The organism is Paenibacillus sp. FSL R7-0345 (genome assembly GCF_038595055.1).
Classification (GTDB): domain Bacteria; phylum Bacillota; class Bacilli; order Paenibacillales; family Paenibacillaceae; genus Paenibacillus_AQ.
Window position 1 is genome coordinate 4,717,470 of sequence record NZ_CP152002.1, and the last position, 57,671, is coordinate 4,775,140.

At 50.6% G+C, this 57,671-nt stretch carries 48 protein-coding genes (2 of these 48 cut by a window edge); 6 read left to right on the forward strand and 42 right to left on the reverse strand.

Annotated elements, in window-relative coordinates; genetic code table 11:
- Positions 1-221 carry the beginning of a YqhR family membrane protein gene (locus tag NST84_RS20475; RefSeq protein WP_342561998.1) on the reverse strand. The gene continues 271 nt to the left of window position 1, outside the view, so only the first 221 of its 492 coding nucleotides appear in the window; the start codon lies at positions 219-221; its stop codon lies off the left edge, out of view.
- A 155-nt stretch (positions 222-376) separates the two neighbouring features.
- On the opposite strand from NST84_RS20475, the gene NST84_RS20480 reads away from it, so the two are divergent.
- Together NST84_RS20480 and NST84_RS20485 are read left to right on the forward strand one after the other, a co-directional pair.
- A complete protein-coding gene (locus tag NST84_RS20480) occupies positions 377-1,381 on the forward strand; it encodes a DUF1385 domain-containing protein (protein ID WP_342561999.1) in 1,005 nt (334 codons plus the stop codon).
- Between the two features lie 7 nt (positions 1,382-1,388).
- Complete coding sequence (locus tag NST84_RS20485; RefSeq protein WP_342562000.1) at positions 1,389-1,730, forward strand: hypothetical protein; 342 nt, start codon at positions 1,389-1,391, stop codon at positions 1,728-1,730.
- An 87-nt stretch (positions 1,731-1,817) separates the two neighbouring features.
- Here NST84_RS20485 and NST84_RS20490 read toward each other — a convergent pair whose 3' ends face one another.
- The 3 genes from NST84_RS20490 to mntR all read right to left on the reverse strand — a co-directional run bounded on the left by NST84_RS20490 (position 1,818) and on the right by mntR (position 5,096).
- Positions 1,818-2,759: a patatin-like phospholipase family protein gene (locus NST84_RS20490; protein ID WP_342562001.1), complete on the reverse strand. Its 942-nt coding sequence runs from the start codon at positions 2,757-2,759 to the stop codon at positions 1,818-1,820.
- A gap of 66 nt (positions 2,760-2,825) precedes the next feature.
- Positions 2,826-4,469: a family 10 glycosylhydrolase gene (locus tag NST84_RS20495; RefSeq protein ID WP_342562002.1), complete on the reverse strand. Its 1,644-nt coding sequence runs from the start codon at positions 4,467-4,469 to the stop codon at positions 2,826-2,828.
- A gap of 201 nt (positions 4,470-4,670) precedes the next feature.
- Positions 4,671-5,096, reverse strand: coding sequence for a transcriptional regulator MntR (gene mntR / locus NST84_RS20500; RefSeq protein WP_042178642.1), 426 nt, complete (start codon positions 5,094-5,096; stop codon positions 4,671-4,673).
- A 191-nt stretch (positions 5,097-5,287) separates the two neighbouring features.
- Between mntR and splB the strand changes: the two genes are divergently transcribed.
- A complete protein-coding gene (gene splB, locus NST84_RS20505) occupies positions 5,288-6,364 on the forward strand; it encodes a spore photoproduct lyase (RefSeq protein ID WP_342562003.1) in 1,077 nt (358 codons plus the stop codon).
- An 18-nt stretch (positions 6,365-6,382) separates the two neighbouring features.
- Here splB and NST84_RS20510 read toward each other — a convergent pair whose 3' ends face one another.
- The 27 genes from NST84_RS20510 to NST84_RS20640 all read right to left on the reverse strand — a co-directional run bounded on the left by NST84_RS20510 (position 6,383) and on the right by NST84_RS20640 (position 45,320).
- The gene (locus NST84_RS20510) at positions 6,383-7,096 is read right to left on the reverse strand and encodes a cytochrome c biogenesis CcdA family protein (protein WP_342562004.1); all 714 of its coding nucleotides are present in this window, start codon (positions 7,094-7,096) and stop codon (positions 6,383-6,385) included.
- Between the two features lie 64 nt (positions 7,097-7,160).
- Entirely contained in the window at positions 7,161-7,964 is an 804-nt protein-coding gene (locus tag NST84_RS20515) for a metal ABC transporter permease (protein WP_342562005.1), read from the reverse strand.
- Positions 7,965-8,754: 790 nt separating this feature from the next.
- Positions 8,755-9,504 carry a metal ABC transporter ATP-binding protein gene (locus NST84_RS20520; protein WP_342562006.1) on the reverse strand — a complete coding sequence of 250 codons (750 nt, stop codon included), beginning with the start codon at positions 9,502-9,504 and terminating at the stop codon, positions 8,755-8,757.
- A gap of 33 nt (positions 9,505-9,537) precedes the next feature.
- Positions 9,538-10,566 carry a zinc ABC transporter substrate-binding protein gene (locus tag NST84_RS20525; RefSeq protein ID WP_342562007.1) on the reverse strand — a complete coding sequence of 343 codons (1,029 nt, stop codon included), beginning with the start codon at positions 10,564-10,566 and terminating at the stop codon, positions 9,538-9,540.
- A gap of 650 nt (positions 10,567-11,216) precedes the next feature.
- The gene (gene metG / locus NST84_RS20530) at positions 11,217-13,244 is read right to left on the reverse strand and encodes a methionine--tRNA ligase (protein ID WP_342562008.1); all 2,028 of its coding nucleotides are present in this window, start codon (positions 13,242-13,244) and stop codon (positions 11,217-11,219) included.
- A gap of 378 nt (positions 13,245-13,622) precedes the next feature.
- Entirely contained in the window at positions 13,623-13,886 is a 264-nt protein-coding gene (yidD, locus tag NST84_RS20535; protein WP_277468581.1) for a membrane protein insertion efficiency factor YidD, read from the reverse strand.
- Position 13,887: 1 nt separating this feature from the next.
- Positions 13,888-14,349, reverse strand: coding sequence for a Fur family transcriptional regulator (locus NST84_RS20540; RefSeq protein ID WP_342562009.1), 462 nt, complete (start codon positions 14,347-14,349; stop codon positions 13,888-13,890).
- A gap of 205 nt (positions 14,350-14,554) precedes the next feature.
- The gene (locus NST84_RS20545; RefSeq protein WP_342562010.1) at positions 14,555-16,834 is read right to left on the reverse strand and encodes a stalk domain-containing protein; all 2,280 of its coding nucleotides are present in this window, start codon (positions 16,832-16,834) and stop codon (positions 14,555-14,557) included.
- 300 nt (positions 16,835-17,134) lie between these two features.
- Positions 17,135-17,926, reverse strand: a complete 792-nt coding sequence (locus tag NST84_RS20550) for a response regulator (RefSeq protein ID WP_342562011.1) — start codon at positions 17,924-17,926, stop codon at positions 17,135-17,137.
- On the reverse strand, positions 17,904-19,760 hold the full coding sequence (locus tag NST84_RS20555) for a sensor histidine kinase (protein WP_342562012.1): 1,857 nt from the start codon (positions 19,758-19,760) through the stop codon (positions 17,904-17,906). Before NST84_RS20555 ends, NST84_RS20550 begins: the two co-directional genes overlap by 23 nt.
- 26 nt (positions 19,761-19,786) lie before the next feature.
- Positions 19,787-20,617: a carbohydrate ABC transporter permease gene (locus NST84_RS20560; protein WP_342562013.1), complete on the reverse strand. Its 831-nt coding sequence runs from the start codon at positions 20,615-20,617 to the stop codon at positions 19,787-19,789.
- Positions 20,617-21,501: a sugar ABC transporter permease gene (locus NST84_RS20565; RefSeq protein WP_342562014.1), complete on the reverse strand. Its 885-nt coding sequence runs from the start codon at positions 21,499-21,501 to the stop codon at positions 20,617-20,619. Before NST84_RS20565 ends, NST84_RS20560 begins: the two co-directional genes overlap by 1 nt.
- Positions 21,502-21,587: 86 nt before the next feature.
- Positions 21,588-22,997: an extracellular solute-binding protein gene (locus NST84_RS20570; RefSeq protein ID WP_342562015.1), complete on the reverse strand. Its 1,410-nt coding sequence runs from the start codon at positions 22,995-22,997 to the stop codon at positions 21,588-21,590.
- 209 nt (positions 22,998-23,206) lie between these two features.
- Entirely contained in the window at positions 23,207-23,692 is a 486-nt protein-coding gene (locus NST84_RS20575) for an HIT family protein (protein ID WP_342562016.1), read from the reverse strand.
- 179 nt (positions 23,693-23,871) lie between these two features.
- Positions 23,872-24,612: a pyruvate formate-lyase-activating protein gene (gene pflA / locus NST84_RS20580; protein ID WP_342562017.1), complete on the reverse strand. Its 741-nt coding sequence runs from the start codon at positions 24,610-24,612 to the stop codon at positions 23,872-23,874.
- Between the two features lie 123 nt (positions 24,613-24,735).
- A complete protein-coding gene (gene pflB / locus NST84_RS20585) occupies positions 24,736-26,997 on the reverse strand; it encodes a formate C-acetyltransferase (RefSeq protein ID WP_342562018.1) in 2,262 nt (753 codons plus the stop codon).
- Between the two features lie 263 nt (positions 26,998-27,260).
- Complete coding sequence (adhE, locus tag NST84_RS20590) at positions 27,261-29,882, reverse strand: bifunctional acetaldehyde-CoA/alcohol dehydrogenase (protein WP_039875281.1); 2,622 nt, start codon at positions 29,880-29,882, stop codon at positions 27,261-27,263.
- Positions 29,883-30,237: 355 nt separating this feature from the next.
- A complete protein-coding gene (locus NST84_RS20595; protein ID WP_342562019.1) occupies positions 30,238-31,710 on the reverse strand; it encodes an extracellular solute-binding protein in 1,473 nt (490 codons plus the stop codon).
- Positions 31,711-31,853: 143 nt separating this feature from the next.
- Positions 31,854-32,726, reverse strand: coding sequence for a carbohydrate ABC transporter permease (locus tag NST84_RS20600; RefSeq protein WP_342562020.1), 873 nt, complete (start codon positions 32,724-32,726; stop codon positions 31,854-31,856).
- Position 32,727: 1 nt separating this feature from the next.
- The gene (locus NST84_RS20605; protein ID WP_342562021.1) at positions 32,728-33,651 is read right to left on the reverse strand and encodes a sugar ABC transporter permease; all 924 of its coding nucleotides are present in this window, start codon (positions 33,649-33,651) and stop codon (positions 32,728-32,730) included.
- 116 nt (positions 33,652-33,767) lie between these two features.
- Positions 33,768-35,102, reverse strand: a complete 1,335-nt coding sequence (locus tag NST84_RS20610) for a response regulator (RefSeq protein WP_342562022.1) — start codon at positions 35,100-35,102, stop codon at positions 33,768-33,770.
- A 16-nt stretch (positions 35,103-35,118) separates the two neighbouring features.
- On the reverse strand, positions 35,119-36,840 hold the full coding sequence (locus NST84_RS20615) for a histidine kinase (protein ID WP_342566481.1): 1,722 nt from the start codon (positions 36,838-36,840) through the stop codon (positions 35,119-35,121).
- A gap of 540 nt (positions 36,841-37,380) precedes the next feature.
- Positions 37,381-38,982: a peptide ABC transporter substrate-binding protein gene (locus tag NST84_RS20620; protein ID WP_342562023.1), complete on the reverse strand. Its 1,602-nt coding sequence runs from the start codon at positions 38,980-38,982 to the stop codon at positions 37,381-37,383.
- A gap of 148 nt (positions 38,983-39,130) precedes the next feature.
- A complete protein-coding gene (locus NST84_RS20625; protein ID WP_342562024.1) occupies positions 39,131-39,928 on the reverse strand; it encodes an alpha/beta hydrolase in 798 nt (265 codons plus the stop codon).
- Positions 39,929-40,068: 140 nt separating this feature from the next.
- Complete coding sequence (gene pgmB / locus NST84_RS20630) at positions 40,069-40,713, reverse strand: beta-phosphoglucomutase (protein ID WP_342562025.1); 645 nt, start codon at positions 40,711-40,713, stop codon at positions 40,069-40,071.
- A gap of 21 nt (positions 40,714-40,734) precedes the next feature.
- On the reverse strand, positions 40,735-43,017 hold the full coding sequence (locus NST84_RS20635) for a glycosyl hydrolase family 65 protein (protein ID WP_342562026.1): 2,283 nt from the start codon (positions 43,015-43,017) through the stop codon (positions 40,735-40,737).
- Positions 43,014-45,320 (reverse strand): glycosyl hydrolase family 65 protein, encoded by a 2,307-nt coding sequence (locus NST84_RS20640; RefSeq protein WP_342562027.1) that lies wholly within the window; start codon positions 45,318-45,320, stop codon positions 43,014-43,016. The genes NST84_RS20635 and NST84_RS20640 overlap by 4 nt, the downstream gene beginning before the upstream one ends.
- A 414-nt stretch (positions 45,321-45,734) precedes the next feature.
- Here NST84_RS20640 and NST84_RS20645 point away from each other — a divergent pair, with 414 nt between their 5' ends.
- Positions 45,735-46,451: a Crp/Fnr family transcriptional regulator gene (locus NST84_RS20645; protein ID WP_039879110.1), complete on the forward strand. Its 717-nt coding sequence runs from the start codon at positions 45,735-45,737 to the stop codon at positions 46,449-46,451.
- A 133-nt stretch (positions 46,452-46,584) separates the two neighbouring features.
- On the opposite strand, the gene NST84_RS20650 is transcribed toward NST84_RS20645, so the two are convergent.
- The 10 genes from NST84_RS20650 to NST84_RS20695 form a co-directional block, all read right to left on the reverse strand.
- Positions 46,585-47,076, reverse strand: a complete 492-nt coding sequence (locus NST84_RS20650; protein WP_342562028.1) for an NUDIX hydrolase — start codon at positions 47,074-47,076, stop codon at positions 46,585-46,587.
- A gap of 89 nt (positions 47,077-47,165) precedes the next feature.
- Positions 47,166-47,957: a formate/nitrite transporter family protein gene (locus tag NST84_RS20655; protein WP_342562029.1), complete on the reverse strand. Its 792-nt coding sequence runs from the start codon at positions 47,955-47,957 to the stop codon at positions 47,166-47,168.
- 30 nt (positions 47,958-47,987) lie between these two features.
- The gene (gene nirD / locus NST84_RS20660) at positions 47,988-48,329 is read right to left on the reverse strand and encodes a nitrite reductase small subunit NirD (protein WP_342562030.1); all 342 of its coding nucleotides are present in this window, start codon (positions 48,327-48,329) and stop codon (positions 47,988-47,990) included.
- Positions 48,330-48,356: 27 nt separating this feature from the next.
- A complete protein-coding gene (nirB, locus tag NST84_RS20665; protein ID WP_342562031.1) occupies positions 48,357-50,786 on the reverse strand; it encodes a nitrite reductase large subunit NirB in 2,430 nt (809 codons plus the stop codon).
- A gap of 262 nt (positions 50,787-51,048) precedes the next feature.
- Positions 51,049-51,744, reverse strand: a complete 696-nt coding sequence (locus NST84_RS20670; RefSeq protein WP_342562032.1) for a hypothetical protein — start codon at positions 51,742-51,744, stop codon at positions 51,049-51,051.
- A gap of 155 nt (positions 51,745-51,899) precedes the next feature.
- Positions 51,900-52,631 (reverse strand): iron-sulfur cluster repair di-iron protein, encoded by a 732-nt coding sequence (ric, locus tag NST84_RS20675; protein ID WP_342562033.1) that lies wholly within the window; start codon positions 52,629-52,631, stop codon positions 51,900-51,902.
- Positions 52,632-52,831: 200 nt separating this feature from the next.
- Positions 52,832-53,554 (reverse strand): hypothetical protein, encoded by a 723-nt coding sequence (locus NST84_RS20680; protein ID WP_342562034.1) that lies wholly within the window; start codon positions 53,552-53,554, stop codon positions 52,832-52,834.
- A gap of 252 nt (positions 53,555-53,806) precedes the next feature.
- The gene (locus tag NST84_RS20685; RefSeq protein ID WP_249899790.1) at positions 53,807-54,124 is read right to left on the reverse strand and encodes a helix-turn-helix domain-containing protein; all 318 of its coding nucleotides are present in this window, start codon (positions 54,122-54,124) and stop codon (positions 53,807-53,809) included.
- Between the two features lie 126 nt (positions 54,125-54,250).
- Positions 54,251-54,574 carry a hypothetical protein gene (locus tag NST84_RS20690; protein ID WP_342562035.1) on the reverse strand — a complete coding sequence of 108 codons (324 nt, stop codon included), beginning with the start codon at positions 54,572-54,574 and terminating at the stop codon, positions 54,251-54,253.
- Between the two features lie 18 nt (positions 54,575-54,592).
- On the reverse strand, positions 54,593-55,534 hold the full coding sequence (locus tag NST84_RS20695) for a Gfo/Idh/MocA family oxidoreductase (RefSeq protein ID WP_342562036.1): 942 nt from the start codon (positions 55,532-55,534) through the stop codon (positions 54,593-54,595).
- A 132-nt stretch (positions 55,535-55,666) separates the two neighbouring features.
- Between NST84_RS20695 and NST84_RS20700 the strand changes: the two genes are divergently transcribed.
- Positions 55,667-56,287, forward strand: a complete 621-nt coding sequence (locus NST84_RS20700; RefSeq protein ID WP_342562037.1) for a VTT domain-containing protein — start codon at positions 55,667-55,669, stop codon at positions 56,285-56,287.
- 104 nt (positions 56,288-56,391) lie between these two features.
- Positions 56,392-57,369, forward strand: coding sequence for a peptide-methionine (R)-S-oxide reductase MsrB (gene msrB / locus NST84_RS20705; protein ID WP_342562038.1), 978 nt, complete (start codon positions 56,392-56,394; stop codon positions 57,367-57,369).
- A 113-nt stretch (positions 57,370-57,482) separates the two neighbouring features.
- Here msrB and NST84_RS20710 read toward each other — a convergent pair whose 3' ends face one another.
- Positions 57,483-57,671, reverse strand: partial view of a GNAT family N-acetyltransferase gene (locus NST84_RS20710; RefSeq protein WP_342562039.1) — the 3' portion only. It continues 222 nt past the right edge of the window; only the last 189 of its 411 coding nucleotides appear in the window; the start codon falls outside the window, past its right edge; its stop codon occupies positions 57,483-57,485.

Genomic DNA, 57,671 nt, shown 5'->3' on the forward strand with positions numbered 1-57,671 from the left:
AGGATAAAAAACAGATATCCGGTCAGCTGTCCGGCAGGCTTCATTAGAAAGGCATGCTGAAAAAACGGCTCGGCCAAAAAACCCGGAATCACTTTTGTAAAATGAAAAACATAGATCAGCCAGCGGATTCCTCCCCAGATGACCCCGGCAAATATGCCCAGCTCGATTGCAAAAAAGAAAGGGTTGGTATGCCCTGAGGACTGCTTGCCCGCCTTACTCATTATATTGCCCCGCTTTCACATGTGAATTGGTGGTGCTGCTTCTCCTGCCCTTTATCCTAGTATGCTCAGGAAAAGCCAATCCAACTAGCAATGTAAGCATAAATTAGTTACAATGGTTTATATCAATCATATTATTATCAGGGAAGGTGAATTGGTTGTCCCAGGAAACTCCCAGTTACGGCGGCCAAGCCGTTATCGAAGGCGTCATGTTCGGCGGCAAGCACATTAACGTAACAGCCGTACGGCGGAAGAATCAGGAAATTACTTTTTTGGAGGTGCCGAAGAGCGATAAGAGCTGGGTCATCAAGCTGCGCAAGATTCCGCTGCTTCGCGGCATTGTCAGTATTATAGATTCCAGCGCCAAAGGCTCGAAGCATTTGAATTATTCAGCAGAATCGTTTGCTGAAGATGAGACAGAGCCGGAGGAAGCGGCCAAGCAGAAGGAAAAAGCCAAGGACAAGAAAAAGGAGGAAGGCTGGAGCCTCGGCATGATTTTTGGTGTTGCGGTTATGGGTATCCTGTCATTCCTGTTCGGCAAGCTGATCTTCACCCTGGTTCCGGTCTTTGTAGAGACTTATCTGTTCGGGGATGCATTTGACAACTACATTCTGCACAACCTGGTGGAAGGTGTCATCAAGCTGATTCTGCTGCTTGTCTACCTGACTGCTATTTCACAGACTCCTGTAATCAAACGGCTCTTCCAGTATCACGGGGCCGAGCACAAGGTTATCAGTGCTTTTGAAGCCGGTGAGGAATTAACCGTCGAGAACGTTCAGAAATACAGCCGCCTGCATTACCGCTGCGGCAGCAGCTTTATGATGCTGACCATCATTCTCGGCGTTGTGATCTACTCTGTTGTTCCCTGGAGCAGCCTTACTGAACGTGTTCTTCAGCGTATTGTTCTGCTGCCGGTTGTCATCGGTGTATCGTTTGAAGTTCTGAAGGGAACCAACGCGGTACGTGACGTTCCATGGCTGAAGTATTTAGGTTATCCCGGTCTGTGGCTCCAATTGCTTACAACCAAGGAACCTAAAGATGATATGGTTGAGGTATCCATCGCCTCCTTTAACCGGATGCGCGAGCTGGACGCAATGATCGAAGCGAAAGGCTATATTGATGAGAGTGTGTCAGGCGGCGTATTGGATCCTGCGAAAGGATGATTGCCCTATGATCAGGCATGCTTTAATTTTTTGGATCAGTATTATACTTGGCGTATACGGACTGGTTCACGGGGTTACGAATTTCGGATTCTGGTGGCTGTTCATGCAGCTGCTTCCGACCTTCATCCTGGTAGGACTGCTGGTGTTCGCTTACAGGCTGGCTATGAAAGGCCCGTCCTACGGCTCCGGCGGTTCAAGACCGAAGGTTAAGCCGTCCCAGAAGACGATGGCTAAGGTCGCGGGAGTCCGCAAAGCCCAGGCCGCCCCCGGCAAACGCAAAAGTTATCCGTTTCAGGTGATCGAAGGCAGCAAAGGCAAAAATGACGACCAAATGCCTAAATATCATTAAATAACACCAAAAAGCATCTCCGTGCTGCTCAGGCAGCCATGCGGGATGCTTTTTTCGTATAGCTATTCAGACTCATTAACTCCTGCTCTAAACCCTGTGCTTATGCGGCCTCCATTCACGGAAAAACGCCTCGCCTGCCTTCATTCCCGCCGCATACAGCTCATCGCTCTCCTCTGCCGTAAGGTGAAACTGGGTCGTCGAGATGCCGAGGGTCGGGATTTTGACCGTGCGCACAAACTTTTCCGTCTCAATGTAACGCTCATCATGCGCCGACAGCATCGTACCTACCATCGCCTGCAGCATCGTGAACGGTCCGGTAATCCGGTGCGGCTGCGGCTCCGTTTTTCCGATCAGCTGGTAGCCGACCGTCGGGGTCCGCCGTTCCGGACTTATAAAGCCATCCTTCTTTTCATCAAACAGCCACAGCGGAAAATTACTGAGCACTCCCCCGTCTACAACATAAACGAACTGTTCTATAAAGGTCTTCCCCTGCGCCGCCCGTCCATTAAGCCGAAGCATGACCGGATCGAAGAAATACGGAATGCTGCAGCTCATCCTCACGGCCTTAGCGACTTCAAAACTGTCCGGGTTAATCCCGTAATCAGGCAGATCGTCAGGCAGAACAATAATCCGGCCGTTGGTGATATCCGAGGCTATTATCGACAGCTTCCCGCGGGGGAGATCACTGAAAGTGACGATGCCTTTATCTAGCAGGATACCGCGCACCCAGTTTTCCAGCGCTTCCCCGGAATACAGCCCCTTCTTGATCATAACCCGCAGGGCCGGGCCGATCAGCGCTGTATTATACAGCATTCCCCGCTTGAGAAAGGAGGTGAACGGGGTCTGCTTGATGATCCGGCTCATATCTTCTCCATCGTAGCCGGCCGCCAGAAAAGAAGCGATGATTGCCCCGGAGGAGGTTCCGGCCACTCTTTTAAATACACCGCCCGCCCGCTCTGTCGCTTCGACCGCTCCGGCCAGTGCTACTCCCTTTACCCCTCCGCCCTCAAAAACTGCATTGATCTCCATACACAGCAAACCCCCGTTCCATAGATCTATTGCTTATCTATGAGCACGGGGGAGGATTCATGACTTCTATGATTTAAAATAAAAGGCCAGTAGGCTTGCGAGCCCGTAGGGGTTACGTACGGCAATATCGTTAGCGCGGAACATAATGCTTCCGGCCACTTCATCGTATTTATCATTGTATTTCAGCTGGTTAATAATCTGCTCACCGCTCTGCCATTCTGCAGTCTGCTTGGTGTCACCTACCTTGTAAGCGGCCTGGCCGATGTACAGCTTGACGCCGGTGCCTTTCACTTCATTTACCCACCAGTCCACAAGCTTGTCGTAGCGGGCCGCCGAGAAGGATAGGCTCCAGTAAATCTGCGGGGCAATATAGTCAATCCAGCCGTTCTTGATCCAGGTAAGGGTATCCGCATACATATCATCATAAGCTGTTACACCAGCGGTAGTGTCCGAGCCGGTACTATCGGTCTTTTTGTTGCGCCAGACCCCGAACGGGCTGACACCATAGGATAGAGCCGGCTTGGCGGTATGAATCTCCTGGCCCAGCTGGCGGATGAATTCATTGATATTGTTCCGCCGCCAGTCCGCCTTGCTGGCAATACCTGCACTGTTATATGCCTTAAAAGCCGCATCATCGGCAAAGGTTACATTCGAGGGATAGAAGTAATCATCCAGGTGTATACCATCGATGTCATAGCCTTTGACCACCTCCATGACCGTGTCGATGATATGCTGGCGCGCCTCCGGAATGCCTGGATTAATATACAGCTTGCTGTCCGCTTTGACGATCCAGTCCGGATGAACCTTGGACACATGATTACCAGCCAGGCCGGCAAGCGTAGCCGCTGCTGTGTCTGTTGTTGCCCGGAACGGGTTGAACCAGGCATGGATCTGCATTCCGCGCTGGTGGGCAGAGCTTACAATGTACTCCAGCGGATCATAGCCGGGAATCTTCCCCTGTGTGCCGGTTAGCACCTTGGACCAGGGGACGATCTGGGAAGAGTACAGGCTGTCTCCTGAGGGACGCACCTGCACAAATACAGCGTTGAAGCCGGTCGCCTGCAGCTTGTCCAGCAGCGTATCAAACTCCTGCTTCTGTTTGGCCGCGTTATTCGAAGATGACGTTGACGGCCAGTCCAGGTTGAACACAGTGGAGATCCAAGCCCCCTTCATCGCCTTCCCTGTATTACCGGGCAATGTCGGTGCAGGGACAGAAGGCACAGAAGGTGTTGGCACCGCCGGAACCGTAGGCGTTGACGGACCCGTAATCTCTGCATTTGAATAAAGGGCGATATGCTTCGCTGCCTGATTCCACACCACCTGGAGGCCGAGCTGCTCACTAACAAAACGGAGCGGTACCATTACCCGGCCTTGTGTAATCTGCACTGAGGTATCCAGACGCACAGACGCTGCATTCACCATTGCCGTCTGTTTGCCGCTGGTCAGCTTCAGCACGGTATCCCCTTTGCTGATCGTCGCTGTCTTGCTGCTCTGGCTCCATTCAACCGCTGCACCAAGCCCCTGGCTGATTACGCCGGCCGGAACCATCGTTACGCCTGAGGCCGTAATATACGGCGGTACATCCGGATTCAGCGTCTCCCCGTCCAGTTCAATCGTGATCTGGACCGCAGCCGCACGGGCACCCGCGGGCCATACCGGCAGAAGCAGCATAAGTACCATTACTCCCAAAAACCATTTTCGGTAATTCATAGTTCCTCCCTGTTGTGAAAATAATAAAAAAACGGCCCTCTCGTCCTTATTTAAGGGAGATGGCCGTTTCTTGCAAAACGGAGAAATACAAGTAAAAGTATAACAGGCTGCTATACTTTCTCATACTTCGTTAAAGGACGTTATCCGTTTTGACGTAAAAAAACTGGAAAGGTTGCGGTATACCATACAGAAACAGACTTTTTATGAATCGCTGACCAGCTCATTGTGAATATCATATAAGGTCTTCACGCGTTCCTCATCACGGCGGAAATACTCCACCAGCGTCTCAATCCGCGTAATCGAATCCCAGCTTAGATGATGCTCGATGCCTTCGACATCCTTATAAATATGCTCCTGCTGCACTCCGATCAGGCCGAGGAACTCCTCCAGCAGCTCATGGCGGTCAACCAGCCGTTTTCCTACTTTTTTACCTTTGCTCGTCAGGACAAGCCCACGATATTTCTCATAGATGAGATATTCGTCCTTATCCAGTTTTTGGATCATCTTGGTTACAGAGGAGGGGTGTACTTCCAAGCCCTCGGCAATATCCGAAACCCGCGCATAACCCTTCTCGTCGATGAGCTTGTAAATGCGCTCCAAATAATCCTCCATGCTGGGTGTTGGCATTCAAGTTTACCTCTTTTCTATAATGAGCGTGGCACGGGGCCAACCTTGCTCTAACAATGATACATGTTTCTGCCGCCCCTTGGCAAGTCCTGCGGAAAAAGCACCTGCTGCCTTTAACGATGTTTACCATGATTTCAGGACCGCGGAAAAAGGCACAATAGGTGAAGCCTTTACGGGAGGAGTGTGAGTTCATGACAATCGCAATACCTGAACGTCCAGCTGTCAAAAGAAAGCCGAGGCCTACCGGGTTATTCATTCCTGAGCTTGTTTTTTTTGAGCCGGATGCCCTGAACTACCCTAAAGGGGAAAAGATCATGGAATGGGTCAAAGCCCAAAACATCCCCTACCGGATGACCACCTCACATAACCGGATTACAAATCTACCCGGAGAAGGTGAGCTGGAGCAGTACAAAATCGCTAAGCGTACCCTTGTGGTAGGTCTGCGCAAAACGCTTACTTTTGACCAGTCCAAGCCTTCTGCCGATTATGCCATTCCCATTGCCACAGGCTGCATGGGCCACTGCCATTATTGTTATCTTCAGACCACGCTGGGCGCGAAGCCCTATATTCGGGTGTATGTAAATACAGGAGATATCCTGGATGCCGCCAAAAAATATATCGATGAGCGCACGCCGGAAATCACCACGTTTGAAGCTGCCTGTACCTCCGACCCGCTAGGGCTGGAGCATATCACCGGCTCGCTGGCCGAGCTGATTACATTTATGGCCAAGGAGCCGCTGGGCCGGCTGCGCTTTGTTACGAAGTATCAGCATGTCGATCCGCTGCTCGGTCTGGAGCACAACGGGCATACCCGGATCCGCTTTAGCATCAATGCCGATTATGTCATCAAAAACTTCGAGCCGGCCACTGCCCGCTTCGAGGAACGGATTGAAGCCGCCGGGAAGGTTGCCAGGGCCGGGTATCCGCTTGGTTTTATTATCGCGCCGATCATCTGGCATGACGGCTGGGAAGAGGGCTATGCGGAGCTGCTGGCCAAGCTGGAAAAAGCGATGCCTCCAGGCTCAGGCAAAGGCCTGACCTTCGAAATGATCCAGCACCGGTTCACCAAGACAGCCAAGACGGTGATTGAGAAGCGATACCCCAAATCCAAGCTGGAAATGGATATTGAGAAGCGCAAGAAAAAGTGGGGCCGCTGGGGACAGAACAAATATGTCTATCCCGATGAACAGCAAACCGCCCTGCGCGAATTCATCACAGAGCGGATTTTTGAGCATTTTCCCGAGGCGGGTATTGATTACTTCACATAAACCGTTCATTTTAAACTGCTAAAAAATCAGCCAGTCCGGCGTGACCCCCTGCAGCCAAATTGTAATCCGGAACATCTGATCCGTGAACAGCAGGAAGCCCATCAGGATCATCAGCGCTCCTCCGGCCTTCATCAGTATATTGGAATACTTCAGAATACGCCTTGCTCCGCCCAGGAAAAAGGCCAGTGCAAAGAACGGGAGCGCGAATCCAAGGCTGTACGCGGTGATCATCGTAAACCAGGTGCCCGGGTCACTGGCTGAGAGCGCGATGATCGCCGTCAGGATCGGCCCGATGCACGGGGACCAGCCTGCCGAAAAGCCGATGCCGAAGATAAAAGATCCGGCATACCCGGCCGGCTTCCACTTCAGATCCAGCTTGCGTTCACGCAGCAGGAACTGCGGCTGAAAGACGCCAAGCAGAAACAGTCCCATCACGATGATCAGAATGGCCGACAGCTGGCGGATCAGATCACGCTGGCCGTTAAAAAATTGCCCGAACAGCCCGGCACCAAAGCCGAGCGTATAGAAAACTGCCGAAAAACCCAAAATAAAAGCCAGCGTATGCGAGAGGGTCCGGAAACGGACCTCTTTGCTGTTGCTGCCGCTTTTTAGCTGCTGCACCGACAGGCCTGTAATATACGACAGGTACGAGGGATAGAGCGGCAGACAGCAAGGCGATATAAACGACGCAATTCCGGCGGCAAAAGCGATTCCTGCATTCAGATTGGACAAGCAGCAGCTCTCCTTCCGGCTTCAAGCTGAATAGGCATCAGCAGTTCTGATGCTGGAGCAGATTCTAGGCAGGCAGTCCTTTTTTACCAATTAGGGTCAGGGCAAGCAGCGCGATAAGCAAGAGTACAATTGTTGCCCCTGGAGCAAGGTTCCATACACCGGCTACCACCAGCCCGCCGACCACGGCAATCTCCGCGATAACGACCGACAGGACCACAGAGGACTTGAAGCTGCGTGACAGCAGCAGACTGATCGCTACAGGGATCGTGAGCAGCGCAGATACGAGCAATGAACCGACAATTTTAATCGCTGTGCTGATTACAAGCGCCGTAAGTACTGTGATAAGCATATTGAGCAGCTTGACCGGCAGACCGCTGACGCTCGCCGCATCCTCCTCAAAGCTGAGCAGGAAAAACTCCTTGAAGAACAGCGCTACCACCACAACCACCGCAATCGTTACAATTCCAACAACGATCAAATCTGTATTATCTAGCGTGTATATACTTCCGAACAGATAGCTCATTACATCTGCATTATAGCCTTTACCTAAAGTAAAGAACAGTGATGCCAGCGCCACCCCGCCTGACATAATGATCGCGATGGAGAGCTCAGCATAGCTTTTGTAGGCTTTACGCAGCTTTTCGATGGCAAACGAGGCAACCACGGCAAAGATCAGGCCTGCCCCCAATGGGTAAAAGCCGGTCAAAAAGCCCAGCGCCACCCCGGCAATCGTCACATGCGCCAGCGTATCGCCGATCATGGACAAGCGTCGTAACACAAGAAAAACGCCGATCAGCGGCGCCGTAATTCCAATCATCAGCCCGCCCGCAAGCGCCCGCTGAAAAAAGTCACTGAATAAAATTTCCAAGATGATATCTCCTCATAAATAATTAGAAACAAACCAAACCTTTTGAAAAAGAGTTTTAGATCCCTCCCAAACCCTCCCTTCCAAGGGAGGGCCCCAAGGGCTCTGCCCTCTGGACACCCGTTTAAGTGCAACTGGCGTAGGCGAGCCGGCTTCTGGTGTCTAGAAACGTTTTGGTGATAATCGCTTTCGTCCCTTTCAGGGACACGCTTTACGTTAACAGTACTTTGGGACGATAAAAGTTAGGGACAAGGTAAAGCATATGGTTACTTTGAGGAACGTTAAGGGACGTTTGTTATGTAGCTACAGTTATCTATACCCGCCTGCCTCACACCGAGCACGTATCAAACTTAAGTGTAGTTTGTACAACTAAATCCGGCAAAATTGCGGATTATGAAAGAATAAGTGTACTTGGTGCAGCTATTTCGATGAATTAAGGCGGTTTTGAACGTTTTCGGCAAAAATAAGTGTACAGAGTGCAGTTAAAACCTGCAACGGAGCAAATTAGCAGGTTTTAGTTGCACAAACTGCAGTTATTTCGGCTGCAGCCTCTTTAACAAGTATTAATATTCCCATACAACGGGTACAGCATATTCAATTTATCCGTCCGTCTTACTTGTAGCACATGTAACATGGTTACTTTCAAGGCTTCAGCACCATACAGCGCGCATAGTTCTCTTACATACACCGAGTATAACACCTTTGTTTTACTAGTTTAGCCTACTTATAGCGTATTTAACACTATTACTTTACTAGCATTGGCTTATCAGGATCTGCATGGCAACGTCCTCTTTTAGGCTAATGTATGCTGGAGATCCTCGGCGGCGCAGTTCTGCACGTCGTGGGAGTGGCGGCAGTAGAAGTTGATTTTACCGTTACTTTGTACCGGCTCATTGCCCAGGTAGCTCTTGATCATATCGATGTCATGCGACACCATCAAGAAGGTCATGTGGTGATGGGCATGCATGTGGAAAATGAGTTCAAAAAATCCCGCCTGCGTCTCCGCATCAATCCCCACTGTAGGTTCGTCCAGAATCAGCAGATCCGGATGGTTGATCAGCGCACGCGCCAGGAAGACGCGCTGCTGCTGGCCGCCGGAGAGCTGGCCGACTCTTTTGTCCGCGATATCCTGAATCCGCATTACTTCCAGCGCGTCCTCACACTGGCGGTGCTGGGCTTTGGATACGCGGCGGATCAGGTTCTTGTTGTTGTACAGTCCGGACAGAACGACTTCGCGCACTGTGGCCGGGAACAACGGGTTAAAAGCATTTTTTTGCGGGACATAACCGATCCGTTCCCAGTCCTTAAATTTGCGCACAGACTGGCCGAACAGCTTGATATCGCCGCTGGATGGCGGGAGCAGGCCCACGATCATTTTCATTAAAGTGGTTTTGCCCGCGCCGTTGGAACCGATAATGCCAAGGAAATCCCGCTCCTTCACGGTGTAACTCAGACCCGAAATGACCTTCTGCTCTCCGTAGGAGAAGGACAAATCCTCTATTTCGATCATATGCTGATGGCAGTCCAGGGATACCGGTTGCATGATGTGTACCGCCTTTCAATTAATGCTTTCTTTTTATTGTAAAGCCAGAATCAGATTTTGCAAATTTTTCTCCATCAAAGTGAAGTAATTATCGCCGTTTTTCTCCTGAGCTTCAGTCAGGCCTTCCACCGGATTAAGGACCATTGTCTCTACGCCTGCTTCAGCGGCCAGCGTTTTAGCCAGCTTATCGGAGACCAGCTCCTCGAAGAAAATATATTTAATTCCCTCATCCTTAACCAGTGCAGCCAGGTTCACCAGATCCTGTCCGCGCGGCTCGGCATCAGGCGACAAGCCCATAATTGCATGCTGGCTCAGACCGTAATCACGGGCCAGATAAGCAAATGCCTGATGGGACACGACAATTTCTTTATTGGGAAGCTTGGCAAGCTCCGTTTCAAATTTGCTGTCAAGAGCCTGTAAACGCTCAGCCAGCTGGCTGTAACGCTCTTCATAGCCTGCCTGGTGTTCAGGATCTGCCTCGATCAGGCTATTCTTGATATTTTCAGCCATAACCAGCGCCGATTTCGGACTTACCCATGTGTGCGGGTCAGTGTGCAGGCTGTCGCCAGCCGCTTCCTCAGCGTGATTATCCTCATGTTCTTCAGCATCAGTGTGCTCGTCAGCGTGCTCATCTTCAGCATGGGTTTCTCCGCCGTGGTTATGACCATCATCTTCGTCAGTCATAATATAATCCACGCCTTCGCTGACTGCAACAGCCTTCACTTCACTGCCACTATCCAGACTTTTCAGGAAATTCGGCACCCAGCCTTCAAGACCTGCACCATTGTACAGGAACAGCTGTGACTTGGAGGTGTTAATGATATCCTGGCTGCGCGGAGTCCAGTCATGCGGCTCTACTCCAACCGGCAGCAGGTTAATCACATTGATATCATCCCCGCCGATTTCACTCGTAAATTCATATATAGGATAGAAAGTTGTAATAACATTCACTTTTCCTTCAACAATACTTCCACTGCTCTTAGCTCCGCATGCTGTAAGCACCAGCAGGGCAAGCAAAGCAGGCATGAGCAGCAATTTCCGGTTCAACACGTTAAAAGACATATTCTCTATCGACCCCTTAAATCGTAAATTTTACTATGAGAATTATAATAGTAATCGTTACGATAAGTCAACACCGAACTCTTCCCTTCACATGTGAATCTGTTCAAACTCGCTTGACCCTTTTAGATAATAATGCGCGTAATCCCTAAAAGTCGCTGTTCATCCATCCCTCTCATCGATCCCTCCATCTCACTCATTCCACTCTAACGGACTCCAGCGCCCTTAAATAAACGATTTGTCCAAAAAAACAGCGATTTAAGGTGCAATAAGGGCACTACGGTCCGTTAGCCAGGGGAAATCTGTATTACAGCAGAATTAACGCCTCCTCAGTCCGTAAGCCGTACCAGCGAGCTATTCTCCACAGATAGAGGAAAAGTTCCACAGTCCATCCGCCAATCACATTACCGGGTTTGTCAGCCCCCCAGGCTCCTTCACGCATCGCACTAGCCCAATAAGCAGCCTACTCCCCACTCATACACATCAACTATTTGCATAAAAAAAGAACACCTGCAGCCGGCGGGATTGCCCTTGTCATATCACAGGGACTTTCCCGTTTCCGGCATGCGGTGTTCTTTGTCAATGCTGCGCACTGTCAAAGGCTTACGCCTGCTCAACAGCTACGCTGTGCAAATGTCTGTAACTGAAATTGCTTACTTCACAATTGCTCCGTTCGGCATGCTGTCCGGCACGGTAGCGATGCTCAGCTGGTCGCCTTTGGAGGCTGCCAGAATCATGCCCTGAGACAGCTCGCCGCGCAGCTTCACCGGCTTCAGGTTGACAATGCAGATGACCTTGCGGCCAACCAGCTCTTCCGGTGTGTAGAACTTTGCGATGCCGGAAACCACCTGGCGCTGCTCATAGCCAAGATCCAGCTGCAGCTTCAGCAGCTTATCGGCCTTCTTTACCGGCTCGGCCGCGATAACCTGGGCTACGCGCAGCTCGGCTTTGGCGAAATCGTCAATGCCGATTTCTTCCTTATGCTCTTCCTCCGGCTCTACAGCCGCCGGAGCATCTCCCGCAGCCGATGCTGGTGCCGCCTCAGGCTCGGCTGCCGCCGGCTTGCCGGCGCCCATCGCTTCGGCGATGTAGGCCACTTCCACCGCTACGTCAAGGCGCGGGAAGATCGGATCGCCCTTGGCGAGCTTCGTGCCGGCCGGAATCAGGCCGAAGGTGCGGCCGCTGTCCCAGGTGGTCAGCTCGCCTGCCTGAATACCCAGCTGCTCCCAAATTTTGGCCGGAGCGCCGGTCAGGAACGGCTGCAGCAGAATCGAAGCGGTGCGCAGTCCTTCCACCAAATGTCTCATAACGGAAGCAAGCTCGCCGTTTCTGCTCTCATCTTTAGCCAGCACCCATGGCTGGGTTTCGTCGATGTACTTGTTCGTCCGGCTGATCAGCGCGCCAATGGCGGTCAGTGCAACGGAGAACTCCATCTTTTCCATGGCCTCTTCTACCTTGGCATAGGTACTCTCCACAGCAGCTTCCAGCTCGCCGTCGAATGCAGTCACTTTACCGGCATAAGCAGGCAGCTCGCCGCCGAAGTACTTTTCAACCATTGCTCCAGTACGGTTCAGCAGGTTGCCGAGGTCATTAGCCAGATCATAGTTGACCCGGTCCACGAAGCTTTCAGGAGTGAAGGTGCCGTCGGAGCCAAATGGCACTTCACGCAGCAGGTAGTAACGCAGAGCATCGAGGCCGTAACGGTCGATCAGAGTCACCGGATCTACTACGTTGCCTTTGGATTTGGACATTTTGCCGTCCTTCATCAAAAGCCAGCCGTGCGCAAACACCTTCTTCGGCAGCGGTTCGCCCAGCGCCATCAGAATGATCGGCCAGTAGATCGTATGGAAACGCACGATTTCTTTTCCGACAATGTGCACATCCGCCGGCCAGAACTTGTCATACAGACTGCGGTCGGCAGAACCGTAACCGAGAGCCGTAATGTAGTTGGTCAGCGCATCGATCCATACATAGACCACGTGCTTGGCATCGCCTTTTACCTTAACGCCCCAGTCAAAAGTTGTACGGGAAACAGCGAGGTCCTCCAGACCCGGCTTGATGAAGTTATTGATCATTTCGTTTTTACGGGATTCCGGCAGAATGAACTCCGGATTCTCTTCGTAGAACTTCAGCAGGCGGTCAGCATATTTGCTCATCCGGAAGAAGTAGCTTTCTTCTTTTACCAGCTCAACCGGGTGTCCGCTGTCCGGGCTTTTGCCGCCGGTAATGTTACCGTCCGCATCGCGTTCGATATCAACCAGCTGCGTTTCCGTATAAAAGGTTTCGTCAGAAATACAGTACCAGCCCTCATATTCCCCTTTGTAGATGTCGCCCTGCTGCAGCAGCCGGTCAAAAATATCGGCAACCACTGTCTTATGGCGCTCCTCAGTTGTGCGGATAAAATCATCATTGGATATGTCCAGCTTGCGCCACAGCTCCTTGATTCCTACAACGATTCCGTCAACGAACTCCTGAGGCGTTTTGCCGGCCTTGGCAGCCTTTTCTTCAATCTTCTGGCCATGCTCATCCGTACCGGTCAGATAACGCACCTCGTAGCCGCGCAGCCGCTTGTAGCGGGCCATTGCATCACCGGCGACTGTAGAATAAGCATGCCCGATATGCAGCTTGTCGCTCGGATAGTAAATTGGGGTTGTCAGATAAAATGTTTTGTTGTCACTCATTGATCCTGTTCATCCTTTCGTATTGGCGCATCTCATAATCATACAGCTTAAGTTAACACAAAAAACTCCCGCCCCCTATATGGGGCGAGAGTATACTCACGCGATACCACCCAAAGTTCCCCGGCTCCTCACAGAGCACAGGCTTCGCCAGTCCTTAATCAAGAACTGTCCATTAACGCTGGATCACGCTGTGTTCTTACAGCAGCTGCTCTTTCAGCAGTCCCTGCTCGGGCACAGTTCCTCCCGGACCATCTTCAACCTGCGTACCATACCGGTTCCCAGCGCTCCCGGCTCTCTGTAATGGTCAACCCGATTTACTCATCCGTTCCTCGGAATGCATATGATTCTCCAAAATATACCCAAAAATCAGCCATCCTGTCAAGTCGGCCGGACAGCCCCTTCATCAGGCGGCTGGTTCTCCCGCGGCGGGACAGGATCAAGACCTCCCGGATGGAAGGGATGGCATCTGGCAATCCGCTTTGCGGCCAGCCAGGAGCCCTTCACCGGGCCGTGTACTTCTATCGCCTCCAGCGCGTACGCCGAGCAGGTCGGATAGAACCGGCAGGTCGCAGGCTTCAGCGGTGAAATGAACTTGCGGTACACCCTGATCGGCGCCTGTACCGTTCTGCGCAGGTCCGGCATATCAGCGGCCTTCTTTGCTGTGGGCTGCAAGCGCAGATTCTGCTTCCTTGCCGCTCTCACAGTCTTTGCAGTAACCGAACACCTCAAATTTATGCTTGACTACCCGGAATTGGTCCGGAGTATCCGTTAAATTCATCGGGCAGAAATGAATCGGGTAAGTCTTCATGCATTGAAGGCAGATCATATGATGGTGGTGGTGGTCCTGATTGCAGCTGGCTTTGAATTTGACTCCGTCTTCAAATACCACCTGTTCAAGCACACCCAGCTCTTCCATAACCCGCAGGTTACGGTAGACTGTATCAAAGCTGAGCCCGCTGTACTTACGGCCCATATGATCATAGACATCCTTCGCCGACAAATATCCCGTATTCTCGCCGAATAATTTGGCAAGCGTCTTGCGCTGATCGGTGATTCGCAGTCCCTGCCCCGACATGGCTTCCAGTATTTGTTCTGTCGACAGCATTCGCTCATCTCCCAATAATTCATTTGCTGTTACACTCTCCTTATAATGCCCCAAAACCATTGCCCCGTCAATCAAGCAACACCCTACCGTTCCCCATAGCTGCCGGAGTTTTGCCGGAATCACGAACATTCAAGGCTATAGCATAGCAAAAACCGGCTAAAGCACCTGTTAACAGGACTTTAGCCGGTTTGTCATAACCAATATGTTATTGCTTCAGAGCTGGCAGTGGTGTAAATACAAAGTTTACCGGCAGATTGCTTCCGGAAGCTACCGAGAATACAATTTCTACCGAGCTGTCATAGCTGCCGGAACGATAGACTACAGCGTTCATATCGGAGCTTGACAGGCTGCCTTTATTCGGCAGGTTGACGATTGTATTATTCACCATCAGAGAGCCAAGATAGTTACCTCCGCGCGGATTAAACGTAATCAGCGTGTTGGCAGCAACATGCTCAAATCTTATTTTGTACAACACACCGAAGTTCCCGGCATTAGAAGCTTCCGTTCCGGTCATCGGATCGATGCCGACCAGATTCAGGTCGTTTTTGTTATCGCCCAGAATCAGCTTAGCCTGTGTGGTTCCGACCACATCATTCACGGTGATAATCCGGGTCGAGTCCGGATACGTTCCTCGGTTATGCACACCGTCACGGTCCAGTACCGGCAGTGTAGGCAACAGCGCAATCGGATCCTTGCTCTCTTCGACCATCACCACATTGTAATCAACCGTAAGATCACTAAACAGATCGGCGCTAAGCGACAGTACCTCACCCGGCTTCATCGCTATTTTGTTAATATCCGTCAGAATAGCTCTGCTCTCACCCGGCTGCAGGGTTATCGTGCTGTATTTTTCATTGGTAAGCATGGAATTATAATACTTCTGGATTGAAATTTTACCTGTATATTCCGGAGAAGTTACCGGACCGGCAATCCCTGAATATTGCGTTGTAATTGTCGTAGGGTACAGGTTGTTGTTGGTTGCAATCACGTACAGCTTTTGTCTGGTGGACATGTTGTTCAAGTGATGAACAAGGAAGCGGGTATTGCCGACTGAACTTTCGCGGTACAGTACGCCTTCCTGATTCACTGTTTCCGGACTGTTACTGCGGATAAGCTTATAATTCTCTGAGGACAGATTGTATGTCAGGTTAGGCAGGCCGGGAATCATTCCGCCGTCCATGGAGATTACGTCTCCAGGCATCGTGAAGAGCTTCGCTACTTCATCCTGAGTGTACAGCTGCTCGCTGGTAATATTAATCGTCTTCTCAAAAGTGCTGCTAAGCCCGTGCTTGTCGGTTACTTTCAGCTGGATCGACACCGGACCCGGGTTAAAGAACGCGAGTGCGCGGTTCGTCCATTCTGCTGTAAGCTCTTCGTTCTCCGGATCATAGCTGAGGTCAGTCAGCGTGATTGGCTCACCCATCTTGTATTCCTCTTTATTGGTGGTGAAATTGGCGACCGGCGGCTGGTTAGGCTGCACAACCTTAATCGTTACGGAATAAGGATCACTCACCTGCCCGTTTGCATCAACTACGGAATAAGTGACTGTATAGTATCCCGGCTGATCGTAAATATCCTGCTTGTTGTCACTCCAGCGCTCTTCTACAATAGGCGTTCCGTTCGGCGAGGAGCTGGAGGTGGTGTAGTTAATATAAGTCTGGCCGGCAAAAATTTCAGTCGGCTGGACGCTAAAAATTGCTGTCGGCTTGGTGTTCAGTGTCAGAATGACACGTTTACCTACATTATCAACAGTATAAGGAATGTTCAGTGCGGCGGTAATCGAAGTCAGCGGAACCATAAAGGTGCCCTTAAATTGGTATGCAGGTCCCTTCATTGTCTTTTGACTGCCGTTTACAGTATAAATTTTGCTGTCTGTCTTGAAGCGCATTACACTGCTGCCTTTAGTAACGACAACTTCCTTTGTTTTGGCTTCATAGGTGTAGCTTACGCCAACCATTTCGACCATGGCCCGGATGGAAACATAGGATACCCCGTTCTTGACGGCCATCGGCTGATTAGCCAGATAAGGTGTTCCGTTTTTGTACATTTGCCGGCTGTTCATAAGCAGGATAAGCTGGTTAGCAGCGGTTCCATATACGGCGTTAACCGTATTCTGCGGCTGAATCACCGTTCCATCCGTAGCAGCAGGAGCTGCAGTTTCCGCAGGAACCGGTGTAGCTGTCGCTGCCGGGTCTGGGGATGCAGCAGCAGCTGAAGCTGAAGGCTCTGCAGATGCAGCAGGCTCAGCGGTAACGCCCGGGTTCGGGGTGGCTGTCGGTGTGACCGTTCCGGCAGGAACCTCACTTGGCAGCGGATCTGTAGATTCAGGCTGAACAACTGCCTCACTGGTCTGAGCAGCCTGCGCTGTACTTACTACAGTGCCGGTTACTCCGGCGGTACTTACCGGTACGGCATAAGCCGGAACCGCAGCTGCGGCCTGGGTTACAGCCAATGCAGCGACTAACGTTAGTTTCTTAAAATTCATGGTATGACTCCTTCTGCTCCCGTTTGTAGTCTATAAGGCAGGTTTACTCTCTGTCTGCTGCTTATATTCCCGTATAACAAAACTCTTCAACAGCTGCCGTGAAGCTGTTTTTTTGCCACGCTCTTTTTACAAAACATAGTATTAGACGCGCCGGACCCCAAAAAGTTTCATTTTATGTTAAGAAAAAAACAAAGACGATCCCCCGGATCATCCAGGTTAATCGTCCACGCATTGTGCTTTGTATAAGACTTTTTATTGGTTGCCTTTTACTCCGGCAGATATTCAAGAAATTAAATCCAGTCAATGTGCCTCCGGGCGAGCGCTCCTGTCACGGTATTCCTTCGGGGTCATCCCGGTCTGCTTCTGGAACACTTTAGTAAAATAACGCCGCTCCTGATAGCCCACACCTGCGCTGATCGCCGCAATGCTTTTGTCTGTGCTGGCAAGCATGAACTTGGCTGCTTCAATCCGCTGCTGGGTCACATATTCCACAAAGGTCACCGCAAACCGGTTCTTGAACAAAAGGCAGAAGTAGCTGCTGCTGATGCCGATTTTGCCCGCAACCTCCTCTATGCCCAGATCATGGTTCAGCCGCTCGGAAATGTATTTTACCGCCTGATTCATCAGCTGTTCGGGTGATTTCTTATGTGTCTCGTCACCAGCAGGCAGCTCTTGAAACAGCGGAATACTGTTATACAGCTTATCTTTATACTGCCTGCTGCGGATTTGCGCGCCGATATTGCGCACTTTGTTGCCAAGCTCCTCGTAGTGAATCGGCTTGCAGATATATTCCTTAACTCCGAGACGGATCGCTTCCCGGGCATAATCAAATTCCTGATAACCGCTGAGCAGCAGCACCTCACTCTCCAGGCCCATTTCCCGCAGCTTCCCGACAAAGGTAAGACCGTCCATCACCGGCATGCGGATGTCACAGAGCACCAGATCTGGTGCCTCCTGCTCGGCAATCCTGAGCGCCTCCATTCCGCTGCGCGCCATGCCGGCAACCTCCATCCCCATCTCCTGCCACGGCAGCACTCTGTTGAGATTATTCAGAATAGGGGCTTCATCGTCAACCAGCAGTACCTTTAGCATAATGATCCTCCCCCTGCTCATATTTAGGAATGACGCATTGGATGACCGTTCCGGTGCCGGGACTGGCGCAGATAAAGATGCCGTACCGGTTGCCATACTCAATCCGGATACGGTCAGCTACACTGCGGACGCCCAGTCCACGCCGTTCCTGATGGCGCACACCTTCACCGGTCTGGCCGCGGGCATCCGTCTCAACAGGATCATTAACCATGTACTGGAACATGGACAGCTGGGCCGGCGTCATGCCGATTCCGTTATCCTGTATCCGCAGAATCAGATTGCCGCGCTCCTCCCAGCCCTTCACCTTTACCACGCCGTGGTATCCGATCCCCTCGAACCCGTGCTGAATGCTGTTCTCGACCAGCGGCTGCAGCGTCAGCTTCAGAATACCGCAGCCCAGCAGCTCATCCGGGATATCGATCTCATAATCAAACACATCCTCGAAGCGGAACTTCTGGATATCCAGATAGTTGCGCAGATGGGTAACTTCCTCCTGCAGCGTAATTTCGTCCCGGTCCTGAATACTGATCCGCAGAATACCGGCCAGCCGGTAGACCATCTCACTGACCTTCCGCCCTTCATTCTGGACAGCAAGCACATTGATCGATTCCAGTGTATTAAATAGGAAATGCGGCTTGATCTGCGCCTGCAGCACCCGCATTTCCGCCTGGTTTTTGCGGCGCTGCTCGACCTGAATCCGGTTGAACAGCGTATTGATTTTATTCATCAGGTCGTTGATGCCTCTGGCCAGCAGAGTCATCTCGTCATTGCCTTTTTCCTCTACCCTTGTGGTCAGATCGCCATCCTCTACCCGGCGCATGAAGCGGACAATGACGGCAATACCGCCGGTAATCCGGTTCATAAAAAACAGGTTAAATATGACTGCCGCCAGCAGGCACAGAAAAATCACGGCAACGAACCAGCGGGCGAACACCGTAACTTCACGGGACAGGGAATCCCACGAGGTGACCGAGACCAGACTCCAGGGATAGTCCTTGAGGTGATAGACGGACAGGATGCTTTTTTCACCGGCGAACTCTGTTCGGAAGCTCTGAAAGCCCGGCTTATACGAGATTTTTTTAGCAGTAAAAGAGCTCAAATCCTGCCCGTCCAGACCGTGGTCCGGATCAAGCAGGATCATCCCGTTATCATTTACCAGCATAAATGAGACCTTCTGGCTGCTGTCGCCGATTTTCAAATTACGGAAGATCGATTCGAACTCCCAGTTCTTGATCTGCACCACCAGAATACCGATATTCTGAAAAAAGCTGAGCTCTTTGATCAGACGGATCTGCGTAAATACCGGCTCCGTTCCGGTCAGCTCCGGATACTCATGCGGCGCCAGCCACTTGGGCACACCGTTAAGCTCCATTACTTCCTGGTACAGCTCACTTCCCTTGAATTTTTCGTACGGTAGCGTCCGGAAGTTTTCCTTGGTGAATACCGAGACAATTTCCGAGCTGCCTTTTCCGTTAAAATTGTACAAAAACGCATAGCTGATCGACGGATGATTATAGAGCAGACTCCGGAAATTGCGCTGGCTGGCGTTCAGGCTGAGCTGCTCGGCATCGGTCAAATCCTGCTTGGAGGGATCATCCGCACTAAGTGCCATGTGAAATACCGAGGTGGCTATCCCGTTATCCGTTACATTGTTCATATCTTTGAACACATTGGAGATGCTGTAGCTGATCGCTTTGAGTGAATACTCGGATTGCTGGCTGTACTTCTTCTCAATGGAGTTATACGTGACGAAGAACATAATCATACCAAGGGTAAAGAGCGGAATAATAATCAGGCCCAGAAAGGCAGTAAATAATTTGTAGCGCAAATTCATAAGCTGCGCTCCTGACTGTAGTTGAGTTAGCCCTTTACGCTGCCTGCCGTGACACCTTCAATTATTTTCTCCTGCAAAATAGCATAAATGATTACCACCGGCAGCACGCTGTAGACGATACCGGCAGACATCTGCGCATAATTCATCTGATACTGATCGCGGAATTGGACCATCCCCACCGGAAGCGTGCGCAGCTCATCATTGGAAAGAAAATAGTTGGCCAGCAAAAACTCATTCCAATTTCCCAGGAAATTGACGATGAATACTGTAACCATGGCGGGAACCGTCAGAGGTACAATAATCTTAGCAAAGATACCCGGGGCCTTCAACCCATCCATTACCGCCGCTTCCTCAATTTCACTGGGAAGTGAACGCATGAAGGCAGCGAGAATAATGATCGTAAACGGGATCGCATTGGCAATATACGGAATAATGAGCGCCCAGTGCGTGTTCAGAATATGCAGCTTGCGTACAATCGTATAGATCGGCAGCATCAGCGCATTATTCGGAATCAGCATTCCGACCAGTACAAACGAGTACAGCAGTATATTCCAGCGTCCGTGGCGCATCCGGGTAACCGCGAAGGCGAACATACCGGCCAGGATAATCGACACCACCGAGGCAAAGACCGAAATATATAGGCTGTTAAAAAAGTACGTGCTGATCTTCGCATTGACCCAGGCTTCCACATAGTTATTAAATACGAACTCCTCCGGAATGCCGAAGGGGTTCAGGGCTATCGAGTTATTGTCCTTTTTTACAGAGGAGAACAGGACAAACAGGAACGGGAACAGCACAACCAGCAGGTAGCCGAGCAGCGCGGCATGGGGCAGACTTTTTCTGAGAGCACGCGGCATCAGTATTCAATCCTTTCACTACGCCGGTTAAACAGCAGCTGGTACACCACTGTCACGATAAGCGTAAATACGAAGATCAGGACCGCAATGGTATTGCCGTACCCGTATTTAAAGTTCGTGATTGCATACTTGATCATATAAGTTGCCATTACTTCAGTAGAACCGGCCGGACCGCCTTTGGTCATAACGATGACGATATCGGCAGCCTTCATTGCCCCGGCAATGGAGAGCATAATCACCACTGAAATGATCGGCACAATCAGCGGCAGGGTGATGCGTGTAGCCCGCTGGAAGCCCGTAGCGCCGTCAATCGCCGCAGCCTCCTCAAGCTCTCCCGGAATGGCCAGAATCGCCGCCAGCACCATTACAATGTAGAACCCGGTCCATTGCCACGCATTGGTGATCAGAATCGACAGCATGGCAAACCGTTCATCGGACAGCCAGTATACCGGATCTATGCCAACCAGGCACAGCAGCTTGTTAAACAGGCCGATGTTCGGCTCATAAATGAAGCCCCAGAGGATACCGATGACCGCCGTTGACATAATAGAAGGCATAAATACTGCCGTTTTATACAAACCCTTGAGTTTCTTGACGTTGGCAATCAGCAAGGAGAAAAGAATAATAAGCGGAACCTGGATAAAAACGGAGAACAGAATGAACCATCCGTTATTCTTCACCGATACCCAGAAACGGTCATCGCCGAGTGCCTTTTCATAATTCGACAGGCCGGTCATTTTAACCGTGTCGGATACACCGTTCCAGCTGGTCAGGCTGTAATAGACGGAGCTGAATATGGGATAGATAAAGAAGATCAGGAATAAGGCAAGTGCAGGAAGAACGAACAGGATAAAGACGAGCGGATTTCTGAGCGCTTTATTCATAACTACCTCCGATGCTTGAGATCTGGGCGCCAATCTTTAAAAAAATGTACCCTGGAGCAGCCACCAGGGTACATTTCAATGGTTGCCTACTCCACAGCTGCGTTCGCTTCTTCCTGAATCTTTTGCAGCTCTTCGCCCATCTTCTCAGGAGTAGTCTGGCCGCCGATCAGCTTTTGAATCTGGATGTTGCTGATCTCGGTGGTCACATCAGCCTGAACTAGCGAGTCAAACGCCGGGAAGGAGGATGCGGAGTTATTCAGCACCGCCACGATTTCTTTCATCAGATCATCAGTAATATTCGCATCAAGCACCGTCTGATCCAGCTTCATTGCCGGCAGGACGCCATCCTCAACCAGACCGCGCAGCTGCATTTCTTCGTTGTACATATTTTTAATGAAGGATTTCACAGCAGCCAGCTGGCGCTCATCCTCACCTGCCGAAGCAGAGAAGCCGTAGCCGTTGTTCACATCACGCATCAGCGCTGTCTGGTCACCTGCTCCGCCGTCAACCGCCGGAATGTTAAAGAAACCAACCTTGCCGATCAGGCCTTCACCGGACTGGCCGGCTTTGAATACGGAGGATTTCCATGTTCCGTCATACATCAGAATCGCTTCACCGCTGGTGAATTGAGTCGTATATTCAGCATATTCGAAGCCGAGCTCGCCTTTTTTGAAGTAGCCTTTATCGACCCACTCCTTGTATTTGGCAAAACCTTTAACCACATTCGGGTCACTCCACTTTGCTTCTCCGGTCGCGAACTTCGCTGTAACATCAGGTCCGGCATAACGGGACCACAAATGGTTGGCCAGCATCAGCGGTACCCAGCCTGCTTTGGAAGCACCTGCCAGCGGCACTTTGCCGTCCGCTTTGATATCAGCCAGCTGCTGCTCCAGCTCGGCGAAGGTGGCCGGTGCTTTCCAGCCTTTGCTTGCATAGTATTCTTTGTTATAGAAGAAGCCCTCTCCTGAGCCGCCGATCGGCAGTCCGTAGATTTTACCTTCATAAGTAAACGGGTCCAGATTAGAGAATTTGTCCTTAATGCCCAGCTCCTCCAGAATCGGAGTCAGATCCAGCAGCTTGCCTTCCTTTGCATAAATCTTGGAGTCCGGGCTGCCGAACAGGTCGAAAATTTCCGGCGGGTTGCCGGCGGCCATTTCACCGCGCAGTTTCTCTTTGCGGTTCACATCGGAATCTACGCCGTCGAGCTTAAAGGTCAGTCCGGGAACTTCCGCCTGCACCTTGCCGACAACATCCTCCAGTATGGCCAGACGCTTTTGCTTGTCGGCACCAACCTGGGTATGGCGGATTGTCATTTCAAAAGGCTCCGTGTTCGCAGGCTCTTCTGTAGCAGGGGCGTTCGTTGCGGCCGTTCCGCTGTTTGTTGACGCGGCTTCTCCGTTGTTACCTGCATTGTTATTGTTGTTACCACCGCAGGCAGTCAACAGTGCAGAACTGACTAGCATCAGGGACAACAGCATTGTTATACTTTTTCTCATTACGGGTGACCCTCCCTATTTAATGATTTCCCTTACACCTCTTATTATAAAAAACCCCTTTTGTAATCGTAAGGTTAACATTCATCTACAACAGGGATAAAAACGTCTAATGTAAGCGAATACATACCATTTATCTTACATCACACGTAATTTAAGATAACATACTTTTACATTTTCAGCTGAAAAAAACCGTCAAAACGTCATATTATCTATACATTACTTTTGATTTTTTGTGCAAAATATTCCCTAAGCTTGTCTGAATAGGAGCTTCGTTCTTCTGCCGTAGCCATTATGGCTTTTGAAGTGTAGAGCTGATCGTTCTTGTAGCGCGGAAATACGTGCAGATGATAATGCCATACATCCTGGTTGCCTGACGGCTCATTATGCTGCCGTGAGGAGACCCCGTCACACCCGTACGTTTTCTTCAGCGCTTTTGCCACTTCAATTTCCAGCCTATGTATCCGGTCGGAGAGTTCTCCTGTCAGACTGTAAATATTCTCAATATGCCTATTGGGAATAATAAGTACATGTCCGCGATTGCCGGGCCACCAGTGTGAAGCAATAAATGCGGTAACGAGCTCGTCATGGTAAAAAATGTCTGACTGCCTGGAAAGAACATGCTCATTTTCGGTCCCTTGTACAAGCAGGCAAAAAGGACAATGATAATCTTGCGGTTCATGGAAATAAAGATTCATTTTGCTCTCTCCTAACGGATCGTGATTAATTAGTCTAGCTCCATATGTGATTCAATGCCTAATATACTATGAGTTAACTTAATCCAACATGAGCTTTATTGCCTCTTCTGCCGCCTAGCAAAAAGCCGTCCCACAGCATGCTGTCTGCTGTCAGGTACGGCTTCATTCATCAGTATTCATTATTTTACCAGCGCTGATTCTTTGCGTCCTTCTTCAATCAGCCGGTATGCGCGCTGCACTTCCTCATCGCCCGGTGAAGGTACCCCTTCAAGCTCATAAGGGCGGCCAAGCTCTTGCCATTTATAAATCCCCATCTGATGATAAGGCAGGATTTCAAACTTCTCAACCCCGTTCAGGGTTCCGATAAAACGTCCAAGGTTAAGCAGATCTTCTTCCTTATTATGAATGCCGGGTACATATACGTGGCGGATCCACATTTTACGGTTATGATCAGACAGCCAGCGGGCCAGCTTCAAGGTACGGTCGTTGGACTTTCCGGTCAGCTTAATATGAGCTTCATCGTCAATATGCTTCAGGTCCAGCAGGACAAGATCGGTAACATCGAGCAGATCGCTGATCTTTGAACCGTCATTGTAGCCGTTGGAATCAAGAGTGGTATGCAGATTCCAGCGCTTCTTAACTTCAGTAAACAGCTGCTTCACAAAATGCGCCTGCAGTGTAGGCTCACCACCGGATACAGTAAGTCCGCCGCCGGAAGTCTTATAATAATTCAAGTAAGGCTCGATTTCCGCTAATACTTCTTCGAGTGTCATTTCCTTGCCTTCGTTCAGTCCCCAGGTATCGGGGTTATGGCAATACTGGCATTTAAGCAGACAGCCCTGCATAAAAAGCACGAAGCGGATTCCCGGGCCATCCACCGTTCCAAAGGTTTCTAATGAGTGGATATGTCCTTTAACCATATGAGGTCATCCTTTCGAAAAAAAACTTAAAATTTTAATGAATTCCAGACAAGAGTTTACCGCCCTCTTGCAAGGGCGGCAGCTCTGTAGTTTATTTCAGTTTCTGATGTCCAAGAACAAATCTTACATCGAAGAGTGGAACGTACGGTTGATAACGTCCAGCTGTTGTTCGCGGGTCAGCTTGATGAAGTTAACGGCATAGCCGGATACACGAACTGTCAGCTGCGGGTAGTTCTCTGGGTGATCCATAGCATCGATCAGCTGCTCACGGTTAAATACGTTAACGTTCAAGTGCTGAGCGCTATTGTGGAAGTATCCGTCCATCATGAATACCAGGTTGGACTTACGGGATTCTTCGTCTTTACCCAGCGCCTTAGGAACGATGGAGAATGTATTGGAGATACCGTCCTGTGCATCGGAGTAAGGCAGTTTGGCAACCGAGTTCAGGGATGCAAGTGCGCCCTTCTTGTCGCGTCCGTGCATTGGGTTAGCACCTGGTGCGAATGGTTCGCCTTTTTTACGTCCGTCTGGAGTAGTACCAGTCTTCTTACCGTAAACAACGTTCGAAGTGATTGTCAGTACCGATTGAGTCGGAACAGCATCACGGTACGTTTTGTTTTTGCGGATCATGGTCATGAAGGTTTCAACCAGCTCAACTGCGATGCTGTCAACAGCGTCATCGTTGTTACCGTAGCAAGGGAATTCACCTTCAGTTTCGAAGTCGATGGCAATGCCTTGTTCGTTGCGGATTGGTTTAACCTTAGCGTATTTGATCGCGCTCAGGGAGTCAGCAGCAACGGACAGACCAGCGATACCGCAAGCCATTGTACGCAGAATGTCACGGTCATGCAGTGCCATTTCGATGCGTTCGTAGGAATATTTGTCATGCATGTAGTGGATGATGTTCAGGGTGTTAACGTAAGTCTTAGCCAGCCACTCCATCATTGGTTTGAAGCGTTTCATTACTTCGTTGTAATCCAGATACTCGGAAGTGATTGCAGGATATTCAGGACCTACCTGTGCACCGGATTTCTCATCCACACCGCCGTTGATTGCGTACAGCAGGGCTTTTGCAAGGTTAGCACGGGCTCCGAAGAACTGCATTTGTTTACCGATGCGCATTGGGGATACGCAGCAGGCAATCGCGTAATCATCACCCCAGTAAGGACGCATTACATCATCGTTCTCATATTGGATCGCACTGGTTTCGATAGATACCTTGGCACAGAATTTCTTGAAGCCTTCAGGCAGTTTCTCGGACCAGAGTACAGTCAGGTTCGGTTCCGGTGCAGGTCCCAGATTGTACAGGGTGTGCAGGAAGCGGAAGCTGTTCTTGGTTACGCGGGTTGTTCCATCTTCAGCCATACCGCCGATGGATTCTGTTACCCAAGTAGGGTCGCCGGAGAACAGTTCGTTATAGTCAGGCGTACGCAGGAATTTCACGATACGCAGCTTCATTACGAAATGGTCAACGATTTCTTGTGCCTGCTCTTCTGTAAGAGTACCTTCTTCGAAATCACGTTGTGCATAGATATCAAGGAACGAGGATACGCGTCCCAGGGACATTGCCGCACCGTTCTGCTCTTTAACTGCTGCCAGGTAACCGAAGTATACCCATTGAGTAGCTTCTTTGAAGGAGTTAGCCGGTTTAGAAATATCAAGACCGTGAGCGGCAGCCATTTCTTTCAGTTCGCCCAGAGCGCGGATCTGCTCGGACAGCTCTTCACGCAGACGGATCACATCTTCAGTCATGGAATCAACTTCAAGCTCAGTCTGTTGCTGTTTCTTGTCTTTGATCAGGAAATCAATACCGTACAGAGCAACACGGCGGTAGTCGCCGATGATGCGTCCGCGGCCGTAAGCATCAGGAAGACCTGTGATAACGCCGGATTTACGCACGGCTCTCATATCAGGTGTATATGCATCAAATACGCCTTGGTTATGCGTTTTGCGGATATTCGTGAACATTTCGACAATGTTATTCGGAAGCTCGAAGCCGTAAGCCTTAGTAGCATCGATCATCATCTTGATGCCGCCGAACGGCTGGATGGAACGTCTGAAAGGAGCATCAGTCTGCACGCCTACGATTTGTTCCTTGTCCTTGTCGATGTAGCCTGGTGCGTGGGAAGTGATAGTGGAGACAGTATCCAGGGAAACGTCCCATACGCCGCCTCTTTCTCTTTCTTCCTTGCTCAGCTGGGAAATGATCTTCCACAGTTCAGTGGTGTTGCTTGTAGGACCTACGAGGAAATCTTCATTTCCTTCATAAGGCTTAATGTTTGTTGAAATAAAGTTGTTAACGTCAACTTTCTTGGCCCATTTGCCTTTTGTAAAACTTCTCCAACCCGACTTTACTTCTTGTACATCTTTTTCAATCACCGACATGCTAAATCCCTCCATTTATATATTTATTATATTTGTAGAGATCGCGGGCTTGAAGGTTGATCCCGTGTCTCGTGATCCCAAAGATATGGTTGTTATAAAATTCACAATCGCACTTTCATATCTCGGGCTCGCTGTTTATATAAACATTTTAGTTTATTTTCTGAAAAAGGACTGTGACAAATATCACCTTTCCGGTGATATTTGTCACTACCATCCAGTCCCATATTATCCTTTAAACATATTATTCGCCACTCAACACCTAATTAGACGTCAAATCTTCCGTAGAAGGCATTGCGGTATACGTCAGCCAGCTCACTTACCAGCGGCAATTTAGGGTTAGCAGTTGTACATTGGTCTTCAAATGCACGGTCAGCCAGGTAATCTACACGGGATTCGAAATCCTTAGGATCAAAGCCCAGGGCAGAGAACGATTCTTCGATACCGAGCTTCTTGTTCATGTCGCGGATCGCATTGATCAGGCTTGTTACGCCCTCTTCAGTAGTACGGGCCGGCAATCCCAGAATACGGGCGATTTCGGCATAACGCTCATCAGCTACAAAGTGCGAATATTTAGGGAACGAAGCGAACTTCGTAGGCTTCTTGGCATTGTAACGGATAACGTGAGGCATCAGGATCGCATTGGTGCGGCCATGTGCGGTGTGGTACTGTCCGCCCCATTTGTGCGCCAAGCTGTGGTTGATGCCCAGGAATGCGTTAGCGAACGCCATACCCGCAAGTGTCGAAGCATTGTGCATTTTTTCACGGGCAACTTTATCTGCCTGCAATGCGGATTTTTCCAGGTACTGGAACACCAGCTGAATCGCCTTGATTGCCAGACCGTCGGAGTAGTCGCTTGCCATTACAGATACATAAGCTTCAATAGCGTGAGTCAGTACGTCCATACCTGTATCAGCAACTGCAGTTCTTGGCAGGCTGTATACAAATTCAGGATCGATAATCGCAACGTCTGGAGTCAGCTCATAATCAGCCAGCGGATACTTGGTGTTGTTACCGGCAGTTTTATCTGTGATAACTGCGAACGAGGTTACTTCTGATCCGGTACCCGAAGTAGTCGGAATGGCAACGAATTTCGCCTTTTGACCCAGGGTAGGATATTTGTATACGCGTTTGCGGATATCCATGAATTTTTGTTTCAGGTTGTTAAAGTCTACATCCGGGTGTTCGTAGAACAGCCACATGCCTTTGGCAGCATCCATTGGGGAACCGCCGCCGAGTGCGATGATGCAGTCCGGCTGGAATCTGTTCATCATAGCTGTACCTTTTTCAACGGTTGTAGTCGATGGATCCGGCTCAACTTCCGAGAACACCTCAATAGCTACAGGAGTCTGGCGCTGGCGCAGGTAGTGCTCAACTCTTTCCACGTAACCCAGTTTAACCATCATAGGGTCAGTAATGATTGCTACGCGTGTAATGTTAGGCATTTTAGCCAGGTATTGTGTGGATCCTTTTTCAAAGTAAATTTTGTCAGGTACTTTAAACCATTGCATATTCACGGTACGACGGTTCACCCTTTTCACGTTGATCAGATTGATGGCAGTAACGTTTTGCGACACCGAGTTGCGGCCGTATGATCCGCAGCCCAGAGTGAGCGAAGGGATATTTGTATTGTAGATGTCCCCGATGGCGCCGTGTGTCGAAGGAGAATTCACCAGAATACGTCCTGTCTGCAGGCGGTGCGAGAACTTCATGATAACTTCTTCATTATTGGAGTGAATGGCCGAGCTGTGGCCCATGCCGCCGAATTCAACGATTTCCGCAGCGCGTTCGATACCCTGATCCGCATTTTTCACTTTGTAGCAAGCCAGAACCGGGCTCAGCTTTTCAGCGGACAGCGGGTATTTAGTGCCTACGCCTTCGATTTCAGCAACCAGAATCTTGGTGCCGGCTGGTACCTGGATACCACACATTTCAGCGATCTTCACAGCGGATTGACCTACGATTGCCGGGTTAACTGCGCACTTCTCTACATTCATTGCACCGTTAGTCAGCTTGGCAGCTTCATCTTTATTGACGAAGTAGCAGCCGTTCGCAATCATCTTTTTCTTCACCTGGTCAAAAATAGCTTCTTCAATAATAACAGCCTGCTCGGAAGCACAAATCATACCGTTATCGAATGTTTTGGAAAGGATAATGTCGGTTACAGCCTGGTCAATGTCAGCACTCTTCTCAATGAAGGCAGGTACGTTACCAGGGCCTACGCCGAGAGCCGGCTTGCCGCAGCTGTAAGCTGCTTTAACCATTGCGGATCCGCCTGTTGCCAGGATCAGTGCAACGTCAGGGTTGTTCATCAGTGCATTTGTCTTATCCATGGTAGGAAGCTCGATCCATTGGATGAAGTTCTCAGGAGCTCCAGCTTTTACACCTGCATCATGAAGGATTTTGGCTGCTGCGGCGCTACACTCTTGCGCTGAAGGGTGGAAACCGAATATAATAGGGTTACGTGTCTTAGCGGAAATCAGTGCTTTAAACATCGTGGTGGATGTTGGGTTGGTTACCGGTGTGATACCCATTACAATTCCGACTGGTTCGGCAATTTTCTGGAAATTCTCGTAGGCGTTATCCTCAATAACTCCTACGGTTTTGTCATACTTAATTCCGTGCCAGATATATTCAGTTGAGAAGATGTTCTTCGTAATTTTGTCTTCGTACACTCCGCGGCCTGTTTCTTCGACAGCCAGTTTCGCCAGGTACATATGTTTGTCGAGACCTGCCAATGCCATTGCATGAACGATTGTGTTGACCTGCTCCTGATCCAGTTCCATGAACGCATCCAGGGCTTTCTTTGCTTTATCCACCAAAGTCTGAATGTATTCTTCAGCGGTGGTTTGTTTCACTTGGGCGGCGACTTCGTTCTTAACTGCCATCTCCCTCGTCCTCCTGTCAATTTTTAGGTTGTTTTTCTCTACACATTTATCTTAACACATCATTTCCGTCTTGTATAGTGAATTCTTTCACAAAGTATAAAGTTTTTTTGATTCGTTTTCAAAGCGCTTTCATTCTATCATAATCAGGACTATTACCCACTTTTTATGTATTTTCCTTGGTTATATTTAACTCGTGTGGCTTTTCATGCTCCAGTTTCAGTGCTTTTACATGCTCTGGATGCCCCTGCTTTGTCACAATTTGTCCTGATTTGACATGGTGAAGAAAAAGACCGGCAGTCCTCCAGGGTCGGAGGATTTGCCGGTCTTTTGTCTGCACTAACCCGCTATCTGTCTGCTACTCAACTGTAATAGTATCGAAGAATTGCTCCTGGACCGTTTTGGCTGCGGCATCCAGCTGGGCTTTGGAGTCCGTTCCTTTTTTGGAGAACAGCTCCTGGATCACGTTGGACATTGTTGCATAGTAGTCCTGGGTGTTGTACTGGGCCTCCGGCTTTCCGTCAAGCAGAGCCATAATCTCCGGGTTGTATTGATATACGATGTCCGAATACTTGTCATATACTGCTTTGGTTTTCTTGCCGAACTCGGAGTCAGCAGCATAGTAGTCCAGAAGCGGCGGGATAAAATATTTGCCGTCCGCCTTGCGCTGCTGTAGGATCGCATCAAGCGCATCCAGGCCCTTATCCGAGAAATAATCGAACGTGATATAACGGAACGCCATTTCCTGCTCATCCTTGGAGGCGTTCGGATTGATTACGAGATAATCCCCGCCGAGTACACCGGTGTGCTTGCCGCCCTTTTCAGCAGCAGGCATCGGGTAGGTCAGCACATCCGCCGGCTTGAGTCCGCCCTGGTTCAGCGCCTGCTCGATTACGCCGTCGGAGCCGGCCATAACCATCGCTGTACGCCCCTGCTGGAATGCGCCGACTGCATCGCCCCAGCCCAGTGCCCAGTCCTGCGGAATCGCTTCGGCTTCCCATCTCAGCTTTTTATAGAAATCCAGCGCCTTAACGCCTGCGTCTGAATTGAAAGTGGCTACTACCTTGCCGCCATCTACGTTCTGGATCTCCCCGCCAGCCTCGAACAGGAAGTTGGTCCAGTTCCAGCCCGCCTCGTTGCCTTTACCCATTGGTGCAATGCCGGAAATGCCTTTCTTCGCATCGGCAACACCTTTGGCGGTATTCAGCATGTCATCCCAGGTCCAGTCCATCGGCGGAACGGCGACACCTTTATCGTCCAGCATTTTTTTGTTGATCATGGTTGTAGTGACGTAGCCCTTTTGGGTTACACCGTACATTTTACCGTCAATCAGGAACTGGTTCTGCAGCACGGGATTGATCTGCTCCTTGTACTCATAAGCGTTCCAGAGGTCAGTAATATCGGCCGCCCAGCCCTTTTCCACCAGGAATTTCGCTTCCGTCGCATACGTGTTGAAGAAGGTCGGGGCCTCATTGGCCGCCATTTTAATTCCGATTTCACTGACACTGTACTGCCAGTCGTCCTTAATGATCTCTACATTCGGATACTCTGTCTGGAACCGCTTGATCCGGTCGTCTTCCTGTGCGCGCATTTCGGTCAGGTCCGGGGTCGGATAGTGGATTTTGATTGTTACTTTTCTCTGGGTGATATCATCCGCAGGCGCATCTGTCGCAGCAGTGCTGTTATCTGCAGCTGTAGCTGCCGGCGCCGGAGTCGCTTCCCCTCCTGTATTCCCCTGGGCATTTCCGTTGCTGTTATTGTTGCCGCCGCAGGCGGATAACAACGAGCTCGCCACAAGGAGGCCTGCTAATACGCTGGAAAATTTACGCATTGAAACTCCCCTTTTCAATTCATAATTAGCTTACAAATTCATCTTAAAAGAGAAACCGTTTACAAACGAGGTGTATTTATATTCCTTTCATGTGCAGGTTTACGATCGTGTGGATTCTCATGTTAAGCGCAGCACTCAGCCCTCTAGCCTTTTACTGCAGACAAAGCTACACCGCGCATAATAAACTTCTGGAATATCAGGAACACAAGAATCGGCGGCAGCGACACGAGAAAAAGAATGGCAAATTTGATATTCGTATTAAGCGCCTTCACGCTGATTACATATTTGTAGATCGCAGTCGCCAGCGTATATTTTTCCTCGGAATGCATGACCAGTGACGGCCAGAACCAGTCGTTCCATGCAGTGGAGAAAATAAAGATCGCCAGCGTGGCAAAAATCGGCACCGACAGCGGAACAGCAATCGCGAAAAAGCTTCTCGGCTCCGAGGCCCCGTCGATCCGCGCCGCTTCAAAGATCTCCGGGTGGATCCCGTCGAAGAAATTTTTCAGCAGCAGAAAATAAAACGTGTTCGCTCCCGCCGGCAGCCAGAAAGCCGCATACTGGTTCAGCAGGCCCAGCTCCTTCAGATTTACAAAGTTTGGAATCATATAGCTCGTCGCCGGAATGAACAGCGTCATCAGGAAAAAGAAGTAGAACGCTTTGCGGTACGGCACGTTCATCCGCGAAATGCTGAACGAGGCCATCCCGAGCACAACCAGCGTCATAACCATATTTCCGGCAAAAATATAAAGTGTGTTCTTGAGGAATTTCAGCAGATCAATATAATTCACCGCATCCTTTAAATTGCCGAAATGCCACTCCTGCGGAAAAAAATGCGGCGGAAACGAGTTAACCTCGACATTTGATTTCAGCCCGTTGAACATTGTCATCAGGATCGGATACATCATCGTGAACACCATTACGGCAATGCACAGCACCATAATACCGTAGACAACCTTATTGCCTGTCTTTTTCAGATCGTGCTCGGACAGAATGCCTCTCTCTGCGCTCTTCATCCTAGTTATCCTCCTTATTCAGCCTGAACTGTAAAATGCCCAAACCGCCAAGGACGATAAACATCAGCATGCCCAGCGCCGTGGCCGTGCCGTAATCCAGTCTGGTAAAAGCATACTTTACAATCAGCAGCGCATAGGTTAGCGTTGTCTTGTTCGGCCCGCCGTCCAGCAGCGCCAGCTGGGACTGATACCCCTGCGAGGTCGCGATGATCTGCAAAATCAGCATCAGGATGATCAGGTTGCGCAGCGACGGCAGCGTAATGTGGCGGATCCGCGCCCACACCCCGGCTCCGTCAATCTCCGCCGCTTCATACCAGTCACGCGGGATGCTGAGCACAGCCGCCAGGTAGATCAGCATCCCCGAGCCGAACTGCTGCCACGTCTCCATAAAGACAAGTGAGAGCATCGACCACCTGCTGTCCGTCAGGAAAGGGATCTGATCTGCCCCCATAGTACCAAGCAGCGCATTAACAGGACCGACAGGATCATACAGCCACCGCCACAGCCCGTAAAGGACCACCGCCGGCATGACATAAGGCAGATAAGCCGCCACCCGGACGAAGCCGCCGAACTTCCGCAGCTCAGAGATCGCAATGGCGAAGGCAATCGGTACCCAGAAGCCGACAACCAGACAGAGCAGCATGTAGTATAGTGTGTTCTTGATGGCGATCAGCACATCGGGGTCGCTAAGGGCTCTAGCATAATTTTCAAAGCCGACAAAGCTGTTTCCTTTAACAAAATCCACCGTGTAGAAGCTGTACAAAAAGCCTTTAAAAATAGGCACCCACATAAACATGATGAAAATAACAATCGCGGGGACGAGGAACATATAGCCCCAAAAATTTTTCTTCCAGCGGTTCTGCTTATACGGCCTGCTCTCAAGCTTTGCCGGCAGCTCGTCGTGAAGTGCAGCGGTCTGATTCATCTGGCTCCCTCTTTCCTTTCGTCTTCAAGCACTTTGACAAAGTGCTTCCTACCTTAATTGTAGGAAAGGCGGGGGGGGGCTGCACATGTGTATATCTACCGAAGTCATGAGTGTTCTTACTTCTTCAGCTCGCTCGGGCTGATGCCGTAATATTTTTTGAAAATCTTGCTGAAATGCTCCGGCGACTCATACCCGACCCGTTCAGCAATTTCGTAGCGGCGCAGATCGGTATGCAAAATCAGCTCCCGGCTCTCCTCCATCCGCAGCTTAATTACATATTCCCACAGGTTATGGCCTGTATTTTTTTTGAACAGATAGCTCAGATAGTTGGGGCTGACATGATTTTTTTTGGCTACCTCATGTATCGTTAGACCCTTCTGGGCGTAATTTTCATTGATATACTCCTTCGCCTTCTGGACAATCAGATTGCTGCGGGTGTGCAGCTCCTCGGCGGAAGGCTCACCGTCACCGGTATAGCTGGTCCAGTTAAAGTCCCCGTAATAGAACACATAATGGTCATTGTGCTCCCTGTTCCAGAGGATGGCCCGGGACGCCTGGCGGTTCAGCACCGCCATAAACGGCAATCCTCTGAGAATCTGGCTGATCCCGATGACCGCATTCAGGTGCAGATATTTGTGGATGTTAAAATAAAGGCTGCGGCCCAGCACATCCAGCCTGCTGACCTGACCGCCCCCGGACTCCTCGTAGCTTTTTTCGTCCCACTGGATGATTACAGTGATTTCCTCCTCCGGCGAGTAAAAGGCCGTCGAGTCCCATCCCTGGTTCAGCAGCTCTTTCGCAATGTTAAGCGCGCCGTAGCGCAGCAGCCCGCGGTCACGCGGGCTGTAATCGGCACTGCTGTCAGTGCCCGGAAGCGGCAGCTTAATCTTGAGCACGGCAAAATAAGGGCCCTGCAGCTTCAGCTCATCCAGCTTGCGCATAAGCTCTTCGCCGCCCATCACGGCAGCAGAATCGGCAAGCAGCCTGTTCAGCACCTCGCTGTAGGCAGGCAGAGGCTCCTCGAGCCGGAAGCTATCACCGGGTCCGGCCATGAAACCGGCGAGCTCGGGCGAAGGGCGGTCCATTTTGAGCAGCACATTCCGTACCGAATCCAGAAACTGCTCGCTGTTCAGCGGCTTGATCAGGTAATCCTTTGCGCCCAGCCTGACGGCCATTTGCGCATACTGGAACGTTTCGTGGGCCGAAATGACAATTGCCTGCACCCACGGCTTCGCCAGCTTGGCATGCTGCATCAGCTCGATCCCGCTCATCGCCCCCATCTGGATGTCGGTGACAATCAGATCAACCTCCTCCATCCGGATACAGTCGAGCGCCTCGAAGCCGCTGCCCGCCGTATAAATATTGCCGATATCCAGTCCGGAGGAAGCAAGCAGACTGCTGAGGCCTTTACAGATAAGCGGTTCATCGTCCACAACCAGAATATTGAACATTTGCGGATTCCCCCTTCTATTCTTGAACTTCTGTTTTGGGCAGCAGAACGGCGGCAACCGTTCCTCCTCCGGCACGCGGTCTGTAGGTGATACCGTAATCCGGGCCAAAATGCAGCTGCACACGCTGGTTAATATTGCGGATGCCGTAGCCGCTGGCCGGATTCGGGCTCTCATCATAAAGAATCCGGGTGATCGCCTCGTAGTCAGCCTGCTTATAGCCATTGTCTTCTATTGTAATCAGCACTCTGTCCTCCATAGCGGCTGCAGTGATGATAATTGCCCCGTCTTCCTCCATATTTTTGACCCCGTGGATAATGGCGTTTTCGATCAGGGGCTGAAGGGTGATTTTGGGAATCAGATTGCTTTTGGTTTCCGCTGCAATGTTCCAGGTCACTGAGAACACGTAATCGTAGCGGTGCTGCTGCAGCTTGATATAGGCGCTGGCGTGCTCCAGCTCCTCCTCCAGCGTAATCAGCTCCCGGCCGCGGCTGAGGCTGATTTTCATCAGCTTGGATAGCTCCTTGATCATTTCCGCGGATTCCACGTTGCCTTCCAGCGAGCTTTTCCAATAAATACTTTCCAGAGTGTTATACAAAAGATGCGGATTAATCTGCTGATACAGCAGCTGCAGCTGGGACTCCTTCTGTTTCAGCTCCATCTGGTATTTGTACATGATCAGGCCGTTCAGCCTGCGCGCCATATCATAGGTTGAGGAGATCAGCACGCTGACTTCGTCATTGCTGCCGCGTTTCGGTGTTTCCGGCACCCGGTTGCCCGGCTCATACTTACGCACAAAAAAAGCCAGCTTCTGCAGCGGTGTCATCAGCGAACGCCAGAAATAGGTGATAATAATCAGACCGAATAAGGCGTAGGCCACGGTTATGTACTGAATGACTCTTTTCATCTCGTTCTGCTGCTGAAGCAGCGCTTTTACCGGGATCTTATAGACCAGCTTCTGCCCGAGCATATGGTTGTTGTTCACCACATAAATGAAGTCGTCGGTAATCACGTCCACCGTTCCTTCCGGATCGCCAGTCTCGGCCCCCTCCGGCAGCCCGATAATGTCGCCTATGGAATTCGTGCTTGATGCCAGCACCCGGTTGTTCATATCTGTCAGGTAAATTTCCCCGTCCGGCAACGAAATCGACTTTAGAGATTCCCCGATCTTGGCCTCCATCTTCGTCACTACGAGCACGCCTATTGTTCCGGCACCAAGGTAAATGTTATTGACCGCCCGCACATACGTGAGCGTCTTCTGGTCCTCAGCCTGCGGGCTGAGCCGGTCCATGAACATCAGGTTGCCCCGGCCCTTTTGCTCCACTGCCTGCCTGAACCAGAACGGCTCCTCTTCCTTCGTAAAAAAATAAACCCCCGCCTTCTTCACCTGCGGAAAATTGGGGGCGAAAAAATAATAATTGTTCGGATCGTATACATACAGAGAGTAATAAATGGCATCTCCGCGCTCTACCCCCTGCGAGTAGCTGCCCAGCAGCTTTTCTATCGTTTCATAGCGCTCCACCCGCTCCATGATGGGATCAAGCCCGCTCATGTTCAGCTGCTGCAGAAACGGATTCTGGATCACCGTCGACGTTATTTTGTTAACGGTATCGATGTCCCTGTTGATGATAGCGAAATTCTGCTTGTTCAGCTCTACATAAGCATTGGTCACATGACGCTTCAGAACCTGCTCGGCCTTGTAATTGCCGTAACTGTTAAGAATCAGAATTGGGGTAAGCATAATGACGAACAGCAGAATCAGCTGCTGCTTGACGTTCAGCCGGACAATCGGCCTGATCAGTGCGGACCACACCCTGTAACCACCTCCAGTTTCAATAATATAACAAATGAAGAAGCGCTTACATATGTTTATTTTAAAGTTGTTTAGGCGGGATTGTATGCAATTATTGCGTCCGGCAGACACCTCCGAGGCTGTGGGTGTCATTACGCAGAACATTTGGGCTTCCGGCCGCTGTTGTCTCCAGATTTTATGATTTATACCGCTTGCGGTTAAAATCCGGAGACAAAGGCGGACGCTGACGCTCCTACAGCTCCAAATTTCTGCTCCATGACTTCCAGCCTCTTCCGGAAACTGTAAAGCACAAAAGATTGACTACGGGGTGTTGGCATATTCTTCATCAAACAACGTTTAAAGCATAAGTGTGCATTTTCCACCTAATTAGCTCATTTACATTCAAACAGGCCAGCCGGAGCATCCGGCTGACCTGTTTGATGATGGGCCCATGGTGCAGAATATGGCGGGCCGGCTGAGTGTGGCTGATTATTTTAAATAACCTCTGGTAAAAGCGATTGAGCCGTCATAATCGACATATACACCGTGAACATTCGGTTGCTTCAGGACATCCGCGACATAGTAGTACAGCGGCAGGATGACCATTTCATCGATCAGCAATTTCTCGGCCTTGGCATACAAGCGCATCCGTTCGGCAGGGTCCTGCTTTTGCCGCGCCTGCAGAATATAGCTGTCATACAGCTTATTGCTCCAGCCGGAATCATTTTCGGCACTCCATGACGTGAAGTACTCCAGAAACGTAGCAGGGTCATTGTAATCCGCCCGCCAGCCGGCTCTGGCTACTGTGTAGCTCTGGCTGTAGCGGTTGTCCAGCAGCTCGTTCCAGGCCTGAACTTCAACGTTGGCTTTGATGCCCAGTTTTTCCTTCCAGCCGGAAACGATGATTGAGGCGATCAGATCATGATTTTGCTCCGCATTTACAATTATATTGAATTCCGGCAAGCTGGTTAAGCCCTCTTCCTTCAGTCCCTCCTGCAGCAGCTTGTGGGCCGCTTTATCATCTTCTCTGAAATATCTGGAATCCTTAATTTCTGAACGGAAGCTTTGTTTAGCCCCGTGAATGCTTGGAGCAACATCTCCATAAGCAGGAGTACCGTAAGGCAAGCCCTCGCGGTCAACCGCCATTGCCAGCGCTTTACGTATCTTCACATTATTGAACGGAGCTTTATTCACATTAAACTGATAGTAATACAAGCTGGCGTATGGAAAAGAATAGATTTCAGTATTGGCATCAGCGGTTAGCTGGTCATAATAATCGATCCTAGTATTTTCACCGCTGCCGATCCAGTCGAGCCCAGCATCCAGATAAGTGTCGGTATTCGATGGCTGGCCAGCCGCCGGCTTGAGAAAATGAACCTCAGAGAACCGAATTTCCTTAGCTGCGTAATATCCGGCATTTTTGACCATAACAACTTGGTTGGCATCCCAGGCTGCCAGCTTGAACGGGCCGTTAGTCACTATAGCCTTCGCGCTGGTTGCCCAGCCGGTATTAGCTTTAACCACTGCTGCGTTAACCGGCAGATAAATATTCTCGGCGAGCATCTGAAGAAACGTGTAATTTGGAGCTGCAAGCGTCACTTGAAGGGTATGGTCATTCAGCGCCTTGATCCCTATTTTGGAGGCATCCTTCTGCTTGCCGTTGTGATAGCTCTCCGCTCCGGCGATCATATACATTTTGAAGGCCAGGCTATTGTATGACTGTGGAGATAAAGCCCGCTTCCAGGCATATTCAAAATCCGCCGCCTTTACAGGCTGTCCGTTGCTCCATGTGGCGCTGGTCCGCAGAGCAAAGGTGTATGTTTTGCCGCCGTTCGATATTTTCCAGGACTTCGCTATGCCCGGCACAGCTTGTCCGTTCTCATTCAAGCGGACCAGACCTTCGAATAAGCCCTTAATAACCGAAGACTCCGTATCGTTGACGGTAAGGGCTGGATCAAGTAACCCCGGAATAACGTCCACCCCAATTCTGAACACCTGTCTGCTTCCTTCTGCTGAGACCTCTTCCCCTTGTGTTACCCCGATGCCCAAAATCAATCCCAATGCCAAAAGCATATGAAGCAGCTTTTTCATCTAAGATTCTCCTTCCCCTCTGTAAAATTAAACCAATACTCTCATCTTATCATGTAGCATCACATTCAGATAGAATAACAAACAGCCGTTCATAAGCTCCAAGAGCTCATGAACGGCTTGCATGCCTGAACGAATAATTAAGATCAGCCTATTTCCCGTACCCGTTCATCTGCAGCCAGGAAGCGCAGGCATCTGTCCAGCCGCGCGTATGCGGCTCCTCTTCAGCCAAACCCAGGCCATGTGCCCCGTGCGCATAGACATGCAGGTCAAACGGAATCTGCTGGCGGCGCAGTGCGGCGGCAAGCAGCAGGCTGTTCTCCGCCGGAACGGCGGCATCATCCGCAGTATGCCAGAGGAAGGCAGGCGGTGAATCAGGGGTGACCTGCAGTTCACCGCTTAAACGGCGGAGCAGCTCCTCAGGCGGGTTAGCACCAAGCAGATTCTCCCTGGAGCCCTCATGTGTCACACCATCCATCATGGATACGACCGGATAACACAGTATGGAGAAGTCCGGACGGCAGGACTCCCGTTCCAGTACCTCCTCTGCCTCCTTATTCCCTCTGTCAAACAGCCCCGATGCTGTTGAGGCAAGATGCCCCCCGGCGGAGAAACCCAGTATACCGGTTTTTTGCGGATCAATTCCGAATTCCTCCGCGCGGTAACGGATGGTGCGCAGCGCTCTTTGGGCATCCAGCAGGGCGTTTGGATATAGATAAGGAGCTACACGGTAACGCAGCACAAAAGCGGAGATGCCCAGCGTGTTCAGCCACTCGGCTACCGGCCCTCCTTCATGGTCAGCCCGCAGCCAGTAAGCGCCGCCGGGACAGATCAGCACTGCCGCGTTATTGCTTCCTTCCACCAGATACGGCGTAATTGCCGGGCAGTCCTCATCGCCTGCCCCCAGCGCCCCCGGAGCTCCCTCCGGCCATAATAATAACGTTTCCATCTGCATCCCCCAGGCTTTCCTTCTATAATAGAATCATGAGTCCGCATAGATTGAACGCTGCTGATGCTTGTATATATGTATATTCTCATATTCAATCTATGCCGGGATTGCTTTCCCTCGACTCTTAGTCTATCAAGCCCCTATAGATCATGCAATCCGCTTACAATAATGTCTGCCTCCTTCAGCACTTCAGACCTGCCGATACCGACGACCTGCATACCTGCAGCTTTGGCTGCAGCGACACCTGCTTCGGCATCCTCGAACACGACACATTGTCCGGGCTGCAAGTCCAGCTCCTCAGCAGCTGTAAGAAACACCTCCGGGTCCGGCTTGGCTTTGGATACCCTGTTGCCGTCAACAACGGCATCGAACAAACCGGCAATGTTCAGCCGGTCCAGAATGAACAGCGCGTTTTTGCTTGCAGAGCCCAAGGCGATACTGATGCCGCTGCCGCGCAGCTCATCCAAATACGGCTTTACGCCAGGCAGCAGCTCCGATTCATCCAACCGGGAGATATACTCTACATAAAGGCGGTTCTTCTTGTCCGCCATGGCAAGTTTTTCCGCCTCAGTGAATTCCAGTCCGCCTATCTCCAGCAGGATATCCAGCGACCGCATCCGGCTTACACCCTTAAGACGTTCATTATCCGCTTCAGTAAAATTGAAGCCGAGCTCTGAAGCCAAAGATCTCCACGCGAGATAATGATATTTCGCTGTATCTACGATGACACCATCCAGATCAAAGATGGCCCCTTTCATTTCCTTCAGCATGCTATAATCCGGCATACATTCATAACCTCCCCGTTCTTACTTTAAGTTGATATCCGCAGTCCCTAGCGTCAGCACTGCTCCCGGCCGGCATAGCTGCTCTGCACTGCCGGACGAACATACCTTAAGCGCGCCCCGGTTGCCTGCTGCAGCACTGACGGTTATCTCTTCCCGGCTGACCCTCAGCCGGAAGCTGTCCCCGCGCAGGCTCAGCGGCAGCTCCACTGCCGTCCACTGCTCAGGCAGCGCAGGCTTCACCTGCAGCGTCTCCCTGTCAAACTGCACGCCGGCAAAGCCGAGCACCGCCGCCATCCAGGCTCCGCCGTTTGCAGCCGGATGCGTTCCGCCAATGTACAGATCGCCGACATACTGCTTGGATTCCCCGGTCAAATCCACAGTCGCGGTCCGCATAAAGTAGGGGTAGCCCCAGTCGGGTGAACCGATATCTGCCGCAACCAGCGCATATATACACGGGCTTAGGCTGGAGCCGTGCTCGGTCCGCGGCTCATAGTACTGCCAGTTCGCCTGTTTGACTTCACTTGAGAAGAAGCTTTTGAACAGATTCAGCATCAGCACCACATCTGCCTGCTTAAGAATAGTGGTCGTTGTGGCCAGCCCGTTTCCGCCGCCTAAGTACTCATTCGGGTGAAGCTGCCGTGCTTTCAGTTCGGCCAGCGGAACATCCTCCAGCCCGAAGTAGCGGTCAAACTGCTCGATAAGCAGCGTATTAGGATTAGGCTGAGGAACATAGAAGCTATCCAGCATTTCCCGGAACTCCTTCAGAAACGGACCGCCTGCGAATTGCCCTGCCAGCTGTTGATACCTCTCCGGAAACCTGGCCTGCAGCAGCTCCGAGCACTCAAGCGCCACCTCCAGCGTCCGACGCACCAGAGCGTTGGTAAAGGCATTGTTATTGACCCTTTCATGGTACTCATCGGGACCGGTAACATCAAGAACTTCATAGCGCTGTTTAACCGGATTATAGTAGGCATAGGAATAGAAGAAACGGGCGCATTCCCAGATTACTTCCGCTCCGCCGTCAGCCAGCAGGCTATCATCCCCGGTAAAGGAAACGTACTGCCGGATTCCATGAACCACATCTGCGCTGATATGCACCTGCTTATCACGGAAATAGGTACGCATCGGCCTGCCGGTAAATACATCGTTTACATTAAAAAGCGTGCAGGCATCATCGCCGGTGTCCTGGCTCTCCCAGGCATAAAAGGCGCCAAGATAGCCGTATTCAGCCGCCTTCCGCCGTGCGCCGTCCAGTGTATGAATCCGGTACATCAGCAGATTTCGGGCTGTACCCGGGTCACTGTGCAGAAAAAAAGGCAGCATGAACATCTCCGTATCCCAGAATACAGCGCCTTTGTATACCTGTCCGGACAGCCCCCTGGCCGGAATGGATACTTTCTCCGATCCGGTCGGAGCAATAATCAGCAGCTGATAGATACTGTATCGGAGTGCAAACTGAGCGGCGTCATCCCCTTCAATGAGGCAGTCGCTCCGCTTCCAGCGTTCTGCCCAGGCCTCACGGTGGGCTGCCAGCAGTTGCCCATACCCCGCCGCTTCTGCAGTACGGACATTCTGCATGGCCAGTACGTCCGGGTCGCTGCAGTCCAGCTCCGTATAGACAGCAGCGTATTTAAACCATTCATAAACCTCACCGGCCTTAACGTCAAATGCAATGAACCGCCGTGCACCCTCACCCGCCGTTTCCAGCGCCTCAAATCCGTACACGGTCATTTCTGCTACCGCCACCTGCAGACCCAGCTCACCCGTAACCGCTGTGCACAGATGGACTCCCTCTGTACGCTGCTCCTGCAGTCCGTATAAATGCGGACCATTAATATCCCATACCTCAGAGTCAATCCCCGTCTCCAGCTCAATCCGGCAATCTGCCGTGGCAACCAGGCAGAGCCGGGAAGCCAGCACATGCAGCTGGTCCATGCTGACGAAGCGCTCGGCGGTAAAGGCCAGCTCGCCTCCGCTGATGCTGTATACCGTCCCGCGCTTGTGCAACGCCGCAGAAAGATCCAGCTCCTGCCTGTGGGACAGCGGCTCTGTATCAAGTACACCCAGCCGTTCACCGTTACAGCGCAGTCTGGTGAACAGCGCGTTCGGCGCATTTACCGGCTCCCGCCATTTCCCTCCGGCCTGATCGTATACACCGGCAAGCGTAAGTGCGGCAAGCTGCTCCTTCCCGAATTCCTCCAGCGTTCCGCGGCAGCCCATATAGCCGTTTCCGGTCATATATTTATTACCGTTCGTAACGATATTCTCCCGGCTGAATTCCCGGTCCTCTACCATGCGGCTCATCCGGCCACCAGCCCTTCAGCAAGCGGGAGCGTTACAATATCGGGACCAGCACTCACCTGCTGTCCATACACAATAATTTCTGTACTTCCTCCTGAAACCGCCCTGACCTGCACTCCCTCCTGTGCAACAGCCAGACGGATCAGCACTCCTTCATACTGTATATGGAAGCTGTAGGACGTCCAGCGCTCAGGCAGCACCGGGTTAAAGCTGAGCCGCTCCCCGTCTGAACGCATACCGCCGAACCCGTAAACGATATTCATCCACGCTGCAGCAATCGAGGTGGTATGCAGTCCCTCACGCGTATTGCGGTTGTAATTATCCAGATCCAGCCGGGTGGCGAATTCGAAGAAACGGTATGCCTCCTCATGCTTGCCGAGCTCACTGGCGAGAATGGAGTGAATGGACGGGGACAGCGAGGATTCATGAATACAGCGCGGCTCATAATATTCATAATTGGCCAGCTTGGCTTCCCTGCTGAACTCGCTGTTATACAGGAACATAAACATCAGCACATCCGGCTGCTTAATCATGTCGTAACGGTACAGCCGGTCATAGGACCAGTTTGAATAAAGCGGAAACTCCGTCACCGGAATGGAGTGGATATCCATATGCGGCATATCGAAAAATCCGTCATGCTCCTCATACACCCCGCTGTCCGGGTCAGCCGGAATCTTCATATTCTCCGCCTTACCGGCCCAGTCCGTAAGCTCTTCTTCACGGAGCGCAGTCAGGGCAGCCAGTTCACGGAAACGCTCCGGCACACTTTCCCGCATTTCTGCCAGCGTATCGTTTGTGTACTCAAACAGCTTTTTGGCCATCAGATTGATATAGCAGTTGTTATTCACCATCAGCTGGAATTCATCCGGACCCATTACGCCATAATAGCCGTATTGCCCGGTACGTGCCCCCGACTGTCCCCGGGTAGCATAGAAACGGCTGATCTGGATCAGCATTTCGGCACCTTTGCTATACAGGAACTCTTTATCGCCCGTATTTTTAACATAGTGCCAGATACCATAGGCGACAGCCGTCCCGACATGCAATTGCAGATTGGAATGCTGCCACAGATCGCAGCTTTCGGTTCCGTCGATGGTCGCTATCGGATAGCAGGCGCCTTCACAATCAACCTCCCTGGCCCGCTGCAGGGCCTCCGGCAGAGTTCTATAGCGGAATTCCAGCAGGCTCTTAGCTGCCTTCGGGTTGTTGAACATATAAAAAGGCAGACAGTAGGATTCCGTATCCCAGAAGGCCAGTCCCCGGTAAGCCTCGCCGGTCAGTCCTTTCGCTCCGATGTTATAGCCCGGATGATCTCCGTGGTAGGTCTGGTACAGCTGAAAAATACAAAACCGGATGCCCTGCTGGTTCTCCTCATCCCCCTCAATACAAATATCGCTGGTCTCCCAGACCCCGTTCCAATAGGCAGCCTGAGCAGCGAAGACCTCCGGCGCCTCAAGCATTGCTGCCTCCCCGGCAAGCTTCAGGCCTTTCTCCCAAAGCTGCTCCGGAGTACACATGCCCGCGGTGTCCTTACAGTTTACAGTAAGTTTCGTATAATGAATCTCTTCTCCTTCTATTAAAGGCAGCGTGAAGGACTGTCCGATGAACCGCTCCCGCGCTGACAGTGACAGATCCAATTTAGCCGGCGATTGCAGGACAAACCCCGAGAACAGCTTGTTACCCGTAGTGAGCGTCTCTGCCATAACCGCCGTAACACCATCTGCCGTAACGCTCCGCACACTTTTCCACATACTCCGGCCCCGCTCCTCATGGACCGCCCCGAAATCCAGCCCTGTACACACCTGCACCGCACCCGTGAAATTAAGCGGCTCAAAAGCCACCTGCTGCAGCCCGAGATGTGACATCGTCATGCTGACCAGCCGGGTGAACGTTACTTTAAGCCTTTTGCCGCCCTCCAGTATCCATATAAATTCACGGCGGTAAGTGCCGGTGCGGAAATCCAGCCTGCGGCTGAAATTCTCCACCTTGCTGCGGGCCAGATCCAACTGCTCACCGTCAACATTAATCCGCGTATACAGCCAGTCCACCGCATTCACCATATAACGCAGCGAACGGATAATTCCTTTATAGTGGTTGCCGATTGCATGCTCCTCATATAATCCGTTAAAATAGCTGCCCAGCAGCGTATCCCCCGAGTAGCCCTCCTCCGGATAGCCGCGCACTCCCATATACTCATTGCCCAGCGAAAATATGGACTCCGAAACCCTGTTCCGTAGCGGGTCAAACCCTTCCTCCACTACCGCCCACGGATCGACCGTCAAATATTTATCTGCTACTTTAGCCATGAATGATTTCTCCTTCTCCGTTAATAAATGCCCGCCATAAGCGTACCCTTCACACCTTTCCGTTCCAATGTCAGGCTGTAACGGAGTTATGTGCATTTTTACGGAGTTGAATAAAATCCGTATTTCACAATATAATCTATAAGAAATGTCTCTTTGCGGCAGACAACACAAAAAAACCGTCTCCCAACAATTGTGCAAAATGGGAATCGGCTGTTATAATAGACGTTAATTATGTTTTCTATCCCTGGGCAGGCAAAAACATATCAAATCTCACAGGTTTGAAGTGAAAATTATCACAATGTTAAAAATTCGACACTTTTTCGCGAAATTTTTTAACCATAATGAGGAATTAACATGTATAATTAATTTAAAATTTACTGAAAAACTGAGGGAATAAAGGGGATATCGATTATGATAAAGGAACATTACAATGTTATCGAAGCCCACGGAAATACAAACTGTTTCTCCGAACAGAATTTCAACAGACTTCTCGTTACAATGAAGGAACGTATGGTCCCTGAAGGATCACATTTGTTCTGGGAAGGCGACTACTCGGATAAATTGTTTTATATCAAACGTGGACGCGTGAAGCTGACCAAATCTACAGACGAAGGCAAGGAACTTATTCTTTATATGTATCAGGCAGGTGATATGGTAGGCCAGGCCGACCCGTTCTTCAGCACGAAGCACAGCTTCACTGCAGAAGTTATTGAAGAAAGCGAAGTTGGCGTGATTGAACAAAAGGATCTGGAAATTCTGATCTGCCAGCACTGCGATTTCGCAATTGATTTCATGAAGTGGATGGGCATTCACCACCGTCTCACGCAGACGAAATTCCGTGATTTGATGATGTACGGCAAACCGGGCGCCCTTTGCTCCACCCTGATCCGTCTTGGCAATACCTATGGCGAGAAGAATGGCGACAACATCCTGATCAACAAAAAGATTACGCATACGGATCTGTCCAACATGATTGGCGCTACCCGTGAGAGTGTTAACCGGATGCTGAGCGATCTGCGTAAAAAAGATGCTGTTGAATACGAAAATGGCATGATTGTCATTAAGGATCTTGGCATGCTGCAGGAAATCTGCCATTGCGAAATGTGTCCTAACGAAATTTGCCGGATTTAATTTCCTAGTAATAATACCCTCTATTCTCCTCATTGAAACAGTTCTGGCCCAAATATTATGAATAATACAATAGAGTGGTCAAAGGCGCCGTTAACGCGTCTTTTTTTCTGTGTTTAAGTAGATTTAACTGCCATTACGTCTCCAGTGGCTGCTTCATTTCCCATTGATCGTAAGCGCCCGCTACAGCTGGCAAACGCCCTCCGGCTAACCATTCGGCTGCAAGCACCGCTACAGGTGACGCCAACTCCAAAGAGATTTCCTCAAGCTCCACCCACACTGCCCCAAGTGAATCCTGCCCGGCGAACATTTCGATTGGAGCTGCTTGCTGGTCCTCTTTGACCTCGACCATATAAAGTGCCGCAATGTGATGCATGTGCGTATAGAAATCCTCCTGATACCGTACAAAAAAATCATAGGTGCCCAGATTGTTCTTCACGGATACGGACAGTCCGGTCTCCTCTCTGAATTCCCGCACCAGGCCGTCTATCAGCGCCTCATCACTCTCCAGCCTTCCGCCGGGAAGATCATATCTTCCTGTATATGGTCCTCTACCTTTATGTATGAGCAGCAGTTTACCGTCCCTTATACAGATCCCGTACACTCCAAAATGATTAAAGCTCTTCATTGCTTACTCCCCCTAGCACCGGATATCCCCAGTGTAACAAAAAAACTGTCCTGAAGGCTAATGCCTCAGGACAGTTTATCAGTACTACCTTAACGTTTGCTGAATGTGTTGCGGACAGGAGAGATGAGCCAGTACGCTGCGCCGACGAACAAGCCGCCGCCGATGATATTGCCAAGCGTAACCGGAATCATGTTGTGCAGCCAGCCGGCTATCGTAACGGTCTCGGGGTGGTTTGGCAGCAGGACAGCTACGCTAAGCAGGGTCATGTTGGCTACACTGTGCTCATAGCCGCTGGCGATGAAAGCGAACAGGCACCACCAGATGAGCACAAGCTTGGCGGCTTCACTTTTGGCACGCGAGGACATCCAGATCGCCAAACAGACGAGCCAGTTACAGAGAATACCGCGGAAGAACAGCTCCGAGAAGGGTAGCGTCATTTTTTTGGCGGCGGCCGCGAAGATCAGATGCTCCGCAGGGGCAGCCTTAAATAACCCAGTTCCTTGAATTAACAGTGCAAGAATTATGGCACCGGCGACATTACCGATAAAGACGATCACCCAGTTTTTGACCGTATCCCATACTGAAGTTCTTCCGGCAAGAGTACTTACGGTAAAAAACATATTGTTCCCGGTGAACAGCTCCGAGCCGGCAAAAATAACCAGGGTCAGTGCGATCCCAAAGGAAGCGCCCATTACGAGCGGCTGGAACGGCGATTTAATCGCCGCCAGCGGTGCCCCCAATGAGAAAATTAGAATAATTCCGATTCCGACATATGCCCCTGCCAGCAGTGCGGCCAAAAAGTACCGCGGCAAATTTTCATTCATTTTATCCCGTTTGCTGACTGCTGCTTCTACGATGTTCTCGACACTTTGCGTAAACATCTCTCCACCCCGCCGTTTCTTATCTTAAATTTAGCTTTGAATCAAAGTGCCCTGCAGGGTAACCTTCACGCTGTCACCGTCTACAGTAACAGGGAATGTCGCTACCGTACCGTTATCAGGAGCTTGAACCTCTCCGCTGCGCAGATCAATTTTCCAGTCATACAGCGGATCATACAGATAATGTCCGGATACGATTCCTTCCGCGAGCGGACCGCCCTTCGGATGAGGATTCTTGTTCTCCACTGCGAAAATCTGGCCATCCGAGGTTTTGAACACAGCCAGCTCCACAGGACCGCAGCCGATTACACGCCCGATCTGCGGCAGGAAATGCTGAACCGTCCCAATCGTGTACTCATGATTTGTATTTTCCATTGTTCTCTCTCCTCCTGAGCTTCCGTATTAGTGCTGTGCTTTTTCAAACAATGCGCTGCGCGTGTCTTCGTCTTTCAGCATTTTTTCCCATGGATCGGACACCTGGGCCAGGGCAAAGTCAATCCGTGCCGCCAGCTCCTTGCGGTTCTCCTCGTTGTTCAGAATGACACTCTGGATCTTTTCAAGACCCATGCGTTCTACCCACTCCGAGGTTCTTTCCAGATAATTGCCGGTTTCACGGTAGAACTGCATTACAGCAGAGCACACTTCGATCAGCTCTTCATCCGTCTTCACTTTGCAGAAGGAATCTGCAATACGCGGTTTAATACCGCCGTTACCGCCGATAAATACTTCCCATCCGCCGTCGTTGCCGACGATACCGATGTCCTTGGTGCATGATTCCGCACAGTTACGCGGGCAGCCGTTAACCGCCATTTTGAACTTGGCCGGGAAATCAAGCCGTTCGTATTTACGCTCAAGGAGTGCGCCCATTCCCATGGAATCCTGGGTTCCGAAACGGCAGAACTGGCTGCCGACACAGGTTTTAACAGTACGAAGGGATTTAGCATAAGCATAACCGGATGGCATATCCAGCTCTTCCCACACTTTAGGCACATCTTCTTTTTTGACACCAATCAGATCCAGACGCTGTCCGCCGGTTACCTTCACTACCTTCACATCATATTTCAGGGATACATCAGCAATCCGTTTCAGATCTTCCGGTGTAGTTACACCGCCGTACATACGCGGAACAACTGTAAAGGTACCATCCTTCTGAATATTGGCGCTCATACGCTCATTGACAAAACGTGATTCTTTCTCGTCTTCATGAGTGTCCGGATAAATCATGCCCAGGTAGTAGTTGACGGCCGGACGGCATTTGGAGCAGCCTTCAGGCTGTTTCCACTCCAGCACGTTCATAACTTCCTTGGTAGTCTTGAGTCCCTTCGCTGTAATCTCAGCAACAATTTCATCACGGCTGAGCGAGGTACAGCCGCAGATTCCGGCTTTGGCGCTCTCTTTAAAGCTGTCACCGAGCACGAACTGGAGGATCTGTTCAACAACCGGCTTACAGCCGCCGCATGAACGTGTTGCTCCGGTGCAGGCTTTAATTTCATCAACAGTTGTAAAGCCGTTCTCTGTCACCGCATCGACAATCGCTTTTTTGGTAACCCCGTTACAGCCGCAGACGATTTCTTCATCAGCCATCGCTTCTACGGACATACCCTTTTTGGCACTTCCCCCGCTGCCGCAGCAGCCGGTTCCCATTACTTCGCTGTAAATCTCATCCGTCATCTCTGTGCCTTGTTTCACAAGCTTTTGCAGATTAGCAGATTCGGTTACATCACCGAACAGTACCGCACCGACGATCACATTATTTTTGAGCAAAATCTTCTTATAGGTTCTCTTCCACTCATCTTTGGCAGAGATAACAGTATGCTCCGGTGTATCCGTAAACTCACCTGCCGAAAAGACATCCACGCCGGAAATTTTCAGCTTAGTCGATACAACCGAACCTTCATACGGCTGGGTAGCTGCTCCGCACAGGTGCTTCGCCAATACCATTCCCTGTTCGAACAATGGGGCTACCAGACCGTAGCAGGTACCGCGGTGCTCTGTACATTCACCAACGGAGTAAACATTCTCCATCGAAGTCTGCAGGTAATCGTCAACGACAATCCCGCGGTTTACGGTGATGCCGCTGTCTTTGGCCAGCTGGGTATTCGGCTTGATGCCTACTGCCATAACCACAAAATCCGCCTGCAGCTCGGTGCCGTCACTGAATCTTAGTCCGTTAACGCGTTCATCTCCGGTCAATTCCGCTGTCTGCTTGCCCATCGCGAACTTCACACCTTGGCGTGTAAGCTCTGCCTGCAGCATCGACGATGCGGTGTGGTCAAGCTGGCGCTCCATCAGATCCTCAAGCAGATGCACTACTGTTACATCCATGCCGAGGTTAACCAGTCCTTTTGCCGCTTCAAGCCCGAGCAGGCCGCCGCCGATTACTGCTGCTGTACGGTACTGCTTGGCCGCCGCCAGCATGGCATCACAGTCAGCAATGTCGCGGAACCCCACCACGCCTTCTTTGGTGCTGCCTGGAACAGGCAGAATGAAGGAGTTGGAGCCTGTTGCAATAATGACTTTATCGTAAGGAACAGCCTGTCCGTTATCTGCGATAACCTGGCGGGATTCCTCATCGATCTTTACAACCGTAGTTCCTGTATGCAGGGTAATGTTGTTATCTGCGTACCACTGGCGGTCATTTAGAATAATATCTTCAATACTTTTGCTGCCTTCAAGTACATAGGACAGCATAATCCGGTTATAGTTGGGGTGAGGCTCACTGCCGAAGATCGTAATATCATAAGCGCCGCCCAGCTTCAAAATCTGTTCAATAGTCCCTACGCCTGCCATCCCGTTGCCTATCAATACTAACTTTTGTCTCTCCATTCTCACTGTTAAAACCTCCCCGAAGCTTTTAAAAAATCCTTTTGCTTTCTATCTCGTATCTGAATTATACATTTTAAATTTAAATGGCATTTGTGATTAGAATCACATTAATTGTGAATGTTTTCACAATATTACATGTTATGTTAGCTTACATTTGATCAGTGGAACACTTAAAGTTTGCAAAAAAAGCAGCCAGGTTTCTCAGTAGCCGCCACCGGCGTATAGAGAAACCTGGCTATAAAAACCATCTGCACCTGACCTTCTTCCCTTACCGCAAAACAAGTGAAATCTCCAGCTCATCCTGGATTCTCAGCTTCATATCGATGCCGCTGTCCAGCAGTGTCTTGTCATTCAGCTTCAGCTTCCATTCTTCATTTGAAAGCGGCTTGTATTCTTTGACAGCAAGCAGTGTCCTGTTGTTTTCGGCCAGATGAACCAGGCCGCTGCTCTTCAGCATCCCCCGCACCGTCAGATCCTCGGTATATGGGATGACATAGGAGTGGGTCAGCTCAGGCTGGCCGCTCCCGCCGTTGACGGTCAGTATAACCGGTCGGAGCGGAGTGTCCTGTACAGCTTCAGCTGTTATCAGGATTGTATCCTCCCGCTTTACCACGGTGCTTAGATCAGTAACGGGCTTGCCGCTTAATTGAATCTCCCAGTCCATGTCAGGACTGAGCGATATGTGGTTTACAGTCAACAAAGAAGTGCCGTCTCCGGCAAAAGTGACAAGGCTGCTGGCATCAAGCAGTTCCTTAACAGTGATATCCGGCTTATACGCATCACTGATCTGCCGTCCTGAGCTGCCGGTCAGATCCGTGTCCCCTACTTTCAGGGAGAACACTGGCTGAACAGCACCGGCAGCAGCATTATTTACCTCCAGATTCCCGTTCAGGGCTTTACAGCCCCCGGCAATCACAATTAGCATGAGTCCCAGACAAACCCGCCACAGCAACTTCACTGTCATTTACCGGCACCGCCTTCTTTGGCCTGAACACAGCTTCCAGCATTTTCACAGGCCTGTAGTTGTTATGTATTCATCTTATTTAAGGATAACGTAAATGGACAGGCTTCTCAAATAAAAAAAGCCCCCCAAGGGGCTTTTTCAACAGCAGACGTTGCTTATGCTTGTTGATAACGCAAGAACAGGTTGTTGTTCTCAAGGTGTACATGCTCGAAGGTCATGCCTTCCAGCTCTTCAAGCCGGGCATAGGTCAGACGGTAAGTGGTGCAGGCATGCGGCGGCGGGGTGAAGTCATTAGTAACCGCACGCAGCTCACGCAGAATTTCGCCGGCCCCATCATGCTCCTGCTCCAGATTGTGCAGCAGTTCATGCAGCTCAGCCAATTTTTGCTCGCTTGGATTTTCGCTGTAAGCCAGCATTTTAGGGAATTCCACTTCCTCTTCCTGTGCTGTGTGCTTCAGCAGATCTTCACGCAGCAGGTTGAACAGACGGTGCACTTCAGCCAGATGAGGGGAATCATCGCCGTGGACACGGAAGACCTTGGTTACGTTCTGGCTGATCTGCGGAAGCTCTTCACGGAGGTAGCGGTGATGCTTGTTCACAATATGCTCAACCAGCTCACGGGACGAGGCCTGATTCCATTTCGTATCTTCTTCTAGTACAGGATGCTCCTCTACCAGCTTGTGCAGATCTCCGAGCAGCTGGTCTGCATTCAGACCCTTTTCTTCGGCTGCTTCAGCCAGCGGCTTGGCGCCACCGCAGCAAAAGTCGATCCGCTGTCCTTTGAAATAATCTGCTGCTTTCGGAAATTGCAGTACGATATCTCTTACAAAATCTTCACCGCTGAAGCTAAGCTGTTCTGTTGTATGGTTTAGTTGATTGGCCGTCATAATAGGCCCTCCCTTTGTTATTGGTCTAGGTTCTTTCTTACCTCTACACAATAACGCTTAGCCAAACCCCGGCTTGTGATTTTACGCACTAAATAAATAAAATTTTATTGAACGCTTATTTCAAAAAGAAATGAAGCTTAGCAGCATAAAAAGCACCCCTGGAAAGGAGTGCTTAGGGCAATCCATCAGCATCAAATTGACTACAGAATAGTTGCCCGCATATACGTACGCTTCCCCTGTGCGTCCTTCAGATATGGACCTAGCCCGGCGAACCTGGAATGGTCAACATACACACCGGTCATCCAACGGCCTTCCGTCAGCCCTCCATTCCACTGCAGCACCAGATCAGGGGCGGATATCCATTCCTGATACACCTGTATATGATCTTCCTTATATTCTTTGAAAGGCTTGCCGTTCTCAATCAGCCGGAATGAGCTGACATAAGTCGGCACAAAATAGCTCGATATCGTATCCAGATCGTCCCCATCCAGAAAAGCGTCACTGCCCAGATAATGCTGGAACAGCAGCGTATTCTCATACAGTGACCAAATAACCGCCTGTAACACCATGCTCTGCCTTATTCCGTTATGAAAAGTGAACAGCCGCTGCCGGCCTGTTGCGGCCCGCTTTGCAGCATCCGCCGGCTCCAGGCAATGCCGCTCACAACCGATACACTTCCAGCCGGCTGGACTCTGAATCCATTTCTGAAACACACTACCGCTGTCATTATCTCCTTTATATAATGAGGAAATAATTTCATAGGGCACGCCGATCCACGAATCCCACAAGGAGCCGGGAAGATGGCCGTGCAGCATGAATAGCGCTTTATCGTAAATAAGCTGCACTTTAATCGAAGCGGTCTCCAGTTCGGCAACATCCTTTTTTCCATAGGTTATTTCCCGGGAAAACAAGGTGGTTTTCATCTTCCTCGCCTCCTAAAAATGTTGTGCAGAACGGACTCCACAAATTGATTGCGCTTTCACTCTTATTCCCTGCGACATCATAATCAGCGGTTAGACAGGCTGGCCTCACCAGTTTTTCCTATTATATTACATTTCCACACTCATTGTGCAAGTTTTATTTTGTTAAAATCTAATATTTTCCTCCACGCTGTTGAAAAAGCCCCTCTTTCCATAAAGGATAAAGGGGCTATCATCAGGACTACAGTAGCGGGACTACTCGACCCAGCTCTCGGCCCAGGACTGAATCTGCTGCATGACCGGCTCAAGCGCGCGGCCCTTTGGCGTTAATTCGTACTCGATGCGTACCGGCGTTTCAGGATACACATGTCTTACCAGAATGCCTTCACATTCCAGATCCTTCATCCGTTCCGACAGCATTTTATCGCTCATTGACGGAATCAGTCCGGAGATATCCTTGAAGCGCTTCGGCCCGCTCATCAATGTCTGGATAATAAGTCCATTCCAGCGTTTGCCTAAGAAAGAGAAGGCCGTTTCGAATCTTGGGCACATCGTCATCTGATGTTCTTCCATTGTTCTCACCTCTCAGTTGTAAAGCTTACTATTAGTTAGTATATATAATTTTAACATATTTATAGCATAATGAACATCGTTTCGCCAAAAAAAATTCATCAGCCCTACCTTATTATATCCGTAGTGTCAATCCCCTGTGCCTTCCTGCGGCTTGCGCCGGGCGATTGCTTCGGTCACTACGTAAGCCAGATCATCGTTACCGTACAACGACAGAACCCCGAGAACCGTATCATCCGAAATATCTCCGGCTTCTTCTTCAGGCACAGTCAGCGCAAGCGCCCGGCCGAGTGCAGCATTCCCCTCCTGCTGCGGGTAAGCCTGCAAATATAGGGCATGCGGGTCCAGCTTGTTGTTTACGCACCACTGGGCAAATACGAGGATCATCATTTCTTCATCCCGCTTGTAGCTCTCGATGATTTGTTCCTCCATTGATTTACGGTAATCGTCCATGTTCCTGCTCCTCTCTGTTTATCTGGCAGTCAGCTCTGCCGCCAGCCTGTGACCAGGCAGTACGGCGGATGCAGAAATGCTACACTGCTCCGGTGTATGAATAGTACTTAAAAAATGCTTGACCGCTCCGCTGAATCCCCTGCGCTCCAGCACCGTATCCCAGCTACCAAAGCTTTGGTTGCGCGGCAGTGAGCCTTTTTCATATAACACAACCCGTTCCAGATCTGTTACCTCTACTGATCTCCCGCTGCCGTGCAGCTCCAGCTTCTCAATATCAGCCCCTGCATCCCTGACCATGCTGTACATCCCGGTAACCCCCCGTTTCCAGCCAAGAATTCCGGAAGACTGCAGCAGCCTGCCTTCACTGTCGGAGTTGAGACTGCTTTTGAGCAGCTCATAATCGTTACCGCACAGCCACAACAGCAGATCAAGCATATGAATCAGATCATCATGGATCGTCTCATGGCTGCTGCTTCCATTCTGCAGGCTGGTACGGTGCTTGACGGCATGGCACAGGCTGATGCCGCCTGCCTTCTCGAGCCAGGCCTTGGCTGCCGTATACATCGGGGCAAACCGCCGGTTAAAGCCAACAGCAAGCAGCAGCCCCCGGTCCTCAGCCAGCTGCGTCATCCGTTGCGATTCTTCCAGTTCATAAGACAACGGCTTGTCTACATAAACCGGTAACCCGTGCTCCAAACATTTTGTCACATATTCATAATGGGTTGTAGTGGGACTGTGCACAAATACCGCATCCAGGTCCCAGGACAGCAGCTCATCCAGATCCGTTGTCCCTTTAGGCAAACGGTAGGAACGGACCGCTCCCTGCACTGTAACCGGCGAATGGCTGAGCACGCCGACCAGCTCTGCCTGATCGTGACGGGACAGCAGCGGCAGATATACTTTGCGGGCAATATCGCCGATCCCGATCATCGCGACTTTTTTACGTACGGGAGTATTCATAGTACATCTTCCTTTACATGTCGTATAGATGTATTATACCGTGACATCACGCCGCGACAATGATCTTTGCTTCATTAATTACTTTTTTTTCAGTATGATGAGAGGATCAGCTTGCGAAGGGGCATAGTAGAAATGAGAAAAGGGTTAACGGTTTTCCTGTATGTTTCGGTTATTATTCTCGCGTTTATCTACAGATATGATCTGCTGGACTGGCTGCGAGAGGATCACAGTCCTTTTCTGGCTTTTATTGCAGCTGCGCTTCTGGCACTGTTTCCGGTCATGCCGTATAAGCTGATTATCGGCTTGTTCGGATATATGTATGGCGGTTTCCTGGCGGCGGTAATCTGCTGGAGTGCCACAACTGTTGCGGCAGCGGCCATGTACGGTATTGTAAAATATCTGTTTCAGCAGCGCGCCTTAACTTATCTGGCTTCTGTGAAGGCGCTCCATAAATTCACTTTAGCTATACAGCGGCGTCCGTTCGCTTCCATAGTTCTAGCCAGGCTGCTTCCAGTAGTTCCGCAAACAGCGGTAAATATTTATGCCGGGGCCGCAGGTCTGCCCTTCTGGAGCTATCTGGCGGCATCCGGTATCGGCAAGCTTCCGGGCATTGCCTTATATGCGTTTCTCGGAGGCAGGTTGTCCGGTCACCCCGGTAGCGTTATTGCAGCACTGGCCTTGTATGCAGCAGTATTGGCAGCAGCCGGATGGTCCTTGCGCATACAGGCTAAGACCAAGATCGAAGAACAGTAATCCCGCCCGCCGGAGACGTTGGCAGACTGTGCTTATTTGTTTTATAATATAGTTAATTAAATTTTGATCTATTTAATTGCATTCCATATTATGGAGGGATATTAATGAGTGAATTTCAATCTGAACATATAGGCTCGAAGACGGAAAAAGCAACCTTCGCGGGCGGCTGCTTCTGGTGCATGGTATCCCCGTTCGAAGACTTGCCGGGCATTGCCGGGATTATCTCCGGGTATACGGGCGGTCACACGGTTAACCCGACCTACCAGGAGGTATGCTCCGAGACAACCGGACATGTAGAAGCGGTACAAATTACATTTAACCCTGAAATCTTTCCATACAGCAAGCTGCTGGAGCTGTTCTGGCAGCAGATTGATCCGACAGATGCCGGCGGACAGTTCCATGACCGCGGGACTTCTTACGGCACTGCCATCTTCTATCATTCCGAAGAGCAGCGCCAGGAAGCCGAGGCTTCCAAAGCGGCACTGGCAGCCAGCGGACGTTTCTCGGCACCGATTGTAACGCCGATTCTGCCCGCCAAGCCATTTTATCCGGCAGAGGAATATCACCAGGATTACCACCGCAAAAACCCCGGGCATTACAAGCGTTACCGCAAGGGCTCCGGCCGGGAAGCTTTTATTGAAAATCACTGGAAGCATAGCGAGGACAAGCAGAGCCTCAAGGAGCGCCTGACTCAGTTGCAGTATGAGGTTACACAGAATAATGCGACTGAATCACCGTTCCGCAATGAGTTCTGGGACCATCATGGTGACGGTCTGTACGTAGATATCGTTTCGGGAGAACCGCTCTTCAGCTCTACGGATAAATATGATTCCGGCTGCGGCTGGCCCAGCTTCACCCGCCCGATCCGCGATTATGCTGTCAAAGAAAAGACAGATCTCAGCCATCTGATGATCCGCACCGAGGTGCGCAGCCAAACCGCCGACTCCCATCTCGGACACGTTTTTACTGACGGTCCGGGTGAAAACGGTCTGCGTTATTGCATCAATTCAGCTGCTCTGCGTTTTGTGCCTAAGGAAGATCTGGAAAAGGAAGGCTACGGGGAGTACCGTGTGCTATTTTAGTACGCATAAGCTGAGTCTGACCTCAATTAGCAGAAATTAGCCCATATAAAAAGCCTTCAGCCCGTTAATAAACGTGGCGGAGGCTTTATTTATGGGCATGTCCTTTTAAGCCATTACAGAAACAAACTCATCCCCGGTGCATCAGCAGCTCTCCTCACAAAACCAAACCGTTCATAAAATTCTGCTTTGCCGCTTGCTGCAGACAGCTGAATCCAGCGGATACCTTTTGCTTTACAGTGGCTGATCAAATGTTCCATTACCATACTTCCAATCCCGTAGCCCTGAAAATCGGGTAATACGAT

Excerpts from the sequence above, each read along its gene's own strand:
- NST84_RS20485 (WP_342562000.1), top strand. The coding sequence starts at position 1,389 with ATGATCAGGCATGCTTTAATTTTTTGGATCAGTATTATACTTGGCGTA.
- NST84_RS20490 (WP_342562001.1), bottom strand. The coding sequence starts at position 2,759 with ATGGAGATCAATGCAGTTTTTGAGGGCGGAGGGGTAAAGGGAGTAGCA.
- NST84_RS20495 (WP_342562002.1), bottom strand. The coding sequence starts at position 4,469 with ATGAATTACCGAAAATGGTTTTTGGGAGTAATGGTACTTATGCTGCTT.
- mntR (WP_042178642.1), bottom strand. The coding sequence starts at position 5,096 with ATGCCAACACCCAGCATGGAGGATTATTTGGAGCGCATTTACAAGCTC.
- splB (WP_342562003.1), top strand. The coding sequence starts at position 5,288 with ATGACAATCGCAATACCTGAACGTCCAGCTGTCAAAAGAAAGCCGAGG.
- NST84_RS20520 (WP_342562006.1), bottom strand. The coding sequence starts at position 9,504 with ATGCAACCGGTATCCCTGGACTGCCATCAGCATATGATCGAAATAGAG.
- NST84_RS20525 (WP_342562007.1), bottom strand. The coding sequence starts at position 10,566 with ATGTCTTTTAACGTGTTGAACCGGAAATTGCTGCTCATGCCTGCTTTG.
- metG (WP_342562008.1), bottom strand. The coding sequence starts at position 13,244 with ATGAGTGACAACAAAACATTTTATCTGACAACCCCAATTTACTATCCG.
- yidD (WP_277468581.1), bottom strand. The coding sequence starts at position 13,886 with ATGCCGGACCTGCGCAGAACGGTACAGGCGCCGATCAGGGTGTACCGC.
- NST84_RS20540 (WP_342562009.1), bottom strand. The coding sequence starts at position 14,349 with ATGCTGTCGACAGAACAAATACTGGAAGCCATGTCGGGGCAGGGACTG.
- NST84_RS20545 (WP_342562010.1), bottom strand. The coding sequence starts at position 16,834 with ATGAATTTTAAGAAACTAACGTTAGTCGCTGCATTGGCTGTAACCCAG.
- NST84_RS20550 (WP_342562011.1), bottom strand. The coding sequence starts at position 17,926 with ATGCTAAAGGTACTGCTGGTTGACGATGAAGCCCCTATTCTGAATAAT.
- NST84_RS20555 (WP_342562012.1), bottom strand. The coding sequence starts at position 19,760 with ATGAATTTGCGCTACAAATTATTTACTGCCTTTCTGGGCCTGATTATT.
- NST84_RS20560 (WP_342562013.1), bottom strand. The coding sequence starts at position 20,617 with ATGCCGCGTGCTCTCAGAAAAAGTCTGCCCCATGCCGCGCTGCTCGGC.
- NST84_RS20565 (WP_342562014.1), bottom strand. The coding sequence starts at position 21,501 with ATGAATAAAGCGCTCAGAAATCCGCTCGTCTTTATCCTGTTCGTTCTT.
- NST84_RS20570 (WP_342562015.1), bottom strand. The coding sequence starts at position 22,997 with ATGAGAAAAAGTATAACAATGCTGTTGTCCCTGATGCTAGTCAGTTCT.
- NST84_RS20575 (WP_342562016.1), bottom strand. The coding sequence starts at position 23,692 with ATGAATCTTTATTTCCATGAACCGCAAGATTATCATTGTCCTTTTTGC.
- pflA (WP_342562017.1), bottom strand. The coding sequence starts at position 24,612 with ATGGTTAAAGGACATATCCACTCATTAGAAACCTTTGGAACGGTGGAT.
- pflB (WP_342562018.1), bottom strand. The coding sequence starts at position 26,997 with ATGTCGGTGATTGAAAAAGATGTACAAGAAGTAAAGTCGGGTTGGAGA.
- adhE (WP_039875281.1), bottom strand. The coding sequence starts at position 29,882 with ATGGCAGTTAAGAACGAAGTCGCCGCCCAAGTGAAACAAACCACCGCT.
- NST84_RS20595 (WP_342562019.1), bottom strand. The coding sequence starts at position 31,710 with ATGCGTAAATTTTCCAGCGTATTAGCAGGCCTCCTTGTGGCGAGCTCG.
- NST84_RS20600 (WP_342562020.1), bottom strand. The coding sequence starts at position 32,726 with ATGAAGAGCGCAGAGAGAGGCATTCTGTCCGAGCACGATCTGAAAAAG.
- NST84_RS20605 (WP_342562021.1), bottom strand. The coding sequence starts at position 33,651 with ATGAATCAGACCGCTGCACTTCACGACGAGCTGCCGGCAAAGCTTGAG.
- NST84_RS20610 (WP_342562022.1), bottom strand. The coding sequence starts at position 35,102 with ATGTTCAATATTCTGGTTGTGGACGATGAACCGCTTATCTGTAAAGGC.
- NST84_RS20615 (WP_342566481.1), bottom strand. The coding sequence starts at position 36,840 with ATGCTTACCCCAATTCTGATTCTTAACAGTTACGGCAATTACAAGGCC.
- NST84_RS20620 (WP_342562023.1), bottom strand. The coding sequence starts at position 38,982 with ATGAAAAAGCTGCTTCATATGCTTTTGGCATTGGGATTGATTTTGGGC.
- NST84_RS20625 (WP_342562024.1), bottom strand. The coding sequence starts at position 39,928 with ATGGAAACGTTATTATTATGGCCGGAGGGAGCTCCGGGGGCGCTGGGG.
- pgmB (WP_342562025.1), bottom strand. The coding sequence starts at position 40,713 with ATGCCGGATTATAGCATGCTGAAGGAAATGAAAGGGGCCATCTTTGAT.
- NST84_RS20635 (WP_342562026.1), bottom strand. The coding sequence starts at position 43,017 with ATGAGCCGCATGGTAGAGGACCGGGAATTCAGCCGGGAGAATATCGTT.
- NST84_RS20640 (WP_342562027.1), bottom strand. The coding sequence starts at position 45,320 with ATGGCTAAAGTAGCAGATAAATATTTGACGGTCGATCCGTGGGCGGTA.
- NST84_RS20650 (WP_342562028.1), bottom strand. The coding sequence starts at position 47,076 with ATGAAGAGCTTTAATCATTTTGGAGTGTACGGGATCTGTATAAGGGAC.
- NST84_RS20655 (WP_342562029.1), bottom strand. The coding sequence starts at position 47,957 with ATGTTTACGCAAAGTGTCGAGAACATCGTAGAAGCAGCAGTCAGCAAA.
- nirD (WP_342562030.1), bottom strand. The coding sequence starts at position 48,329 with ATGGAAAATACAAATCATGAGTACACGATTGGGACGGTTCAGCATTTC.
- NST84_RS20670 (WP_342562032.1), bottom strand. The coding sequence starts at position 51,744 with ATGACAGTGAAGTTGCTGTGGCGGGTTTGTCTGGGACTCATGCTAATT.
- ric (WP_342562033.1), bottom strand. The coding sequence starts at position 52,631 with ATGACGGCCAATCAACTAAACCATACAACAGAACAGCTTAGCTTCAGC.
- NST84_RS20680 (WP_342562034.1), bottom strand. The coding sequence starts at position 53,554 with ATGAAAACCACCTTGTTTTCCCGGGAAATAACCTATGGAAAAAAGGAT.
- NST84_RS20685 (WP_249899790.1), bottom strand. The coding sequence starts at position 54,124 with ATGGAAGAACATCAGATGACGATGTGCCCAAGATTCGAAACGGCCTTC.
- NST84_RS20690 (WP_342562035.1), bottom strand. The coding sequence starts at position 54,574 with ATGGACGATTACCGTAAATCAATGGAGGAACAAATCATCGAGAGCTAC.
- NST84_RS20695 (WP_342562036.1), bottom strand. The coding sequence starts at position 55,534 with ATGAATACTCCCGTACGTAAAAAAGTCGCGATGATCGGGATCGGCGAT.
- NST84_RS20700 (WP_342562037.1), top strand. The coding sequence starts at position 55,667 with ATGAGAAAAGGGTTAACGGTTTTCCTGTATGTTTCGGTTATTATTCTC.
- msrB (WP_342562038.1), top strand. The coding sequence starts at position 56,392 with ATGAGTGAATTTCAATCTGAACATATAGGCTCGAAGACGGAAAAAGCA.